General features: G+C 32.8%; 47 protein-coding genes and 1 CRISPR repeat array (1 of these 48 running past the window's edge). Of the genes, 24 read left to right on the top strand and 23 right to left on the bottom strand.

Going from position 1 to position 57,671, the window contains the following annotated elements; translation table 11 throughout:
- Positions 1-64, top strand: partial view of a TlpA family protein disulfide reductase gene (locus tag AC1EUY_RS08730; protein WP_480195137.1) — the 3' end only. The gene continues 518 nt to the left of window position 1, outside the view; the window shows 64 of its 582 coding nt (coding positions 519-582); its start codon lies off the left edge, out of view; the stop codon is at positions 62-64.
- Between the two features lie 65 nt (positions 65-129).
- Here AC1EUY_RS08730 and AC1EUY_RS08725 read toward each other — a convergent pair whose 3' ends face one another.
- From AC1EUY_RS08725 to AC1EUY_RS08715, 3 genes are all read right to left on the bottom strand, one after another.
- On the bottom strand, positions 130-462 hold the full coding sequence (locus tag AC1EUY_RS08725) for a hypothetical protein (RefSeq protein ID WP_480195136.1): 333 nt from the start codon (positions 460-462) through the stop codon (positions 130-132).
- Between the two features lie 96 nt (positions 463-558).
- On the bottom strand, positions 559-1,746 hold the full coding sequence (locus AC1EUY_RS08720) for an aspartate aminotransferase family protein (RefSeq protein ID WP_480195135.1): 1,188 nt from the start codon (positions 1,744-1,746) through the stop codon (positions 559-561).
- Positions 1,747-1,751: 5 nt separating this feature from the next.
- The gene (locus AC1EUY_RS08715; protein WP_480195134.1) at positions 1,752-3,335 is read right to left on the bottom strand and encodes an OstA-like protein; all 1,584 of its coding nucleotides are present in this window, start codon (positions 3,333-3,335) and stop codon (positions 1,752-1,754) included.
- A 187-nt stretch (positions 3,336-3,522) separates the two neighbouring features.
- Between AC1EUY_RS08715 and AC1EUY_RS08710 the strand changes: the two genes are divergently transcribed.
- Positions 3,523-3,693, top strand: a complete 171-nt coding sequence (locus AC1EUY_RS08710) for a lmo0937 family membrane protein (RefSeq protein WP_480195133.1) — start codon at positions 3,523-3,525, stop codon at positions 3,691-3,693.
- Positions 3,694-3,711: 18 nt separating this feature from the next.
- On the opposite strand, the gene AC1EUY_RS08705 is transcribed toward AC1EUY_RS08710, so the two are convergent.
- From AC1EUY_RS08705 to AC1EUY_RS08665, 9 genes are all read right to left on the bottom strand, one after another.
- Positions 3,712-4,983, bottom strand: a complete 1,272-nt coding sequence (locus tag AC1EUY_RS08705) for an adenylosuccinate synthase (RefSeq protein WP_480195132.1) — start codon at positions 4,981-4,983, stop codon at positions 3,712-3,714.
- Between the two features lie 9 nt (positions 4,984-4,992).
- Positions 4,993-5,445, bottom strand: coding sequence for a Fur family transcriptional regulator (locus AC1EUY_RS08700; protein ID WP_480195131.1), 453 nt, complete (start codon positions 5,443-5,445; stop codon positions 4,993-4,995).
- 87 nt (positions 5,446-5,532) lie between these two features.
- Positions 5,533-7,749, bottom strand: coding sequence for a RelA/SpoT family protein (locus AC1EUY_RS08695; RefSeq protein ID WP_480195130.1), 2,217 nt, complete (start codon positions 7,747-7,749; stop codon positions 5,533-5,535).
- 53 nt (positions 7,750-7,802) lie between these two features.
- Complete coding sequence (locus tag AC1EUY_RS08690) at positions 7,803-9,035, bottom strand: M48 family metallopeptidase (protein WP_480195129.1); 1,233 nt, start codon at positions 9,033-9,035, stop codon at positions 7,803-7,805.
- A 74-nt stretch (positions 9,036-9,109) separates the two neighbouring features.
- The gene (locus tag AC1EUY_RS08685; protein WP_480195128.1) at positions 9,110-9,577 is read right to left on the bottom strand and encodes a C40 family peptidase; all 468 of its coding nucleotides are present in this window, start codon (positions 9,575-9,577) and stop codon (positions 9,110-9,112) included.
- Positions 9,577-10,374, bottom strand: coding sequence for a TrmH family RNA methyltransferase (locus tag AC1EUY_RS08680; RefSeq protein WP_480195127.1), 798 nt, complete (start codon positions 10,372-10,374; stop codon positions 9,577-9,579). Before AC1EUY_RS08680 ends, AC1EUY_RS08685 begins: the two co-directional genes overlap by 1 nt.
- A 65-nt stretch (positions 10,375-10,439) precedes the next feature.
- Entirely contained in the window at positions 10,440-11,747 is a 1,308-nt protein-coding gene (locus AC1EUY_RS08675) for an amidohydrolase family protein (protein WP_480195126.1), read from the bottom strand.
- A 10-nt stretch (positions 11,748-11,757) separates the two neighbouring features.
- Entirely contained in the window at positions 11,758-14,787 is a 3,030-nt protein-coding gene (locus tag AC1EUY_RS08670) for an amidohydrolase family protein (RefSeq protein ID WP_480195125.1), read from the bottom strand.
- Between the two features lie 93 nt (positions 14,788-14,880).
- Positions 14,881-15,957 carry a DUF3810 domain-containing protein gene (locus AC1EUY_RS08665; protein WP_480195124.1) on the bottom strand — a complete coding sequence of 359 codons (1,077 nt, stop codon included), beginning with the start codon at positions 15,955-15,957 and terminating at the stop codon, positions 14,881-14,883.
- Positions 15,958-16,096: 139 nt separating this feature from the next.
- On the opposite strand from AC1EUY_RS08665, the gene dnaB reads away from it, so the two are divergent.
- From dnaB to folE, 5 genes are all read left to right on the top strand, one after another.
- Positions 16,097-17,605, top strand: coding sequence for a replicative DNA helicase (gene dnaB / locus AC1EUY_RS08660; protein ID WP_480195123.1), 1,509 nt, complete (start codon positions 16,097-16,099; stop codon positions 17,603-17,605).
- A 62-nt stretch (positions 17,606-17,667) separates the two neighbouring features.
- Complete coding sequence (locus AC1EUY_RS08655; protein ID WP_480195149.1) at positions 17,668-18,879, top strand: asparagine synthetase B; 1,212 nt, start codon at positions 17,668-17,670, stop codon at positions 18,877-18,879.
- A gap of 361 nt (positions 18,880-19,240) precedes the next feature.
- Positions 19,241-19,813, top strand: coding sequence for a DUF4126 domain-containing protein (locus AC1EUY_RS08650; RefSeq protein WP_480195122.1), 573 nt, complete (start codon positions 19,241-19,243; stop codon positions 19,811-19,813).
- Positions 19,814-19,997: 184 nt separating this feature from the next.
- Positions 19,998-21,368: a histidine--tRNA ligase gene (gene hisS / locus AC1EUY_RS08645; protein WP_480195121.1), complete on the top strand. Its 1,371-nt coding sequence runs from the start codon at positions 19,998-20,000 to the stop codon at positions 21,366-21,368.
- Positions 21,369-21,388: 20 nt separating this feature from the next.
- Positions 21,389-22,075, top strand: a complete 687-nt coding sequence (folE, locus tag AC1EUY_RS08640) for a GTP cyclohydrolase I FolE (RefSeq protein ID WP_480195120.1) — start codon at positions 21,389-21,391, stop codon at positions 22,073-22,075.
- Between the two features lie 9 nt (positions 22,076-22,084).
- Here folE and AC1EUY_RS08635 read toward each other — a convergent pair whose 3' ends face one another.
- Positions 22,085-23,140, bottom strand: coding sequence for an acyl-CoA reductase (locus AC1EUY_RS08635; protein WP_480195119.1), 1,056 nt, complete (start codon positions 23,138-23,140; stop codon positions 22,085-22,087).
- A 64-nt stretch (positions 23,141-23,204) separates the two neighbouring features.
- Between AC1EUY_RS08635 and AC1EUY_RS08630 the strand changes: the two genes are divergently transcribed.
- The 7 genes from AC1EUY_RS08630 (at position 23,205) to AC1EUY_RS08600 (ending at position 30,632) form a co-directional block, all read left to right on the top strand.
- Positions 23,205-23,558 (top strand): 4Fe-4S dicluster domain-containing protein, encoded by a 354-nt coding sequence (locus tag AC1EUY_RS08630; protein ID WP_480195118.1) that lies wholly within the window; start codon positions 23,205-23,207, stop codon positions 23,556-23,558.
- A gap of 143 nt (positions 23,559-23,701) precedes the next feature.
- Positions 23,702-24,793, top strand: coding sequence for a redox-regulated ATPase YchF (ychF, locus tag AC1EUY_RS08625; protein ID WP_480195117.1), 1,092 nt, complete (start codon positions 23,702-23,704; stop codon positions 24,791-24,793).
- Positions 24,794-24,949: 156 nt separating this feature from the next.
- On the top strand, positions 24,950-26,080 hold the full coding sequence (gene tgt / locus AC1EUY_RS08620) for a tRNA guanosine(34) transglycosylase Tgt (RefSeq protein WP_480195116.1): 1,131 nt from the start codon (positions 24,950-24,952) through the stop codon (positions 26,078-26,080).
- Between the two features lie 2 nt (positions 26,081-26,082).
- A complete protein-coding gene (locus tag AC1EUY_RS08615) occupies positions 26,083-27,168 on the top strand; it encodes an LptF/LptG family permease (RefSeq protein WP_480195115.1) in 1,086 nt (361 codons plus the stop codon).
- Entirely contained in the window at positions 27,155-28,051 is an 897-nt protein-coding gene (locus tag AC1EUY_RS08610; protein ID WP_480195114.1) for a DMT family transporter, read from the top strand. Before AC1EUY_RS08615 ends, AC1EUY_RS08610 begins: the two co-directional genes overlap by 14 nt.
- A 49-nt stretch (positions 28,052-28,100) precedes the next feature.
- On the top strand, positions 28,101-29,054 hold the full coding sequence (locus tag AC1EUY_RS08605; protein WP_480195113.1) for an acetyl-CoA carboxylase carboxyltransferase subunit alpha: 954 nt from the start codon (positions 28,101-28,103) through the stop codon (positions 29,052-29,054).
- Positions 29,055-29,057: 3 nt separating this feature from the next.
- Complete coding sequence (locus AC1EUY_RS08600) at positions 29,058-30,632, top strand: NAD(P)H-hydrate dehydratase (protein WP_480195112.1); 1,575 nt, start codon at positions 29,058-29,060, stop codon at positions 30,630-30,632.
- Positions 30,633-30,647: 15 nt separating this feature from the next.
- Here AC1EUY_RS08600 and AC1EUY_RS08595 read toward each other — a convergent pair whose 3' ends face one another.
- On the bottom strand, positions 30,648-31,178 hold the full coding sequence (locus tag AC1EUY_RS08595) for a TlpA family protein disulfide reductase (RefSeq protein ID WP_480195111.1): 531 nt from the start codon (positions 31,176-31,178) through the stop codon (positions 30,648-30,650).
- A 138-nt stretch (positions 31,179-31,316) separates the two neighbouring features.
- Between AC1EUY_RS08595 and hutH the strand changes: the two genes are divergently transcribed.
- A complete protein-coding gene (gene hutH / locus AC1EUY_RS08590) occupies positions 31,317-32,828 on the top strand; it encodes a histidine ammonia-lyase (protein ID WP_480195148.1) in 1,512 nt (503 codons plus the stop codon).
- On the opposite strand, the gene AC1EUY_RS08585 is transcribed toward hutH, so the two are convergent.
- The 3 genes from AC1EUY_RS08585 to AC1EUY_RS08575 are packed head-to-tail and all read right to left on the bottom strand — an operon-like array spanning position 32,817 to position 36,158.
- A complete protein-coding gene (locus AC1EUY_RS08585; RefSeq protein WP_480195110.1) occupies positions 32,817-33,065 on the bottom strand; it encodes a hypothetical protein in 249 nt (82 codons plus the stop codon). The genes hutH and AC1EUY_RS08585 overlap by 12 nt on opposite strands.
- A gap of 52 nt (positions 33,066-33,117) precedes the next feature.
- Positions 33,118-33,567, bottom strand: a complete 450-nt coding sequence (locus AC1EUY_RS08580) for a YybH family protein (RefSeq protein ID WP_480195109.1) — start codon at positions 33,565-33,567, stop codon at positions 33,118-33,120.
- Between the two features lie 38 nt (positions 33,568-33,605).
- On the bottom strand, positions 33,606-36,158 hold the full coding sequence (locus AC1EUY_RS08575; protein ID WP_480195108.1) for an ATP-dependent Clp protease ATP-binding subunit: 2,553 nt from the start codon (positions 36,156-36,158) through the stop codon (positions 33,606-33,608).
- A 223-nt stretch (positions 36,159-36,381) separates the two neighbouring features.
- On the opposite strand from AC1EUY_RS08575, the gene gyrA reads away from it, so the two are divergent.
- Both gyrA and AC1EUY_RS08565 read left to right on the top strand, forming a co-directional pair.
- Positions 36,382-38,904 carry a DNA gyrase subunit A gene (gene gyrA, locus AC1EUY_RS08570; RefSeq protein WP_480195107.1) on the top strand — a complete coding sequence of 841 codons (2,523 nt, stop codon included), beginning with the start codon at positions 36,382-36,384 and terminating at the stop codon, positions 38,902-38,904.
- Positions 38,905-38,919: 15 nt separating this feature from the next.
- Positions 38,920-40,191 carry a tetratricopeptide repeat protein gene (locus AC1EUY_RS08565; protein WP_480195106.1) on the top strand — a complete coding sequence of 424 codons (1,272 nt, stop codon included), beginning with the start codon at positions 38,920-38,922 and terminating at the stop codon, positions 40,189-40,191.
- A 60-nt stretch (positions 40,192-40,251) separates the two neighbouring features.
- Here the strand turns inward: AC1EUY_RS08565 and AC1EUY_RS08560 are convergent, their stop codons facing one another.
- Both AC1EUY_RS08560 and AC1EUY_RS08555 read right to left on the bottom strand, forming a co-directional pair.
- Positions 40,252-41,025 (bottom strand): C40 family peptidase, encoded by a 774-nt coding sequence (locus AC1EUY_RS08560; protein WP_480195105.1) that lies wholly within the window; start codon positions 41,023-41,025, stop codon positions 40,252-40,254.
- A gap of 6 nt (positions 41,026-41,031) precedes the next feature.
- Positions 41,032-42,207, bottom strand: coding sequence for an acetyl-CoA C-acyltransferase (locus tag AC1EUY_RS08555; RefSeq protein ID WP_480195104.1), 1,176 nt, complete (start codon positions 42,205-42,207; stop codon positions 41,032-41,034).
- Between the two features lie 107 nt (positions 42,208-42,314).
- Here AC1EUY_RS08555 and AC1EUY_RS08550 point away from each other — a divergent pair, with 107 nt between their 5' ends.
- Positions 42,315-44,372, top strand: coding sequence for an HD family phosphohydrolase (locus tag AC1EUY_RS08550; RefSeq protein ID WP_480195103.1), 2,058 nt, complete (start codon positions 42,315-42,317; stop codon positions 44,370-44,372).
- 5 nt (positions 44,373-44,377) lie between these two features.
- Here the strand turns inward: AC1EUY_RS08550 and AC1EUY_RS08545 are convergent, their stop codons facing one another.
- The 4 genes from AC1EUY_RS08545 to AC1EUY_RS08530 form a co-directional block, all read right to left on the bottom strand.
- Positions 44,378-46,330, bottom strand: a complete 1,953-nt coding sequence (locus tag AC1EUY_RS08545; RefSeq protein ID WP_480195102.1) for a TonB-dependent receptor plug domain-containing protein — start codon at positions 46,328-46,330, stop codon at positions 44,378-44,380.
- Positions 46,331-46,485: 155 nt separating this feature from the next.
- Complete coding sequence (locus tag AC1EUY_RS08540) at positions 46,486-46,869, bottom strand: hypothetical protein (RefSeq protein ID WP_480195101.1); 384 nt, start codon at positions 46,867-46,869, stop codon at positions 46,486-46,488.
- Positions 46,870-46,888: 19 nt separating this feature from the next.
- A complete protein-coding gene (locus AC1EUY_RS08535) occupies positions 46,889-47,797 on the bottom strand; it encodes a FecR family protein (RefSeq protein ID WP_480195100.1) in 909 nt (302 codons plus the stop codon).
- Between the two features lie 146 nt (positions 47,798-47,943).
- Positions 47,944-48,459 (bottom strand): RNA polymerase sigma factor, encoded by a 516-nt coding sequence (locus AC1EUY_RS08530; RefSeq protein ID WP_480195099.1) that lies wholly within the window; start codon positions 48,457-48,459, stop codon positions 47,944-47,946.
- A 117-nt stretch (positions 48,460-48,576) separates the two neighbouring features.
- On the opposite strand from AC1EUY_RS08530, the gene AC1EUY_RS08525 reads away from it, so the two are divergent.
- From AC1EUY_RS08525 to cas2, 6 genes are all read left to right on the top strand, one after another.
- A complete protein-coding gene (locus tag AC1EUY_RS08525; RefSeq protein WP_480195098.1) occupies positions 48,577-49,644 on the top strand; it encodes a hypothetical protein in 1,068 nt (355 codons plus the stop codon).
- A 537-nt stretch (positions 49,645-50,181) separates the two neighbouring features.
- A complete protein-coding gene (locus AC1EUY_RS08520) occupies positions 50,182-50,586 on the top strand; it encodes a hypothetical protein (protein WP_480195097.1) in 405 nt (134 codons plus the stop codon).
- A gap of 135 nt (positions 50,587-50,721) precedes the next feature.
- On the top strand, positions 50,722-51,300 hold the full coding sequence (locus tag AC1EUY_RS08515; RefSeq protein WP_480195147.1) for a DUF2911 domain-containing protein: 579 nt from the start codon (positions 50,722-50,724) through the stop codon (positions 51,298-51,300).
- Positions 51,301-52,131: 831 nt separating this feature from the next.
- Positions 52,132-55,701: a type II CRISPR RNA-guided endonuclease Cas9 gene (gene cas9, locus AC1EUY_RS08510; RefSeq protein ID WP_480195096.1), complete on the top strand. Its 3,570-nt coding sequence runs from the start codon at positions 52,132-52,134 to the stop codon at positions 55,699-55,701.
- An 8-nt stretch (positions 55,702-55,709) separates the two neighbouring features.
- Positions 55,710-56,630 carry a type II CRISPR-associated endonuclease Cas1 gene (gene cas1, locus AC1EUY_RS08505; protein WP_480195095.1) on the top strand — a complete coding sequence of 307 codons (921 nt, stop codon included), beginning with the start codon at positions 55,710-55,712 and terminating at the stop codon, positions 56,628-56,630.
- Positions 56,631-56,644: 14 nt separating this feature from the next.
- Positions 56,645-56,989, top strand: a complete 345-nt coding sequence (gene cas2, locus AC1EUY_RS08500) for a CRISPR-associated endonuclease Cas2 (RefSeq protein ID WP_480195094.1) — start codon at positions 56,645-56,647, stop codon at positions 56,987-56,989.
- Positions 56,990-57,139: 150 nt separating this feature from the next.
- Positions 57,140-57,642: direct repeats of the CRISPR family, unit length 47 nt; unit sequence TCCTGTGAATCCTCCATAAAATTAAGGAACTGAAAGCAATTCACAAC.
- Positions 57,643-57,671 lie beyond the last annotated feature (29 nt).

The raw sequence follows: 57,671 nt of genomic DNA, 5'->3' as shown, positions 1-57,671 counted from the left end.
TGGCCCTGCTGATTGGGATAGTAAAGCTGTTAGAGAGACTTTAGACAATCTTATTAATGAATAAAAAAACCGCTGATGTCAGCATCAACGGCTTTTAAATAACTCAAATATTTATATAATAATGCTTCTCTATTGGTTTACTATTTTTAAAGGCATTCTATAGATTTTTCCTTCATTTAATGCTTTTACAAATACTTTCTTATAGTTCAATTTATTTTTAACGTAGCTTTCTACCGAGTTGTTTTCAGATTTTACAGAAAGTATTACAATTTCACTATTGTCATTTAAGGTGAAGGATACTTCAGCTTCTATTGTTCCTTCAGAGAATTTTTCTGCAGGATCACTAAGTATAGTTACGATTTGTTGATGTAACTCTTTAGTAGTTGGTTCTTCTTCATTTGCGAATGATAATGTAGTAACCATTAAAGCGATTAAGGCTACAAATAATTTAATTTTTTTCATGATGGATTATTTTATATTAAACTTACACCTATAAGACGATGAAAATTTAAAGGTTGTTACATGTGAAAGTTGCATTTAACGATATTTTAATAAACGTTAACTTTTCTTAACACAATCGTTGATTGCCGATAAAATTAGTGAACATCCAGTTTCAATTTCTGAATGTGAAATAGTAAGAGGAGGTGTAATTCGTATTGCACGATCTTCATAAAGAAGCCAAAAGAGTAATAATCCTTTTTCCAGACATTTTAATATCACTTTAGAAGCTAATTCACTAGATTCCATTACTAATACAAGCATTAAGCCTTTACCACGAATTTCTTTAATCGCTGAATGCTGTAATAGTTGTCTAATTAATTTCTCCTTTTCTAAAGTTTGTGTTATTAGATTGGTCTTTTGCAACTCTTTTAATGTTGCAAGTGCCGCCGCCGTAATGATTGGATGCCCACCAAATGTAGTTATATGTCCTAATTTTGGATGGTTTGATAGGCTTTTCATTTTTTGATTATTAGCTATAAAAGCTCCTATAGGCATACCACCGCCTAGACCTTTTCCAGTAATTATAATATCTGGTATTACGTTGTAATTTTCGAAACCCCAAAAAACACCTGTACGCCCAATGCCTGTTTGAATTTCATCTAGTATTAGCAAAGCACCTACTTCATGGCAACGCTCTTGCACTAATTTTAGATAGTTATTTTTTGGTTCTATGAATCCTGCGCCACCTTGAATGGTCTCTAAAATAACTGCAGCAGTTTTTGCGGTAATTTTATCTAAATTAATAAGGTTGTTAAATTCAATAAACTTTACATTGGGTAAAAGAGGTCTAAAAGCGCTATTCTTTTCTTCAACACCACAAACACTCATGGCGCCTTGCGTATTGCCATGATAGGCATTCTTAGCAGCGATTATTTCTGAACGCTTTGTTACTTTTTTGGCAAGTTTTAAAGCACCTTCTGTAGCTTCTGTACCAGAATTTACTAAGTAAACAGAATTTAGTTGTTTAGGTAATGTAGCAACTAAAGTTTTACATAACTCAACCTGAGGCTGTTGAATGAACTCGCCATACACCATCACATGTGTATATTTGTCGAGCTGATCAATAATGGCTTTTTTTATCTTAGGATGATTATGACCTAGTGTATTAGCAGAAACACCTGCTATAAAATCTAAATATTGTTTTCCGTTGGTGTCATAAATATAACTTCCATCGGCATGAGAAATTTCTAAAGCTAAAGGATGTGGTGTTGTTTGTGCTTGATATGTAAAGAAGTCTTTCTTCAAAATCTTTAATTTTCTTCGATATCAAGCAATACTTCTGTACTTTGTTTTTTTACTTTTTTATTCGAAAGTGCACCTTCATCTGTAGTCTTCAAGTTATCTTTAATAAAAATAGCATCCTTGGTAAGTGGTCTTTCGCTTTCACGCCAAATAAAACCTTTGAGTTTACGCGATGCTTCTGGAAATTTTGAAGGAGGATATGTCTCTCCAACGGGTTTGGTTAAAAAGCGAGCCTCAGTGATTTGACTATCTTTAAATAAAAAACGCATAGAACTACATGTAGTTTTATCGATACCTATAAGGTCATTAGTTTGTTCATCACGTGCATAGTAAATCATTTCTCCATTACCTTTTATATCTGCTATTCTCAAATCATTATCTTCAAACTTACCGAATAAATCACGACCTTTTATTTGATTAAATCCAGAAGAATCTTTTTGTACAATAAACGTATTTCGTAAAACTTTTAAACTATCTAACTGTTCTGTTTTTTTATTTGATAAAAGCTGAATAGTGTCTCCAGTAATTTGGTTGTTTTCAGACCAAACTACAGGGTCTCTAAATAAAGTGGTGATACCCGTTACTTGATTTGTGTGGATAGAATCACATTTGCCACTGAGGTTACTTTTAAAAAATTTTACACGTTTGTAAGCGCTTACGATCCTGTTTTCTGGTTTACCAGTTACTAATAAGGTATCACCATGAATATATATAGAGTCTTTTTCTATTTCCATAACAGCTACAGCACGATCAACAACATAAGCAGAATCAAGATTTTTAAAGAATTCAGCATAACCACCCCTGACCACGGAATTGTTTGTAGTATCTTTAAGTTGAATATTTTTAGTTGCAGAAGCATAACCATTAGTTCGATCATAATATAAACTATCTGCCTTCAGTTCTCTGTTATTATACTCAATTCGTGAATTCTTAGTAAAATGAGAAATATTATTTTTTGTATCGTAAAAACCCCTTTCTGTATAGATAAAGTTTTCTTTCCCCGTAATAGTGGATGCGCCAAATAAATGTGTTTTACCACTATCGGTAAAATATTCTAGATGGTTCGATTTTAAAACATAATCAGGATTCGTAAGTACAACATCATGTTGCGCCTGAAACTTTGAATTTTTGAGGTAATAGTTGCCTACAGTACTCGTTAGTACATTGGTAGTGTCTTTTATCGTTGCACCATTTCTATAATACAATTGTTGCTTTAGTCTGTCGAATCGTAAGGTATCTGTTGTGAGGGTCATCAGAGGATCTTTTAAAACGACATCACCCCACGAGAGCGCCTTTTTAGTATTACCATTATATGCTACAAATTTACTTGTTTGAGTAATGGTATCTCCCTGATTTAAAACTACATCACCAAATGCCTCTAATGTATTGTCCTTTTTATAATGGATGGCTTTTTTACTTCGTAAAGAAATGCCTTCATGTTCTACATAGACATTGCCCAATAAAATAGTTGCACCTGGATATTTTTCTTCATCAACAGTTGAATTATCAGCATGCACTATCTGAATACGTTTTTGTTGCGTTAAAGCAGGGATGCTACAAAGAAAAACAATAATAAAAAATAGTTTTTTCAAACCTTATAATTTGCTGCAAAACTAAGAAAAAGACTGATTGTAAAGATTTGATACCTTTAATTTATTGTTAAATAAGCTCATCTTATATACACCCAACCTAATATTAAACCTTCTGTTAGATCCAAAAAAATATAAGAGTTAAAAAAAATAAGTATCTTAGTGTATATTAATTCTAAATTCTTAATTGATGAAATCAGTGCTTTGGTTTGTTGCAGTAGTTCTTATAATAATATGGTTATTAGGTCTTTTAGGCATAGTACAAGGTATTGCAACCAGTAATCTATTACATTATTTATTAGTTATCGCAGTTATTATTATTTTGTATAATATAATATCAGGTAGAAAGCCTTTAAATTGATATTCTTACATATATAGATTACCTTAAGATAGTTTGCTTTCTATCGGGGCCTACAGAAACAATTTTAATAGGCACTTCTAATGCTTTTTCAATGAATTGTATGTACTGATTCAGATTTTCTGGTAATTCATCTTCAGATGTCATTTTGGTTAAATCATCTTTCCAGCCTTTCATCTCAGTATAAGTTACAGAAACATTTTCTGGCTCTATATTATAAGGCAGGTGTGTAATTTCTTTTCCTTTGTAGTTATACGATGTACAAACTTTTATAGTATCAAAACCTGAAAGCACATCTCCTTTCATCATCATAAGTTGTGTTACGCCATTTACTTGTACTGCATACTTTAGTGCAACTAGATCTAGCCATCCGCAACGACGAGGACGACCTGTAGTAGCCCCGAATTCATGGCCTACGCGCCCCATGGTTTCACCATCCTTATCAAATAATTCTGTTGGAAATGGTCCTGAGCCCACCCGAGTAGTATAAGCTTTAAAAATACCAAATACATCACCGATACTATTCGGGGAAACACCTAAACCAGTGCAGGCACCTGCAGCGGTTGTATTTGAAGATGTTACAAAAGGATAGGTTCCAAAATCAATATCTAACAAAGAACCTTGGGCACCTTCAGCTAAGATAGATTTACCACTTCTCATAGCTTGATGTAAATATTCTTCACTATCAATAAAGGTGAGTTCTTTAAGCGAGGTTACCGCCTTACTAAATTCATTTTCTAATTCAATTAGGTCGTATTGAATATCAACATCAAAGAAATTAAGCATTTTAATATGCTTTTCGGTTAATGTTTTATATTTTTCTTTCCAATTGTCTAATTCAAGATCTCCTACGCGAATTCCATTTCTACCAGTTTTATCCATATAGGTCGGGCCAATTCCTTTAAGTGTAGAACCAATTTTTGCCTTTCCTTTTGATGTCTCAGAAGCAGCATCTAGCAATCTATGTGTTGGAAGTATTAAATGCGCTTTACGAGATATTAATAATTTCGATTTGAAATCAATATTATATTTAGTAAGATTATCTAATTCTCTTTTAAAGATTACAGGATCAATTACGACTCCATTCCCGACAATATTAATGGCATTATTATGAAAAATCCCGCTGGGTATTGTATGAAGTACATGTTTATTACCATCAAATATTAAAGTGTGACCAGCATTTGGACCACCTTGAAATCGGGCTATAATATCATAGTTTTTGGTTAGAACATCTACAATTTTACCTTTTCCTTCATCTCCCCATTGTAGTCCTAATAATAAATCTACTGCCATTTAGTTGTGCTATTTTTTTTGGTTTTTGGTTCCATAGAAATAAAGTGAATGTTTTTCAATTTTAACATCAAAAACTTCTTCTATGGTTTTTTTAATTATTTGAATTCTCGGATCACAAAATTCAATAACTTCATTTGTATCTTCTATGATTAAGTGATCGTGTTGCTTATCAAAATAAGACTTTTCATAATGTGCTTGGTTTTGCCCAAATTGATGGCGTCTCACCAAACCACATTCTAATAACAATTCAATAGTATTATACAACGTAGCTCGACTTACTCGATAGTTTTTATTCTTCATATAGATGTATAAAGATTCAATATCGAAATGATCGTTATGGTCATAGATTTCTTGTAGAATGGCGTACCGTTCTGGTGTCTTTCTATGACTATTACTTTCAAGAAATTTTGTAAATACGTTTTTTACGATCTCTTGATTTTTATTGTTTTCTACGTTTTTCAAAACTTTAGTAAGTTATCAGACAAATTTACATTTTAATTAGGTGATTTGTAAAGCTGTTAGTTAAAAAGATTAACATCTTTTAAACAATCAATCCATACGATATACTTTATCGATACCCTCTATGCTTTTAAGCCTGTTTATAAGCTTTTTTAATTGGTTTTTATTTTTAATACTTACTGCTAATTTACCATCAAAAACTCCTTCGTTACCAGCAATATTGATACTATGAATATTTACATGCATAGAATTCGAAATGAGCTTAGTTACCTCATTAACAAGTCCCATATTATCTAACCCAGTGATACGTAGTGTAACTTTATATTCTTGTTGCGAAGAATCTATCCATTTTGCAGGCATAATTCTATAGGCAAATTGAGATTGGAGACTAATGGCATTTGGGCAGTTCTGTTTATGTACTTTTATACCTTCATTAACTGTTACAAATCCAAACACTTTGTCACCAGCTATTGGGTGGCAGCAATTTGCTAATTTATAATCTAGTTTTTGTTCATCTTTACCAAAAACTAATAAATCGTATTTATTAGTAATCTCTTGTTCAGTCTGTTGCTCATTAGAGGATGGTGTGCGGCGAATATTTCTTTTAAAGAAACTGTAAAGTGCATTAGACCTCTGAGCAACATATTCTTTTATTTGTTGATTGTCTATCGAGCCAGTACCTACTCTGTAGAATAAATCGAGACTAGTTTTTAATTTAAAATGATTTACAAGTTCGTTTACCGTTTTCTCGTTTAATTGAATCTTTAAATGTCGAAGTTTCCTTGTTAATACTTCTTTACCTTCTTCTGCTATTTGCTTTTGTTCTTCTTTAAGTGCGGTTCTAATTTTAGATTTGGCACGCGCAGTTTGTGCAATCTCTAACCAGCTTAATTTAGGCTTTTGTTTATCTGAGGTAATAATATCAACTTGATCACCACTTTTTAATTCATAACTTAACGGAACCAATTTACCATTTACTCGGGCTCCTCGGCAACGCATACCTACTTCTGTATGAATAGCAAAAGCAAAATCGATGGTAGTAGCACCTTTTGGTAATGATTTAATATCTCCTTTAGGTGTGAATATGTAAATCTCTTTTGCATAGAGATTTAACTTAAATTGTTCTACAAAGTCAACTGCATTGATATCTTTATTTTCTAAAGTTTCTTTAAGTCTATTTAACCAACCATCGAGACCAGAATCTTTTTCGTTAGCGTGCTTATATTTAAAGTGAGCAGCATAACCTTTTTCAGCGATTTCATCCATTCGTTCAGAACGAATTTGAACTTCTACCCAACGCCCTTTAGTACCCATTACGGTTATGTGTAATGATTCATAACCTGTTGACTTAGGTTGTGATATCCAATCACGCAATCGATTTGGATTGGGTCTAAAATGATCTGTAACTATCGAATAAATCTTCCAAGCATCAAATTTCTCACGTTTCTCGGTTGACTTATAGATGATCCTAACAGCAAACTTATCATATACTTCATCAAAAGAAACTCCTTGATTAAGCATTTTTTTACGTATTGAATAGATTGATTTTGAACGCCCTTTAATCGTATATTTTAATTTTTCTTTGTCAAGTGAAGATTTAATGACATTAGAAAATTCTTGAATATAGGTATTTTGATCTTCTTTACTGTCTTGTATTTTAATTGAAATATCATTATACACTTCGGGTTCTGTGTATTTTAATCCTAAATCTTCTAATTCAGTTTTTATATTGTACAACCCTAACCGATGTGCTAACGGAGCATAGATATATAGCGTTTCTGATGAAATTTTAACTTGCTTATGTGCTGGCATCGCATCCATAGTTTGCATATTATGCAAGCGGTCAGCTATTTTAATAAGAATTACACGAACATCATCATTAAGTGTTAACAGCATTTTTCGAAAATTCTCAGCTTGAATCGAAATATCTTGCTCTTTACTAAGATTAGATATTTTTGTAAGGCCATTTACCACACGTGCTATGGTTTCTCCAAAGAGACGTTCTATATCATTAAACGTGTAATCGTCAGAATCTTCAACAACATCATGAAGTAGGGCAGCAGCAATAGATATAGCGCCTAAGCCAATTTCATTTGCAACAATTTTAGCAACGGCAATAGGATGATAAATATAAGGTTCACCTGTTTTTCGTCGTTGGTCTTTGTGCGCATCAACAGCAACGTCAAAAGCGCTTCTGATGAGTTTTTTATCATCCGCATTAAGCGTTTGATAGGTTTCACTCAACATATCTTTATAACGTTTCGTTATCTCTTTTCGTTCATCTTCTAATGTTGCTGTATAAGCCATATATTAAAAATAGTATAAAGATTCTTCTTAGACAAGTATAATGGCGTCGTTAGCTATTTATTCAAATTTTTTACTCTTTGCAATAACGTTGGATGTGAATAATGAGCAAATACATAACTCTTATGAGGCGTTAAATTACTTAAGTTGTTTTTAGATAATTTTTTTAGAGAAGAAATGAGAGTTGTAGCATTGTGATGTTTCTTAGCATAATCATCTGCTTGATATTCAAATTTGCGGGAAATATAATTCATAAACAATCCAATAAGTTCAGAAATAGGTGTATAGAGCACGCCAAAGGCAATTAAACTTATATGAAAACTGGGAATTTTTACTGATAAAGCATTTGCTAATAGCTTACTATCAATAAATAGTGACAAGATATATAGCATAATGCCCGTAGTAATAATAGATAAAGTAATATTAAAAATAACATGTTTCTTTTTATAGTGACCTACTTCATGTGCAAGTACAGATACAATCTCATCAGGCTCTAAATCATTAATTAAAGTATCGTACAATACAATACGTTTTTTAGAACCAAATCCTGTAAAATATGCATTTGCTCTGGTAGAACGTTTAGAACCATCAATAACAAATATTTTATCTAAGTTAAACCCTACCTTTCTAGCAAATTCATTTAGTTTTGTTTTCAATTCACCATCTTTTAAAGGAGTTTGTTTATTAAACAATGGAACTATTAAAGTAGAATAAAACAAGGTCATAAATAATGAAAATACAGCAATGAATACCCAAGTATAGATCCAGAAATTCTTACCTGTCAATTGATAGAACCAAATAATTAAAGCCAATATGCCACCACCAAGTATAATAGTGAGTAGCCATCCTTTGATTTTATCTATAAAAAATAGTTTTTTCGTTGATTTATTAAATCCGTACTTTTCTTCAATCACAAATGTCTTGTAGTAAGCTAATGGTGTAGTGAGTATGTCGCTACCTAATAGTATTATTCCGAAAAATATAAGTGCTATTACAATTTCATTTGAACTAAAAGTTCTGGCAAAATTGTCAACAAAAGCAAATCCGTCAAAATAGAAAAAAGCTAATGTAGCTATAAATGAAACTATTGAAATTATAGAAGAGAATTTAAAATTTTCTTTTTTATATGCTTGAGATTTGTAGTATGTTTCTTCTTCATAAACATCTTTTAATTCATTGGGTATTTTATCATTAAAATGTTTGGCATTTAAATAATCTAAGTATTTATCAATTAAAAAGTTAACTGCAATTATTGCAATAAGTATATTAAATAAGAGAGTGGCCGTCATGAATTGTATTTTAATATAAATTCTAACCTGCGAAGATAGTGTAAACCAACAAATCTTCAAACTTTAGGGTTTCATCATTTTTTAAGTATTCGACGCGCTTGTCGATACTTTTTTTTCCAATAGCCATTATCTAGTTTAGATTTGATAACACCTTTGCTGGTAGAGCTATGCATAAAATATCCATTACCAACATAAATACCAACATGATTGTATCTGCGGGTTGGTTTAAAAAAGACCAGATCGCCCACTTTAAGATTGTTTTTCCCAACTTTTCTGCCTTTTAAAACCATTTCTTTAGTAGTTCGAGGTAATTGTATATTGAAGGCATTAGTATATACCTTACCAACAAAACCAGAACAATCGAAACCATTTTTATCGGTACCACCATATTTATATTTAACTCCTTTGTAGCGATTGAATTCTGTTGAGAGTTTTTTATCTATGGTTACTACTTTCGCTTTTTTTACATTTTTTGAACTACCACAACCTTGTATAAGCAATGCTAGTAAAACAGAAGTGAGAATACATTTAAACTTTGTCATTAATCGAATTTTCGTTGCCTTTTAGCTTCATAAATCAAAATCCCTGCCGAAACAGAAACATTTAATGAGTCTATCGCGCCTTGCATAGGAATAATAATGTTTTGATCACTATTATTGAGCCACTTTTCACTTAATCCAGTTGCTTCTGTACCAACCACCAATGCTGAACTACTAGAATAATCTATTTTATGATATTCTTTAGAAGCTGTAAGTGCAGCGCAATAGATAGTAATGTTTTTCTCTTTTAAAAAACTAATAACTTCAGCTGTTGTACCACTAGCAATTTGATTCGTAAATACACAGCCAACGCTAGAGCGGATGATATTAGGGTTATATAAATCTGTTTTAGGATTTGCTATGATGACCGCATCTAAATTAGCAGCATCAGCTGTTCTAAGCAAAGCACCGATGTTTCCTGGTTTTTCTGGAGCTTCGGTTATTAAAATAAGTAGATTAGGTCTCTTGAATTTTAATTCTGAAAGACTTAGTGATTTTGAACGAAACATAGCAATAAGACCTTCAGTACTTTCTCTAAATGCTAACTTTTGGTAAACATCTCTACTAATTTTGATGATTCTAGAAGTTTCAATTGTAAAGTCTTCGATTTTAGAAGTATTAAAAATTACATCACAAAATAATAGAAATTCTATTTGATAACCACCTTGTATTGCAAGTCGTATTTCTCGTTCACCCTCAACTACAAATTGCCTGTGCTTCTTACGAGATCTTGACTTTTCTTGAAGCTGTAAAATATGTTTGATTAGTTGATTTTGTATGCTTGCTATTTCTTTATACACGGTTAAAATTTGTCAAAAATATAAAAAGCTCCCAATTAGGGAGCTTTTAACGACCTTGAAAAATGTTAATTTCTGGTAGATAGTTTGTCTGAGTATCTTTTAAACAATTTAGTTTGATGTGTTTCTAAACTAATGTCACGACCTTGAATAAATGCCTTTTCTATAATATTAGTACGCATATCAAGCGCATCGCCTTTAGAAATAAAGAGTGTAGCATCTTTACCAGTTTCTAAACTCCCCGCAATTGTATCTATACCTAATATTTTTGCTGCATTTAATGTAATAAGTTGCACGGCTTTTTCTTTATCTAAACCATGCGCTGCATAGGAGCCTGCATAAAAAGGTAGGTTGCGTGTATTCATACGTTCCATTTGTCCTTCCATTTCAATAGCAACAGTCAAGCCTTTATCTGTTAATTGTTTAGCTAATTTAAAAGGCCCTAAAACGTCATGGTCTTCAGCCCAAGGCAAACGATGAGGTCTAGGCACTAATACTGGAATATCATGTTTCTTAAGTAGATCAGCAGTTTTTTCGGCTTCATCTCCATGCACAAGAACCACGTATTTAATTCCCGCTTTTTTTGCCCAGTTAACAGCATCAACAATCGCTTTTTCTTTTGAGGCACGTACATATAATTTTTTACTTCCGTCATAAAGACCCTGAACGGCTTCATAGGGTAAATGTCTTTTTCTCTTGCCGCTTTTTTCGTAGGCCTTTGCATTGCTAAAGAAATTTGCTATATCATCAATTTGTTTTTTGTAATTTTTACTTGGTTTAAAAGCAGGGTCTTCTCCTAACCACCAACGACCTCTTTGAAATACTGATGGCCAATTAAGATGAATACCGTCATCTACTTTTATTGCAGCATCTTCCCAGTTCCAAGCATCTAATTGTACTACAGAAGACGTTCCAGAAATAGTTCCGCCTCTAGGCGCAATTTGAGCTATTAGAACGCCGTTAGGACGCATGCTTTCTACTACCTTAGATTCTGCATTATAAGCGATCAAACTTCGTATATGGGGTATCATAGTGCCTATTTCATCAAAGTCTCTAGTCGCTCTTACGGCATCTATTTCTGCGAGACCTAAAGAGGTATTTGCAGCAATAAATCCTGGATACACATGTTTGCCCGAGGCATTAATAACTTTAGAGAAACTCCCAGTATTAGCTTCTGATGCATTACCTATAAAAGTAATCTTCCCATTTTCAAAACCAATAGCACTATTTTGAATTACCTGTCCGTTACCAATATGTGCAACTGCCCCCGTTATTAATATAGATTCACTTTGTTTAGGTGCTGGTGTCTGCTGTGCATACGCTAAAGAACCTACCAACAGCATCGAAACAAGTACTAATTTTATTAAATTTTTCATGTCTTTTATTTTATTGTTGATAGATTAATGTGTCACAGTGAAAAGCTTCTTTTTTCTTAGTTTTGGGAGTCTGTGTCTTCATGCCCTTATTTTTCGCCTCAAGCATCATATTTATTAATTGATTTCTTTCTTTATCAATAGCTTTTTGCATTTCAGGTAACTTTTCTAAATCATAATAAATTCCACCTTCAATCATGGTTTTCTCTGCTTTCGCATAGATTGACATCGGATGCTCTGTCCAAAGTACTAAATCTGCATCTTTACCAATTTTAACACTACCAACTCTGTCATCGATATGTAACATTTTTGCAGGATTAAGCGTTACAAATTTCCATGCATCTTCTTCAGAAACACCTCCATATTTTACCGATTTCGCTGCTTCTTGATTTAGCCTCCTCGACATTTCGCGGTCATCACTATTAATAGCGGTTAAAACACCTGCATTGTGCATAATAGCTGCATTAAAAGGGATTGCATCATTTACTTCATATTTATAGGCCCACCAATCAGAAAAAGTAGATCCGGCGACACCATGTTCTTTCATTTTATCTGCTACCTTATAGCCTTCTAAGATATGTGTGAATGTGTTTACGTTAAAATCAAACTTTTCAGCAACTTTCATTAACATATTAATCTCACTTTGCACATAAGAATGACAAGAAATAAAACGTTCTTTATTAAGTATTTGAGCTAAAACTTCTAATTCAATATCTTTTCTCGGAGCCTTAGTTCTAGCTTTCACCTTTTTTGATAATGCGTTATAAGCTTTCCACTGTTGATCATATTCTTTTGCTCGTTGAAAATAATCAGTATAAACTTGTTCAACACCCATACGTGTTTGCGGAAAACGAGAATTCGCATTATCTCCCCAATTACTTTGTTTCACGTTTTCTCCTAAAGCAAACTTGATGAATGGATCTGCATTAGGGTTAATTAGTTTGTCAGCTTTTTCACCCCATTTTAATTTAATAACAGCCGATCGTCCACCAATTGGATTTGCCGAACCATGTAAGATCTGAATAGAAGTTACGCCGCCAGAAAGATTTCTAAATAAATTAATATCATCATCGCTCACAACGTCTTCTATGGTAACTTCTGCAGATGAATTATGCCCTGCTTCATTAATAGCCGCTGCAGCTATATGAGAATGCTCATCAACAATACCAGCTGTAAGATGCTTACCCGTAGCGTCAATTTCTCGTGCCCCATTGGCTGATAAATTTTTTCCAATATTAGAAATCTTACCGTTCTGAACTAAAACATCTGTATTCTCTAAAATACCATCCGTTTCATTCGTCCAAACAGTTGCATTTTTAAATAAAACAGTTTCTTGTTTAACCTTTTCTGATAGACCATATGCAGTGTTAGGGTAGGTAACTGGCATAATAACTAAATCATCCTGTTTCTCACTATCTTTTTTCTTTTCATCCTTTTTATCATTCGACTCTTTCTTAGTTGCTGACCAATTTGTTGAGCTGCCACTGGCTAAAGTCCCAGTTCCTGAAAGAGTATCAGAATCTCCAATAACAGCAGATAATCTTACAAATCTTTTTTCTTTCTCATCTGACGGAATATAAATTAGATTGAACCAACCATCTTTATAAACTACTTTTGAATCCATCTTAACACTATCCTTTTTTAATTCAGACTTTAGTTTAGACAGTTCACCTGAAAGTTTCAAATCATACGTATTACCAACGATATTGAGATCATAATCACCACGAATATCCTTTAGATTCATTTCATTGATTACATTTTTATGACCTTGTATCCAATTCTCATAGAGTGTTGTTTTCTTATCAAAAATATTTCCAGAAGTAATTAAGAAATTAGCAATAGCTCCTTTATTAAGATTACCAATCATGGCACTTTTACCTAATAATTGTGCTGGGATAGTAGTCAACGCTTCTAGTGCCTTGGTTTTATCTAAGCCATGTTTTATTGCGGTCATTAAATTATTTTTAAAACTACTCACCTTTTTCAAATCTGCAGTAGTAAGCGCAAAAAGCACTCCATTTTCTGCTAAAACTTTAGGATTTGTCGGCGCTTGGTTCCAATGACGCATATCTTTTAATTCAACCACAGCAGCATTTATAGGATCACTAACATCATAAGCAGCAGGAAAATCAATTGGGATAATATAACTAGCATTAGTACTTTTTATATCGTTAATTCTTGCATATTCATCTCCACCACCTTTAATGATATAGTTTACACCGAATTCATTACCTATTTTGTCGGCTCTTAAATCGTTTGCAAGACTCCCCGCATCGAATATTTGTGGCAATTTTTTATTTTTATTAAAAGCTTCTAATGACCAGTCTTTTGTTTCTGAACCTCCGTTTTGATACCATTTTGCATCATGATACACTTGGCGAATTAAAGCCATTGCTCCCATTAAAGAGGTAGGGTATGATTGTCTAGAACTATTTCCTTTTCTAAAGGAAAAATGTTGTGCAGTACGATCACTTAAAATTCGTTTGTCATTACCGACTTGATCATTTAAGGCAACCAATACACTCGTACCTCTAATGATACCATCTTGAAAATGTGTATTCACAACTCCAAAACCAGACTTTACAAGTTCCTTTGCTTTTTTAGTATCGAATTTTAGCTTTTCTAATGCCTCAATTTCAGGAGTTATATGTTCATTCCAATAATATCCTTTACGTTTTGAATCATATTGAGGGGCTTGTCCAAAGCCATTTTGTCGTTTAGGTTTCTCAATTCCGAAATCAGAGTATATTTCTATAAAAGAAGGATAAATATGTTTTCCTTTAAGATCAACGACTAAAGAATTTTCAGGAACTTTTATGTTAGCTCCAGATGCAACTACCTTACCTTTTTTAATAAGCAGTGTTCCATTTTCTATAACATTTGTAGGTGTAATATAGATCTTGGCATTGGTAAAAGCAGTATAATTTTCGTTTGTGGTTTTTACACCATCATTTTTAGGAATGTATTCTTGTGCTATTGGTCTTAATGAAAACCAAAAAACAAAAACAACTCCCAATAACATAATGAAGTTATTTTTTTTCATATAAAAATTTGATGAGTTAATTAATGATATAAAGGTAAAACGATAAATTGAGTTAAGGAAAGTTTTGTAGATTTTAACACTATTTTAAGAAAATTAAAACTCATACTTTTTTCTATAGGCAACAAGTAAGCCTACCATATTGCTATATCCTTTAATACCATCTTTTTGTTGATTGACTTTTAGATAGTTGTCGTAGAATATTTTAAAGAAAGGTTCAGCTTTATTTTGATACGTTCTCCAAAAATTTTGTGATTCTAGGATGTTCTTTTTTATTCCTTTTGGGATAGAATCAATCAGACGTTTACCAGCAACAGAATCTTTGCCATAAGTAGCGGCAACCGTATAACGTAGCGCTTTTAAATAACCTGTGTATTGATAGTATTTTTCTTGATGGTGAATAGCTGCTAGAAAACCTATAAAATTTGCCTCACTCTCAGAAGCATACCCTAATTGGTGTGCAATCTCATGTGTAGCTATAGTAGGCAAACTAGTTTTTGGCACTAAATAATCTACTTGAGCTTCCCCAGAAAAGGGATTAAAATAACCAGAGAATCCCATATAAGTAAGTGGTAAACTATACAATGACTTTTTTATAGATGGAGATGCATATTTAAATTTTGGTATCTTTTTCTCAAGAGCATCATAACCCAATACGGCTTTTTTGATTATGGTTTCTTTGTCTTGATTAATAACAACCTTAAGTGTATCATTAGTAGTAATTTGTTGGTGTATTTTTTTAGTGTTTTCTAGTAGCTCTTGAGACAACGCTATTAATTCATTTTTTGTGTATTCTTTTTTATGTAATTCGAGTGATTCGAATAAAGAAGAACGATAATAGTTGATACCCCATAAAAAGTAGAAAAGAAAATAGAAGACAGATAAAAACGCGCCAAAATGCCATAATTTTCTTTGGATGTTTTTAAGAAAGCCTCCTTTAAAAAGTTTGTAAATGGCGTAAATAAAAAATATCCCTAAAAGCGTATAATAGATATCGCCTACTGAAATAGGTAACCAACCAAAAACTTTTCTAAATACTCTAGAAATTATTAGATAAATACCTTTTGAATAATACTGCTCAATAATATGAGGATATGCAGATAAAATGGATATAAAAAGTATCTGTAGTGGTAATAATACAGTAAGAATTCTAGCTATTTTTAGTGATTTCATTACTCAAAAATAGGTAAATATTTATTGGCTTAATAATTGTGAGACTTATTAACAAAACTTTAATTTATCAACAGATTCTGTGCACAAATTAAATAGTAAATTCGTGAAGAGTTAAGGTTTAAAAAATTACATTTGCCTGATGGAAAATCTAAGGCCTGTTCGAGCAAAAAATATTAAAAAAGCATCGGTAATTAATCTTGAAAAAGGAAAGTTACCACCTCAAGCGGTTGATTTAGAGGAAGCTGTATTGGGAGCTATGATGATTGATAAAAAAGGTGTAGATACTGTTATTGATATTTTGCATGCAGACGCTTTTTACAAACAGGCACATCAAGATATTTACGATACCATTTTTAAGTTGTTTAATGATTCTGAGCCGATAGATTTACTTACAGTTTCTAATAGTTTGCGTAAAGAGGGTAAACTTGAGCGAATAGGAGGTGATTTTTATCTGGTTAATTTAACTCAAAAAGTAGCCTCATCTGCGCACATTGAATTTCATGCAAGAATTATTTTGCAAAAATATATTCAACGTAGATTGATCTCTATTTCTTCAGAAATTATCGATGAGGCTTATGATGAAACTTCAGATGTTTTTGATCTCTTAGATTCGGCAGAGACTAAATTATTTGAAGTTACACAAGGTAATTTAAAAAAGAGTTCAGAGTCTGCTGAGGGTTTGGTAAGCCAAGCACTTAAAAAGATTGAAGAGATATCAAGCCAAGATGGCATGAGTGGTGTAGCTACTGGATTTACGAAATTAGACGCACTTACTTCGGGTTGGCAACCTTCAGATCTTGTTATATTAGCTGCGAGGCCTGGTATGGGTAAAACAGCATTTGTAATGTCGATGTCTAAGAATATGGCAATCGATTTTGGTATACCTGTTGCTGTATTTTCTTTAGAGATGTCTTCGGTACAGTTAATTACCAGAATGATCTCTAGTGAAACAGGAATTTCTTCTGGTAAATTACGAAAAGGAGATTTAGCACCTCATGAATGGGAGCAATTAAACGTAAAAGTTAAAAACCTTTCGAAAGCACCTATTTTTATAGATGACACGCCATCACTATCTATTTTTGACCTTAGAGCGAAGGCGCGTCGTTTAGCATCACAGCATGATATCAAAATTATTGTAATTGATTATTTGCAATTAATGACCGCTGGTAATGCAGGTGGCGGAAATCGTGAGCAAGAAATTTCAATGATCTCACGAAATTTAAAAGCGTTAGCAAAAGAATTAAATATACCAGTCATTGCATTATCTCAATTATCGCGTGCGGTAGAAACACGTGGAGGAAGCAAACGCCCATTATTATCAGATTTACGTGAATCTGGAGCGATAGAGCAGGATGCTGATATTGTTTCGTTTATTTATAGACCAGAATACTATGGTCACACAGAATGGGATGATGAAGAAAGAAGTCCATGTGAAGGTCAAGCTGAATTTATTGTTGCCAAACATAGAAATGGTGGTTTAGATAATATTCGATTGAAGTTTACAGGGCATTTGGCACAATTTTCTGATCTTGAAGAAGCATTCTCAACAGAATTTCAGTCAAAGATGAATGATTTTATTACACCAAATCAACTACCTAATGCCGAAGATGTATTTGGAACTTCCGATGACGGAGATGTTCCGTTTTAAAAATGTAATATAGAGTGCGTAGTTTATTAATTTTTGTCATATTAGCTTTAGTATCAGTTTCGATGCATGCATCTTTTATCCTAATACCGATGGATGATGTAGGACAGAAAAATCATTTAAAAGCCTACGGTATTACTTATTTTTCTTTACAACAAAACTATGATGTAAAGTGGTTGTTAAATTATCGAGGCGGCTCTTTTTTATTAGAAGACCAAGAAATCTTTCGTAAAGAGTGTACTATAAGAGGGGTTTCTTATGAGGTTATTTCAGATACAGAAGCACTAGCTATTCTTGAAGAGATTAAAAGCCCTTCACAGAATATGGAAGCAGTTGTTCTAGAAAAAGCACCTAAAATTGCGGTGTATTCCCCTAAAGATAAAATGCCTTGGGATGATGCGGTAACGATGGTCTTAAATTATGCCGAAATTCCATATGATGTAGTATATGATGAAGAAGTGTTAAAAGATGAATTGCTATTATATGAGTGGTTACATTTACATCATGAAGATTTTACAGGTCAATTTGGTAAGTTCTATGGTTCTTTTAGAACAGCACCTTGGTATATTCAAGGTAAACGAGATGCTGAAAATCTTGCTAAAAAATTGGGGTATAGTAAAGTCTCTGAAGCCAAAAGAGATGTATCTTTAAAAATAAGGGATTATGTGATCGGAGGTGGATTCATGTTCGCCATGTGTTCGGCTACTGATAGTTTTGATATTGCTTTAGCTGCAGAAGGTATTGATATTTGTGAAACAATGTTTGACGGAGATCCATCAGAAAATGGGTATCAGAAGAAAATAGACTTTTCAAAAACTTTTGCTTTTAAAGATTTTGAATTAGTTAGAAGTCCAGTAGTCTATGAATTTTCATCGATAGATATGACCATGAAAAGAAAAATACCACGTACTGCCGATTATTTTTCTTTACAAGAATATTCAGCAAAATGGGATCCGGTACCTACCATGCTTACACAAAACCATACACAGTTGGTAAAAGGTTTTATGGGGCAAACCACTAGCTATGATAGAAAAAATGTAAAGTCTAATGTGCTGGTGATGGGTGAAAACAAATCTAATGGTGAAGCAAGATATATTCACGGTGTTAAAGGTAAAGGACTTTGGACCTTCTATGGTGGTCATGATCCCGAGGATTATACACATAGAGTAGGTGACCCAAAAACAGAACTCGATTTGCACCCAAATTCTCCTGGATATCGCTTGATATTAAATAATGTATTATTTCCTGCAGCAAAAAAGAAAGAACAAAAAACATAAAACCTCTCAAAATAGGTATCTCAAGAGGTTTTAGTCTTCTTATAGCACTTTATTCTTTTACGTAGCTTAAAGGTAGTCAAGATATTTTAAGAATACTACAATAATGATGATAGCCAATCCAGATATAAATAAACCCTTAACTAACCTATCCCAGAATTGACTATTGTTAAAAGAACTTTTTCTTTTCTTATTATTGTAATTGATCAATGATTTTTTAATTTAGTTAAGGTTTGACAAACCTCTTAAAACTTTAGAAATCATAAAACAGGAAAAAACCCCTTTTTGCACAGGAAAAATCCCCTTTTTTGAACATGATATCATTTTAACTAGGCTTTTTCTATAAATTATTAAATTAGCCTCCATGGAAATTTCAACGGTATTTAGTATCCTTTTAGGAATAGGTCTTGCTGCGTCTGTAGGCTTTAGAGTATTTGTCCCGCTTTTTGCATTAAGTTTAGCATCGTATTATAATATTATTCCATTAAACGAAAGTTGGGAATGGGTAGGAGGTATGCCAGCTATGATAACATTGGGTATAGCTACTGTACTTGAAATTATTGGATATCTCATCCCTTGGTTTGATAACATATTAGATGCTATCGCCATTCCTTTAGCAGCGGTCGCTGGTACAGCAGTAATGCTTTCAACTGCTGCGGGTTTAGACCCTTTAGTAACTTGGTCATTAGCCATTATTGCAGGTGGCGGTACTGCAACTGCTATAAAAGCTTCGACATCAACAACGCGGCTGGCATCAACCACCACCACCGGAGGGATCGCAAACCCTGTGGTTTCATCAGTAGAAACAGGCACATCGATAGTGATGTCTATATTATCTTTTATTTGGGCGCCTTTAGCGATCATTTTTTTGTTGTTTATACTTTGGTTGCTATTCAAAGTCTTTAAATGGTTTAAACCTAAGCAAAAAAATCAATGATTGTACCTTCACTCTGAACTTGTTTTAGGCTCTTATTTAATAAATATTCATCCTTAGAAGTTTTACGTGATGCTGAAGAGAATATAGTGTGACGCTTTTGTATTTAATATAATTTGTATATAGTTTTATTGTATTTAATACAAATCAGTATAAATTTCTGATATTTGCAGCCATAATTTAATGGATGGCACAAAAACCAAGCATACCTAAAGGAACACGTGATTTTTCACCTACTGAAGTAGCGAAACGAAGCTATATATTTTCTACGATTAGAAAACATTTCGAGTTATATGGATTTCAGCCTATAGAAACACCTTCATTTGAAAATTCTTCTACATTGATGGGCAAATATGGTGAAGAAGGAGATCGTTTAATTTTTAAGATATTAAACTCAGGTGATTTTCTAGCTAAAGCTGATGAAAATTTACTTAAACATAAAGAGAGTGTAAAAGTTACTTCTCAAATCTCTGAGAAAGCTCTGCGTTACGACTTAACAGTCCCTTTTGCGCGGTATGTAGTACAACATCAAAATGATATTGTGTTTCCATTTAAGCGATATCAAATGCAGCCTGTCTGGCGTGCCGATAGACCTCAAAAAGGACGTTTTCGTGAGTTTTATCAGTGTGATGCCGATGTAGTTGGGAGCAAATCTTTATTTCAAGAAGTAGAATTTATCCAACTATACGATGCTATCTTTTCTGATCTAGGTATTGCTACAACTATTAAACTAAACAATAGAAAAATATTATTTGGTATTGCCGAAATTATTGGAGCACAAGATAAATTGATAGATTTTACAATAGCTTTAGATAAACTTGATAAAATAGGTGAGGAGGGTGTAGTAAAAGAAATGCTTGCTAAAGGCATTACACAAGATGCTATTAAAAAAGTTGAACCCCTGTTTAGTCTCACAGGAACTAATAAAGAAAAGTTAACTAAGTTGAAAGGTATTTTGGATGCTTCCGACGAAGGTTCTCAAGGGGTTTCGGAATTAGAATCTGTAATTAATGCCGTAGATGACTTAGGATTAAAATTTTCAACACTAGTTATAGATGTCACACTAGCAAGAGGGTTAAATTACTATACAGGAGCGATTTTTGAAGTAACAGCAAATGATGTGCAGTTAGGTTCCATCGGCGGCGGTGGTCGTTATGATGACCTTACAGGGATCTTCGGATTAAAAGATATGAGTGGTATTGGTATTTCATTTGGCTTAGATAGAATTCAATTAGTTTTAGAAGAACTGAAGCTATTTAAATCTGTTGAATTGCCAAAACCGAAGGTCTTATTTCTGAATTTTGGAGATAAAGAAGCTCTCTATTGCTTACAAGCAATCAAAACATTAAGAAGGGAAGGTATAAAAGTTGAATTGTATCCAGACAATACCAAAATTAAAAAACAAATGAATTATGCCAATCGTAGAACTATTGAATTTACGGTAATGGCTGGTGAGTCTGAACTAGAAAATAATAAATACACATTAAAAAACATGAATTCTGGCGAACAGATGGCTTGTGATTTACAAACGCTGGTTGAGACTGTTAAGAATTCATAATTTTATATAATATTGAGACTATGTTTGAAGGAAAGAACGGAAAAACAAAGATAGAAGAGATGGGTGATGATCATATATTTTCATCAGCGAAAACACCTTTACGTGATGATGCATTTGAAGCTTCTGATGATGAGAAAATTGCCTCAATCGAGGCAGACATGACAAATATTTTACATACATTAGGGATGGATCTTACAGATGATAGTTTGCAAGGCACGCCTAAACGTGTAGCAAAAATGTTTGTGAAAGAGATTTTCGGAGGTTTGAATCCTAAAAATAAGCCTAAACCATCAACATTTGATAATAATTACAAGTATGGTGAAATGCTGGTAGAGAAGAATATCACGGTATATTCTACCTGTGAACACCATTTATTACCCATAGTTGGTAGAGCCCATGTAGCCTATATTTCAAAGGGTAATGTTATCGGACTTTCTAAAATGAATCGTATTGTAGATTATTATGCAAAGCGTCCACAAGTACAAGAGCGACTTACCATACAAATCGTTCAAGAATTACAACAAGCTTTGGGTACGCAAGATGTAGCTTGTGTAATTGATGCGAAACATTTATGCGTAAACTCTCGTGGTATTCGCGATGTAGCGAGTAGTACGGTTACCTCAGAGTTTGGGGGTAAGTTTAAAGATGACACGACTAAGCGAGAGTTTTTAGATTATCTTAAATTAGATACAGAGTTTGGAGATTGAGTTTTTTCTTTATAATTCACTCAAAAAAGCCATAGTATCGACACCATCTGCATAATCTGTTAGACTGGGCTGTTGTGTTTGACCAAAAGGAATAGCATTTTCTATACTGTTACTCACAATACATTGAATGTTATCGGCATCATTTTTTAGCTTAACGCGTAAGGTGTCTAAATCATCATAGTACTCATAAAATAAGGAGGCGATAGGGGAAGCATAACTTTCATCTTCTTTGATTATAAGAAAACCATTTTCTAATAGATCAAATTCACTCATCAAATATACAGCCTTGTTATAATCGTAGTTATTTTCGTATTTCTTGTAGTTTATAATGTCTTTATAGTCATAGATAGCTCCAAAAAATGTATCAAAATTATAGTTTTTAGGTACAAAGAGCTTTGAAACACTACGACATCCTAACCCAAAATAACGAAAAATGTCTTCACCAAGTGCCGTTAATTCTTCTTTGGTTTCTTTTCCAGTGATAATGGCTGTGCTAGTTCTATTCTTTCGTATAATATTTGGGTATTTACCGAAATAATATTCAAAATAACGGGCGGTATTATTACTACCAGTAGCTATAATTGCATCAAAATTTTCTAAGTTACCTTCTGTAAAGTTAATTTTTTCCTCAAATTCTTGGGCCACATATTCTAAATATTTAGCTATAAGTGGTAAGAAATGCTTATCGTTAGAAGATTGCTTTACGATCACTGAATGCCCTGAAATTAGTACTGATAAAAAATCATGAAACCCGACTAAAGGTATATTGCCAGCCATAATTATGGCAATAGTTTTATTAGAATTAGAGTCTAAACTATAATTTGAAGTCCAATTTTGTAATTTACTTAATGTTAATTGATTACTCCAATATTCAAAAGCGAATAAAACATTTTCTTTTGTAAACCATCCATTAAATTCTTGAGCTCTATGTATTTGCAATTTAAAAGCATCAAAGAATAAGTTATTGTATTCAACTTCGCTATTTATTTTAATTTCTTTTTGTGAAAATTGACTTAAAAAACTGCCTAATTTAACAAATGCGTTAATTCTGTTTTGTAATAACATTTAACCTTTTTTTACGTTTAGGTTTTTGTAACTTTGCAACTGCAAATTTAAAGTAATTTAAAATATGGCAATTATTATAACTGATGAATGTATAAATTGTGGGGCCTGTGAGCCAGAATGCCCTAATACAGCAATTTATGAAGGCGCAGATGATTGGCGTTATAAAGATGGTACTTCGTTAACGGGCAAAGTAATTTTACCAAACGGTAATGAAGTAGATGCAGAGGAAGTACAAGAACCTGTTTCTGACGAAATTTATTATATAGTTCCTGATAAATGTACCGAGTGCAAAGGATTTCATGAAGAGCCACAGTGTGCAGCAGTATGCCCTGTAGATTGTTGTGTGCCCGATGAAGATCATGTAGAAACTGAAGAAGAGTTATTAGGCAAGCAGCGTTTTATGCATCCAGAAGATTAGAGAAATTTATTTTTATATGTACTAGAGTCCTAAACCGCTAAAGTTTAGGATTTTTTTATGCTCTTACTTCATAGTATTAATGCTATATTTGCACCGCAAAATGAGATTCCTTGAATAAAGGAATAACAACTAAAAAGTTATCAATGAAAGCTGGAATTGTAGGACTACCAAATGTTGGAAAATCAACATTATTTAACTGTTTATCAAATGCTAAGGCACAAAGTGCAAATTTTCCATTCTGTACGATTGAACCAAATATTGGTGTTGTAAATGTTCCTGATCTGAGATTAGCGAAACTTGAAGAGCTTGTGGAGCCAGAAAAAGTACTACCAGCGACTGTAGAGATTGTAGATATTGCAGGTTTAGTTCGTGGCGCAAGTAAAGGAGAAGGATTAGGTAATCAATTTTTGGCGAATATTAGAGAAACAGACGCAATTTTACATGTGTTGCGTTGCTTTGATAATGACAATATAGTGCATGTTGATGTATCGGTAGATCCGATAAGAGATAAAGAAACTATTGATATAGAATTACAACTAAAGGATCTAGAAACTGTAGATAAACGTCTTGAAAGAGTAAAAAGAACGGCAAAAACGGGTAATAAAGAAGCGCAGGTTGAACAAGATGTCTTAGAAAGAGTGAAAGCACATTTAGAAGAAGGGCATTCTATTCGATCTTTTGAGAGAACAGAAAAGGAAGCTGAATTTATACAAACCATGCAGTTTATTACTGACAAACCTGTTTTATATGTCTGTAATGTCGATGAAGCCTCTGCTAAAGATGGTAATGAATATGTTGCTAAAGTGAAAGAAGCTATAGCAAGTGAAAACGCAGGTGTTTTAGTATTGGCTGTTGCCACTGAAGCTGATATAGCAGAGTTAGAAACCTATGAAGAAAAAGAAATGTTTTTAGAAGATCTTGGTTTAGATGAACCAGGTGCCTCTAAATTAATTCGTGCGGCCTATGAATTGTTAAATCTACAGACGTATTTTACCGCAGGTAAAAAAGAAGTACGAGCTTGGACAATTCATGTGGGTGATACGGCACCTCAAGCAGCGGGTGTAATACATACTGATTTTGAAAAAGGATTTATTCGTGCTGAAGTAATGAAATACAATGATTTTGTTTCTATGGGCAGTGAAGCTAAAGTGAAGGAAGCTGGTAAACTAGCAGTACAAGGTAAAGAATATGTTGTTGCAGATGGTGATATCATGCATTTTAGATTTAATGTCTAATTTTAATCACAGACTAAAAGAGAAAAGACAAAAGATTTTCAGTGCTAGTATTTTTTGATTGAATTGATACCCTAAGCGAACCTGTATTGAGCAGATTCGAAGTGCAGTTGAATGACGAAATCAAAAAAATATTGAAAACGATTCTAAAGAAATTCAATGCAATTCGAACTAAAAGGACACGATAAAGAAAGTAAGGCTAGAGCAGGAGAGATAACCACCGACCACGGTAAGATTAAAACGCCTATTTTTATGCCTGTTGGTACGGTTGCTTCTGTTAAAAGCGTACATCAACGTGAATTAAAAGATGATATCAATGCAGACATCATTCTAGGGAATACGTATCATCTGTATTTGCGCCCACAAACACCTATTTTAGAAAAAGTTGGGGGTCTGCATAAATTTATGAATTGGGAGCGTCCCATTTTAACCGATTCTGGTGGTTATCAGGTATATTCGTTATCAGGTAATAGAAAAATTCAAGAAGAAGGCGTGAGGTTTAAATCACATATTGATGGTTCCTCACATTTTTTTTCTCCTGAATTTTCAATGGATATTCAAAGAAGTATTGGTGCCGATATTATAATGGCTTTTGATGAGTGTACCCCGTATCCATGTGAATATGGGTATGCCAAACAATCAATGTATATGACACATCGTTGGTTACATCGTTGTATAGATCATTTAGCGAAAACACCAGAACTATACGGTTATAAACAAACATTTTTTCCGATAGTACAAGGGAGTACCTATAAAGATTTACGTAAACAATCTGCCGAGTATATTGCTTCTGTTGAAGCCGAGGGTAATGCTATTGGAGGTCTTTCTGTTGGAGAACCTGCTGAAGAAATGTATGAGATGACAGAAATTGTTTGCGATATTCTTCCCAAAGAGAAACCGCGTTACTTAATGGGGGTGGGTACGCCAATTAATATTCTCGAAAATATTGCATTAGGAGTCGATATGTTTGATTGTGTGATGCCAACGCGTAACGCGAGAAACGGAATGCTTTTTACAGCACATGGTACGATTAATATAAAGAATAAAAAATGGGCTGATGATTTTTCGCCAATAGATGAGATGGGGATTACCTATGTTGACACCTATTATTCTAAAGCATACTTACGTCATTTATTTGCTTCAAAAGAATATCTCGGAAAACAGATTGCTTCTATTCATAATCTTGGTTTTTATCTTTGGTTGGTTCGTGAAGCTAGAAAGCATATCTTAGCGGGAGACTTTACCTCTTGGAAAAACCAAATGGTAAAACAAATGGATAAAAGATTATAACCTTGCGGAAGCTAGATTTATATATACTCAAAAAATATATTACCTCTTTTATATTTACGCTACTTATTTTAATTCCGGTAGCGATTGCTATTGATACATCAGATAAAATAGGAAAATTCTTAGCGCGCCCAGAATTAGAATTTTCACAAATAATTCAAGAATATTACATCCCTTTTATTATCTATTATGCGAATACTTTTATGCCGTTGGCATTATTTATTTCCACGATACTTTTTACTTCTCAATTAGCCAATAAAACAGAAATTGTAGCTATTCACAGTGCTGGCATTTCTTTTAAGCGTTTTTTAAAACCTTATTTTATTGGTGCATTGGGTATTGCCATATTAGCATTAGTTGCCAATCATTTTATCGTGCCTAGAACAAATGGGACTTTTGAAGAATTTCAAGATAACTACTTAAGAAAAAAGAAAAGGTCAAAAACGTATGTAACTAATGTAAATCTTCAGTTGAGCGATAATGACTACATCTATTTTAGAAATTTTGATATTAAGAATAATATGGGTTATGATTTTGCTTATGAGCAATTTGACGGATATAAACTAAAGTATAAGTTAATGGCTAAGAATATTAAATACAATGCGAAAGATTCTACATTTACGCTTACTAATTTTAAGAAAAGATACATACGCTCTAAAAACGATAGCATATTTTCAGATAGAAAACTAGATACTATATTTAGCTTTAAACCGCAAGATTTAGTATATACCAGTACCATAGCGAAGGCAATGAATTCAGTTCAACTGAGTAAATTAATCGCGGTTTCCGAGAATAGAGGTGTTAAAAGCTTAAATCAGTATAAAGTGGAAATTTATAAACGATCTAGCTTACCTATTTCTTCATTTATTCTAACACTTATCGCGGTTGTTTTAGCCTCTAAAAAGAGAAGAGGAGGGATTGGTATTAATTTAGCTTTAGGTGTTACCATCATGTTTTCGTATGTATTCTTTTTAAAGATATTTGAAGTTTTAGGTGCAAATGCTTCCTATAATTCGTTACTAATGGTTTGGTTACCTAATATTCTGTTTGGTATTTTAGCTGCCTATTTATATTTCAATGCCAAACGATAATCTTAAGCACCATTTACACTTACATTTTTTAGTATTTATTGCTGGTTTTACAGCAATACTAGGAGAACTGATAGCTATTGAAGCCTTTTCCTTAGTTTGGTATAGAATGTCTATTGCAGGAATTTTAATGTTTTTATATATTAAAATAAGACGAATTAAGCTAGCTATTTCCCGAAGAAAATTAGTACAATTTCTTGGTGCTGGAGTTATTATAGCGTTGCACTGGATTACTTTTTTTGCATCTATTAAAGAAGCAAATATTTCTATTGCGCTGTCGATGTTCTCAACAGGAGCTTTTTTTGCAGCATTATTAGAACCGTTGTTTTATAAACGTAAGATACGATTGTATGAAGTGTTTTTTGGATTGCTTATTATTATAGGAGTATATCTTATTATAGACAGTGAAATTAAATACCTAACCGGAATTTTTCTTGGTATTTCATCTGCATTTTTTTCATCACTTTTTGCCGTTATAAATGGCAAATTTGTTGCTAACAGTAGCGCAACTATTATATCGTTTTATGAATTTATTGGAGGTGTTCTTTTTATAACACTATATATAGCGCTTTTTGGTAATGGTTTTAATGCAGAGTTTTTTATTTTAAAAAGTACAGATTGGTTGTATATATTCATTTTAGCTTCTGTATGTACGGCTTATGCTTTTATTGCTGCTGTTGATATTATGAAGTATATAAGTCCGTTTACAGTAGTACTTGCCTATAATTTAGAGCCTGTATATGGTATTATTTTGGCAATTATTTTGTTTGGACAAAAGGAAATAATGAGTACCAATTTTTATTATGGAGCTATTCTTATCTTAATAACTGTAGTCTTAGATGCCATTATTAAAAATAGAGAAAAGTTTACCAAATTAAAAAACTAATATCTTCTAGTAAAGTTTATATATTTGTACACTAACTTAATTAACTCTAATGGAATATTTAGATTTCGAAAAACCTATTCAAGAACTCGAAGAACAGCTAGAAAAATGTAAACTGATTGGTGAAGAAAGTGAAGTAGATGTTACTGAAACTTGCGAGCAAATCGAGAAAAAATTAGAAAAAACAAAAAAAGATATATATAAAAATTTAACGGCATGGCAACGTGTGCAATTATCACGTCATCCAAATAGACCCTATACGTTAGATTATATAGAAGCCTTAACAAAAGGCACATTTATGGAGCTTCACGGCGACAGAACTGTGAAAGATGATAAAGCGATGGTTGGTGGTCTTGGTAAAATAGGGGATCAGTCATTTATGTTTATAGGTCAACAAAAAGGATATAACACCAAAACACGTCAGTATCGTAATTTTGGTATGGCAAATCCAGAAGGCTATAGAAAAGCTTTGCGTTTAATGAAAATGGCTGAAAAGTTTGGAATACCTGTAGTGACCTTAATTGATACTCCAGGTGCGTATCCTGGCTTAGAAGCTGAAGAACGTGGGCAAGGAGAGGCTATAGCCAGAAATATCTTTGAAATGACAAAATTAAAGACACCTATTATTTCTATAATAATTGGTGAAGGAGCTTCAGGTGGTGCTGTAGGTATTGGTGTTGGTGATCGTGTTTTTATGATGGAAAACACTTGGTACACGGTTATTTCTCCAGAATCATGTTCTTCTATTCTTTGGCGCAGTTGGGATTATAAAGAACAAGCAGCTGAAGCTTTAAAGCTTACAGCAGAAGATATGAAGAAGCTTAAACTGATTGATAGTATTATTAAAGAACCTTTCGGTGGAGCCCATAGTAATCGTGAAGAAGCTTTTAAAATTGTCGAAGCGCAAATATTAAAATCTTATAAAGAGTTAAAAGATATTTCTCAAAAAGAGTTGGTAGAAAGCCGTATGGATAAATATACCAATATGGGGGTTTACAAATCGTAACCAATGAAAATCCTTACTGCTGAGCAACTAAAAAAAGCCGATCAATATACCATTGAAAAAGGTAATATGACGTCTGCCGATCTTATGGAACGTGCGGCGTCTTTATGTTTTCAATGGATACATAACAGACTTCAAGGTAATACGATTCCTATTAAGGTTTTTTGTGGTACAGGCAATAATGGCGGTGATGGTCTTGTTATTGCCAGACACTTAAAGCAGCATGGTTATAATGTTTTTACCTACGTTATAAACTGTAGTAACAAAAGAAGTCAAGATTTTCTAACGAACTATGATCGTTTAAAAGAAATTGGTGTTTGGCCAGAAATGATTACTTGTAAGACTGAACTTCCAGAGATTTCTGAGAATGATATGGTTATTGATGCAATTTTCGGATTAGGACTGTCAAGACCACCAGAAGATGTGTTGAAAGAGGTGATTCAGCATATAAATGCTTCAAATGCTTATGTGCTTTCTATAGATGTTCCTTCTGGGATGTACTCAGATAAAACGATCGAAGATAAAGAAGCTGTTGTTAAAGCTTATCACGTTTTGACTTTTCAAACACCTAAGCTTGCGTTTTTAGTACCTGAAAATAAAGAATATATAGTTGGGTATGATGTAATTGATATTGGGTTAGATGCTGAGTTTATTTTTAATACAAAAGCAGCAGCTTTTACCTTAGAAAAACCCGATGTGGTTACATTATATAAACCCAGAGCTAAGTTTTCTCATAAAGGAGATTATGGACATTCACTTATTATTGGAGGTAGTTATGGTAAAATAGGAGCTGTCTCATTAGCTGCGCGTGCTGCACTTACCATTGGTAGCGGTTTAGTTTCAGCTTATATTCCTAAATGCGGTTATAGCATATTGCAAACGGCATTACCAGAAGTAATGGTAGAAACGGATGCAGAAAATGAAATTGCAAAGATAAATTCTAAAGTAGCTGCAAATGCCATAGGAATAGGGGTAGGGCTGGGTACAGCGACTAAAACTTTAAACGCATTTAAAGCTTTTTTACAAGAAAATAAAATATCTTTAGTTATTGATGCAGATGCAATTAACTTACTAGCAAAAGATAAGTCACTTTTAAAATTAGTGCCAGAGGGCTCTGTTTTAACACCACATCCAAAAGAATTTGAACGCTTAGTTGGTAAAAGTAAAAACGATTTTGAAAGATTAGACAAATTACAATCCTTAGCTAAAAAAATAAAGTCTGTTGTAGTTTTAAAAGGAGCAAATACTGTTATTGCCAGTGATGATATACTGTACTTTAACACCACAGGAAACCCTGCTTTAGCTTCTGGAGGTAGTGGAGATGTTTTAACAGGTATCATTACAGGATTGCTCGCTCAAGGCTATTCAGCTTTGTATGCAACTATTTTTGGTGTTTATATACATGGATTAACAGCAAACGTTGCTATGAAAGACTTGGTCTATGAAACGTTTACAGCTTCAGATATTATTGCGTATTTATCATCAGCGTTTAAAGAACTTTTTAGAAGAGAACAAATTCTACCACCACAATCTGAGGAAACACCCACAGAGGAAACTAAAGCGCATAAAAAAAGTCGCTAAAAGCGACTTGATGTATTAGTTGATGTTTTTGAGAATTCTTTTTAATTCAGGATTTGAAGGTTTGGGTGCAAATGCATCTACAATTTTCCCTTCATCATCTATTAGGATAGCTCTTGGTATTTTAACAATATCATAAGCCTTCACAAAATCTGAGTTCCAACCTCTATCAGCAATTAGCTGTATTGCTTTAATATTATTATTAACAACCTCAGTTTTCCATGTTCTTTTATCTCTTTGATAGTCTAGAGAAATATTTACAAATTGAATTTGATCACCAAACTCAACAATTAAATTATCCAAATATGGTAATTCAGTTTTACTAAGCTCACTTCTGGTAGTCCATATGTTAATATAGGTATATTTCCCTTTTAGATCATTAAGTTTTACAAGTTGATCGTTTTGATCGCTGAATGAAAAATCTGGAGCTAACTTACCGGTAGTAATGTTAGACTTATCAATCGTTTTTGATACTTTGGTACTTATTGTAAAAGATAGCGTAAGTAGCACTACAATAAATAGTAATAAATTCCTCAGGCTATTATTCATAATTAGTTGATAATTTTAGACTTATAGGTAGTATCATAACGTATTATTTTAAGAATATTATACTTCTAATATATTTATGCACAACTTTTTTTGGTAATACCATCTCATTTTTAGACTTTTGATGACCTAAACAAATTAATACTAGTGACGCATTCTATAAGTTCAAAAAAATTATATATTTCTGATATACAATTAATTATAAGCAATAATTCAAAACTTGAATTATCTGTAGAAGCTGTTAATAGTATAAAAGAATGTAGAGAATATTTAGACAAAAAAATAATTGAGAACAAAACACCTATTTATGGCATTAATACAGGTTTTGGTTCGCTCTATAATGTTAAAATACAACAAGATAACTTAGTTAAGTTACAGGAAAATTTAGTGAAATCTCATGCTTGTGGAACTGGAGATAGAGTACCTAATGCGATTGTGAAATTAATGTTGTTATTAAAAATTCAATCGTTGAGTTATGGCTATTCGGGAGTTCAGCTGGAAACGGTAAATAGACTTGTTGATTTTTATAACAACGATATTTTTCCAGTAGTATATACGCAAGGTTCTTTAGGTGCTTCTGGGGATTTAGCCCCATTAGCACATCTTGCATTGCCTTTGATAGGGTTGGGAGAGGCGTTATACCAAGGAAAGGTTTTTTCTGGACAAGAAATTTTAGAAAAATTTGGTTGGGAAAAGATTAAATTAAAGTCTAAAGAAGGGTTGGCTTTACTTAATGGGACGCAATTTATGGCTGCCTATGGAGTTTACATTGTATTAAAATCGTACAAGTTATCGTATTTAGCTGATCTTATTGGTTCGCTATCGCTAGATGCTTTTGATGGGCGCTTAGAGCCTTTTAATGAACTTATACACCTTATAAGACCTCATAACGGGCAATTGAAGACAGCTAAGCGTATTAGAGAATTTTTAGACGGAAGTGAAATTATTGCGCAAAATAAGATTCATGTACAAGACCCGTATTCATTCAGATGCATGCCACAAGTTCATGGCGCTACTCTAGATACCTTGCAATTTGTTACTAAAACTTTTGAGACCGAAATAAATGCTGTTACAGACAATCCAAATGTATTTATTAAAGAAGACGCAATAATTTCTGGGGGTAATTTTCATGGACAACCTTTAGCGCTAGCTTTAGACTATATGGCAATTGCTTTATCTGAGTTGGGGAACATTTCTGAAAGAAGAACGTATCAGTTAGTATCAGGTTTACGGGGATTGCCTGCTTTTTTAATTTCAAATCCTGGATTGAATTCAGGATTTATGATTCCTCAATATACGGCTGCAAGTATCGTAAGTTTGAACAAACAGTTAGCAACACCTGCATCTGTTGATTCTATCGTGTCTAGTAATGGGCAAGAAGACCATGTGAGTATGGGTGCAAATGCAGCGACAAAAACAAAACAGATCGTTGATAATATTGAAACTATTTTAGCAATAGAATTATTGAATGCATCACAAGCTTTGGTCTTTAGAAAGCCACTTAAAACATCAGAATTTTTAGAATCTTTTTTAAAAGTCTATAGAAATGAAGTTTCGTTTGTTGAAGAGGATAGAATATTACATAACGATATCGCTACTACCAAAAATTTTATTGAAAATTTAAGAATAGAGAACGAAGAATTATTTAGCTAAGTTGTTTTTATTAAAAGCAATACGTTCACCATTATCTAATTTAGCTAACATCATTTTTAGTGCTTTTAACTTATGTTCAACTACTTGAATTCTACGCTGGGCAGTTGCAACATCTAAAGATGTATTTTTCAAAGAATGCTTTGATGTATGATCTTTATAAGTTTCAATAGATTCGTATGTGCTATTGATTTCATTTACAATTCTATCTTGTAAAGAAGTAATCTGATCTTGATTCATTACTCACATTGTTTGGGTTAGCTAATATATAAAAAAATAATAGTACTAATTATTAGGGCAGTAAAGTATAATGCCCATGTATGCATAACCACTTACCATTTTCTTTAACAAATATTCTAGTAGATTTTCCTCTAGTCGCAAATTGCTTTCCGTTAGTTGTTCCCGAATCAGACCAATAATACGTTATAAAAGCTGTATTTCCATTAACAGTAACTTTTGGTTCATGCATTTCTGTATGGATAGGTGTAGAGCTTTCTACCCACTCTGTAATTCCTTTTACTTCGGTTGCCTTACCAGAACGTAAAACAGAATCGTATTCACCAAATTGAGTAAAATCTTCATGTATATAAGATGCATAACGCTCTATGTCACCTTTTTCAATTGCATCCCACAGGTCTATAAGTGTTGATTTGATAAGCTCTTTTTCTTTTTCATTACTTGCTATTTTGTTATTACAATTTGTTAAAAATAATATAATAAATGTTAAAAGAATTAATCTCATAGGGATAAAAAATCCCTCCTAAAAAGGAGGGAAGTTATTTATTCATTTTCTTCAATAGATTTCTTAGCTTTTTTAATTTTAATGACAAGCTCATCTGTTTTTTCATTGAGATCCATGCTAATGGAGTCACCTTCTTTGAGCTTCGCATTCACAATTTCTTCCGCTAAAGCATCTTCTATATACTTCTGAATAGCTCTTTTTAAAGGGCGCGCGCCATATTGCCTATCAAAACCTTTATCAGCAATATAATCTTTAGCTTTATCTGTAAGCGTAAGCCTATACCCTAAACCATCGATGCGCTCTAATAATTTATCTAACTCTATATCTATTATTTTATGAATATCTTCTCTTTCTAATGAATTAAATACGATAACATCATCAATTCTGTTCAAAAACTCAGGAGCAAAACTTTTTTTCAAGGCGCTTTCAATCACACCTTTAGCTAAAGCATCCGCTTGCTCTTTTTTAGAAGCTGTACCAAAACCAACTCCAGTACCAAAATCTTTTAATTGACGTGCTCCTATGTTAGAAGTCATTATAATAATCGTATGTCTAAAATCAATCTTGCGACCTAAACTATCGGTAATATGGCCATCATCTAATATTTGAAGTAGCATATTGAATACATCTGGATGTGCTTTTTCAATTTCGTCAAGCAATACAACAGAGTATGGTTTTCGACGTATTTTCTCTGTTAATTGACCACCTTCTTCATAGCCTACATATCCTGGAGGTGCTCCAATCAAGCGGGAAATAGCAAATTTTTCCATGTACTCACTCATATCGATACGAACTAGCGCATCATTCGAATCAAATAATTCTCTTGCAATAACTTTTGCTAACTGCGTTTTTCCTACGCCTGTTGAGCCTAAGAAAATAAAGGAGCCAATAGGTTTGTTAGGGTCTTTTAATCCAACACGATTACGCTGTATAGCTTTTACAACTTTAGCTACAGCTTCATCTTGACCAATAACTTTTCCTTTTATAAGGTTGTGAAGATCGGCCAAACGCTGACTTTCTGCCTCAGCAATACGATTTACTGGAATACCAGTCATCATAGAGACTACTTCTGCAACATTATCTTCGGTTACAGTTTCTTTATGTTGTTTAGATTGTTCTTCCCACTCCTTTTGTGCGGTAGCAAGATCTTTTTCAATACGTTTTTCATCATCTCGTAAACGTGCTGCTTCTTCGTATTTTTGACTCTTTACCACACTGTTTTTAAGCTCTCTAACTTCTTCTAATTGTTTTTCTAATTGCAGTATTTGTTGCGGTACAACAATGTTCGTAATATGAATTCTTGAACCGGCTTCATCTAAAGCATCGATTGCTTTATCAGGTAAGAAACGATCCGTCATATAACGATTCGTTAATTTTACGCAAGCCTCAATGGCTTCATCAGTAAATGTTACGTTATGATGATTTTCATACTTATCTTTAATATTATTTAAAATCTGAATAGTTTCTTCTACAGAAGTAGGCTCTACCATTATCTTTTGAAAACGACGCTCTAAAGCACCATCTTTTTCAATATTCTGACGGAATTCATCTAAAGTAGTTGCGCCTATACATTGTATTTCACCTCTCGCCAATGCAGGTTTAAACATATTTGATGCATCTAACGAACCGGTAGCGCCACCAGCGCCTACAATTGTATGTATTTCATCGATAAAAAGAATAATATCATCATTCTTCTCTAATTCATTCATCAAAGCCTTCATTCGTTCTTCGAATTGCCCACGGTATTTTGTACCAGCAACCAAACTTGCAAGATCTAAAGAAACAATTCGTTTATTAAAAAGTATTCTAGACACTTTTCGTTGAATAATTCGTAAAGCTAAACCTTCTGCTATAGCAGATTTACCAACGCCAGGTTCACCAATTAATATAGGATTGTTTTTTTTACGACGACTTAAAATTTGAGAGATGCGTTCTATTTCTTTTTTACGACCTACTACAGGATCTAATTTACCTTCTTCAGCAAGTGCGGTTAAATCACGTCCAAAATTATCTAAAACAGGTGTTTTAGATTTTTTGTTCGTGCTACTTTTTTGTGAGCCGCTGCCTTCAAAAGGATTATCTTTTGGATCTTCAAATTCATCATCACTTCTTGATTCTGCCTTTGGTGAAGAAGTAGTAATATCTTGATCTAGAAATAACTGACCAAAAATATTTTTCACTTCATCATAATCTATATCGAATTTATTTAAAAGCTTCGTAGTAGGGTCATTTTCATTACGTAATACACATAGTAATAAATGTGCAGTACTTACAGCTTTGCTTTTATATAACTTAGCCTCTAAAAAAGTTGTTTTTAATGCTTTTTCAGCTTGTTTTGTTAGATGTAAACTCTTTTTATCATTACCACTCATCGCTTCGGAATTTGCGGGACTCAATCCCTCAATTTTTTTCCTCAATGTATCTAAATCTATATCTAAAGCATTTAGTATATCAATAGCTTCCCCATTGGCTTTTCGTAATAATCCTAACATAAGATGCTCTGTTCCAATAAAGTCATGCCCTAATCGTAGGGCCTCTTCTTTACTGTAAGCAATCACATCTTTTACTTTAGGTGAAAAATTATCGTCCATATATTAGTATTGTTATCGTAAAATTAGTAGAATTTTTTAATTATACATTACAAAAGTTATGCCCATATATTAACAGTGACTATATGTCATAAAAATTCTAGATTTTTAGTTACGAATTGTTAATAAATTGTGTTAATAAAACTACCCTTTGGTATAACGAAAAATTTGCAATTATTGTATATTGCTCCAGTTATAAAAACGATAAAAACTTAAAGAAAATTACATGGCAGAAGGTGAAAAGTTAATTCCTATTGCAATAGAAGATGAAATGAAGTCATCATACATTGATTATTCAATGTCGGTGATTGTATCAAGAGCATTACCAGATGTAAGAGATGGTTTAAAGCCAGTACACAGAAGAGTTCTCTTTGGTATGCACGAATTAGGAATAAAAGCTACAGGAGCTCATAAAAAATCTGCAAGAGTTGTAGGGGAAGTATTAGGTAAATATCATCCGCATGGTGATACATCAGTATATGATGCCATGGTGCGTATGGCACAAGACTGGAGTATGCGTTATGAAATGGTCGATGGTCAAGGTAACTTCGGTTCACCAGACGGCGATAGCCCAGCGGCAATGCGTTATACAGAGGTTAGAATGCGTAAAATATCAGAAGATATGCTTGCTGATATTGAAAAAGATACGGTAGATCATCGCTTAAACTTTGATGATACTTTGCAAGAACCCACTGTATTACCTACTCGTATTCCGAGTTTATTGGTAAATGGAGCCTCTGGTATTGCGGTAGGTATGGCTACGAATATGGCGCCACATAATTTAACAGAAGTTATTAATGGTACTACAGCATATATAGATAATAATGCAATAGAGATTGATGAGTTAATGCAGCACATCAAAGCACCAGATTTTCCTACGGGAGGTATTATTTATGGGTATGATGGTGTAAAAGAGGCGTTTCATACAGGTCGTGGCCGGATTGTAATGCGTGCAAAAACAGTTTTTGAGGAGATAAATGGTAGAGAATGCATAGTGGTGACTGAATTGCCGTATCAAGTGAATGGTGCAGATTTAATGAAAAAAACTGCAGAACTTGTTAATGATAAAAAAATTGACGGTATTGCATCTTTACGAGATGAAACGAGTAGAAAAGGACGTCGTTTGGTGTATGTATTGAAAAGAGATGCGATTCCTAACATTGTTTTAAATAAATTATATAAATATACGGCACTGCAAACATCATTTAGTGTAAATAATATTGCGCTGGTAAATGGTAGGCCCGAAATGCTAAATTTGAAAGACTTAATAAAGCATTTTGTAAATCATAGACACGATGTCGTTGTTCGCAGAACGAAATATGAGTTGGCGAAGGCAGAAGCGAGAGCACATATTTTAGAAGGTCTAATTATTGCATCAGATAACATTGATGAAGTTATCAAGTTAATACGGGCATCAAAAAATGCTGATGAAGCTCGAGAAGCATTGATAAAACGTTTTGAGTTATCTGAAATTCAAGCTAAAGCAATTGTTGAAATGAGATTGCGTCAGCTTACTGGATTAGAGCAAGATAAACTAAGAAGTGAGTATGAAGATATCATGAAGCTAATAGAAGATTTAAAAGATATATTGGCTGACGAATCTCGTAGAATGACAATTATTAAAGAAGAACTTTTAGAGATAAAAGAAAAATATGGTGATGAACGTCGCTCAGTAATTGAGTACGCAGGTGGAGATATGAGCATTGAAGACATGATACCTAATTCTAAAGTAGTCATTACGATATCGCATGCTGGGTATGTAAAACGTACTAATTTAGATGAATATAAAGTTCAAAATAGAGGCGGTCGCGGTCAAAAAGGTTCAGCTACTAGAAATGAAGATTTCTTAGAACACTTATTTGTAGCTACGAACCATCAGTATATGTTATTTTTCACGCAAAAAGGTAAAGTATTCTGGATGCGTGTCTATGAAATACCTGAAGGTAATAAGACATCAAAAGGGAGAGCAATTCAAAACTTAGTGAATATTGAGCCCGATGATAAAGTAAAAGCATTTATTTGCACACAAGATCTGAAAGATGAAGAGTATGTGAACAGTAATTATGTGTTGATGGTGACCAAGAAGGGGCAAACAAAGAAAACATCTTTAGAACAATATTCTAGACCAAGAACAAATGGTATTAACGCCATTACCATTAAGGATGATGACGAATTATTAGAGGCTAAATTAACCGATGGAAATAGTCAGATTATGATTGGCTTAAAATCTGGTAAAGCAATTCGATTTGAGGAAGCAAAAACACGCCCAATGGGTAGAAATGCTTCTGGTGTTAGAGGTGTTCGATTGGCGAGTGAAAAAGATGAAGTAATAGGAATGGTTTCTGTAAATGATATGGAGAGCAATATTTTAGTTGTTTCAGAAAACGGCTATGGTAAACGCTCTAGTTTAGAAGATTATAGGATAACAAATAGGGGCGGAAAAGGTGTAAAAACTATTAATGTTACCGAAAAAACTGGTAATTTAGTAGCGATTAAGAATGTTACCGATGATGATGATCTCATGATTATTAATAAATCTGGGATCATTATTCGCATGGCTGTAGCTGATTTACGTGTTATGGGACGTGCTACTCAGGGCGTAAAGCTTATAAACATCAAAGGTAATGACTCTATCGCGGCTGTTGCTAAAGTAATGCATGAAGATGAAGAAGAAACTGAAGATGTAGAAAATAATGGCACGGAAGTTGACAGTAACGATTCAGAAAGTACAACAGACAATCAAGAATAAATAATTAAAACTAAAATGAAAAAACTAGGACTCGCGTTGTTAGCAGCTACAATTTCTTTGGCTACTTTTGCGCAAAAAGATGAATTAAAAGCTGCTGAAAAAGCATTAAAAAATAGTGATGCTTCTGCTGCAAAAGCTGCCATTGATCAAGCAGAAGGAAAATTAGAAGACAAATACAAAGCTAAATTTTACTTTTTAAAAGGTAAAACTTATTACGATTTAGCGAAAAAAGGAAATGGCGAAGCGTATGATACTGCTGCTAAAGCTTTTCAAGATTTACTAGCATATGAGAAGCAATCTGGTAAGTCTAAATATACTACAGATGCTGAGCCTATACTAAATGCATTAATTTCTGATGTTTCTCAAAAGGGTATAAAAGGATACCAAGATAAAGATTTTGCAAATGCGAAAAATGATTTGTATAAGACTTATACGCTTAGTAAGAAGGATACAGTATTCTTGGAGTATGCTGCTAATGCTGCTTATTTAGATAAAGATTATGACGCGGCTCTTAAGTATTATCAAGAACTAAATAAATTAGGTTATACAGGTATTGCAACGAGTTATACAGCTGTAAATGTAGAGACTGGAGAACGTGAGAACATGGGCTCTAAAGCCCAAATGGATTTAATGATAAAGGCAAAACAGTATAAAGAGCCCAAAACAGAAGTGGGTGAATCTAAAAGACCAACAATCATCAAAAATATAGCTTATGTATTGATGGAAAAGGGCGATAATGAAGCTGCCGTTGCTGCTATTAAAAATGCTAGAAAAGAAGATCCTAGTGATGTAAATTTATTGATGAATGAAGCTAATCTATATTTACGATTAGGTGAAAAAGATAAGTTTAAATCGCTAATGGGTGAAGCTGTAGAGAAAGACCCTACGAATCCTACTTTACATTTCAATATTGGTGTTATTAATGCTGAACAAGGTAATGCTGAAGAAGCTACTGCTAATTACAATAAAGCATTAGAATTAGATCCTAAGTATGTTGATGCCTATGTTAACCTTGCGGCTCTTAAACTTGAAAAAGATAAAGAGTTGGTTGAAGAAATGAATAATAACTTAAGTAATTTCAAAAAGTATGATGCTATTAAAGCGAAGCAAGTGGAGTTGTACAAAGAGGTATTGCCACTTTACGAAAAAGCTTTTAGTATAAAGAAAGAAAAAGATGGTAAAGATGATGCAGATATTGCTCGTACACTAATGAGTATTTATGAAAACTTAGAAATGACAGATAAGGCGAAAGAAATGAAGGCTATTTGGGATGCCTCTAGAGGTTAGATTTTCTGTATTATAATTAACATAAAATAAAAAACTCGTTATAATTTTATAGCGAGTTTTTTATTTAAAAATCTTTTTAATTACTCTTAATTTATGGGTGTGTGTTCGTTGCTCTTCATTAAAAATACCACTCTGATCTAGCCTATCAATTCTTACCTTTCCGCTTGCATGAATAATATAGTTATCAGCCATAATAATACCTACATGAATAATATCGCCCTCTTTATTATCAAAAAAAGCCAAGTCACCAGGTTCACTTTCTTCGATAAAACTTAGTACTTCACCCTGTAAAGCTTGCTGAGAGGCATCTCTCAAAATTTTTACACCATTTAATTTATAAACCATTTGGGTAAACCCAGAACAATCGATTCCGAAAGGTGTTTTACCGCCCCAAAGATAAGGTGCGTTGAGATACATAAAAGCGGTTTTAATAAGATTACTTTTCTGTTGCTTTTTAGAAGAAAATCTTCCTTCAAATCTATATTGAATAGCTTCAAAATCGATTTTTCCTTTATTTAGCAATGGAAGTGAAGTTCCTAACGGTATCGTTAATAATTGATTTTCAGAATTCGTAATAAAATCTACTAATTCGGTAGCAAAAGGATGAACACTTTTATCTATTTTACTGTAGTGTTCTTTAGAGATTTCTAAAAACTGTTTTTCATCTATCCATCCTTCATAGGTGTCATATGCCAGACGAATTTTTCTCCATTGTTTAGATTTTTCTATCACCTTAAAATGATCACCAAATAATACTTGAGAGATCATTTCACTTTTATCATTTGGCTCAATCCGTAAAGGAACAATACTTAAATTGCAAACACCGTAACCCATAGAATTTTATAGCCTTTCTATAACCATTGCACTAGCGCCACCACCGCCATTACAAATAGCGGCAGCTCCTAGCTTAGCATTATTTTGTTCTAAAACATTAAGCAGGGTTATAAGAATTCTTACGCCAGAGCAGCCTAAGGGATGTCCTAAAGAGACTGCACCTCCATTAACATTAACATTAGCATCAGATAGCCCTAATAGTTTTATATTTGCCAGTCCTACCACAGAAAACGCTTCGTTTAATTCAAAAAAATCAATATCATTTATTGAAACATTTGCCTTGCCCAAAGCTTTAGGTAATGCTTTCGCTGGTGCAGTAGTAAACCATTTAGGTTCATGAGCAGCATCAGCATAACTTCTTATTTTAGCAAGAGGTTGTAGTCCTAATTCTTTTGCTTTATCAGCTGACATTAGTACCATGGCACCAGCACCATCATTTATAGTTGAAGCATTCGCAGCCGTAACGGTTCCTTCTTTTGTAAATGCAGGTCTAAGCGCGGGTATTTTTTCCATCTTTACATTTTTATATTCTTCATCTTCAGAGAATATAATTGGTTCACCACGTCGTTGCGGTATTTCAACAGGAACTACTTCATTGCTAAATTTTCCTTGAGCCCATGCTTTAGCAGAGCGCTTATAGGATTGAATTGCATAAGCATCTTGATCTTCTCTTGAAAAATCATATTCTGATGCACAAGCATCAGCACAAACTCCCATTGCATTTTGATCATATACGTCCACCAATCCGTCTTTTTGCATTCCATCTATCATAGTTACAGCGCCAAATTTTGTAGCACTACGGGCGTGGTAATAATGTGGAATCAAACTCATGTTTTCCATACCACCTGCAACAACAATATTCACATCTCCTAGTGCAATAGCTTGAGCCGCTTGTATTACAGTTTTCATTCCTGAAGCACATACCTTATTAATTGTTGTGCAGGGTACAGTATCTGGAATACCAGCAAAAATTGCTGCTTGCCTTGCAGGTGCTTGACCTGTTCCAGCTTGTACTACATTACCCATCAACACTTCATCTACAAGTGTTGGATCTAAATTTATCTTATCTAATGCACCTTTTATAGCCGTAGCACCTAGTTTAGGTGCCGGTATCGTCGATAGTGAACCTAAAAAACTCCCTATTGGAGTTCTTGCCGCAGATACAATAACTACTTCTTTCATAAAATTTTACTTATTATGCCGCGAATTTAACCATTTTTAAACGAAACAACTAACATCACTTATTTATTCAATACTAATTTTTTACATTTGGTAATTACTATTTTTAAATGAAAGACTCTATAAATAAACTTTATCAAAATCATTCTTTGATTTATAAGGTATCCTTATTTATAATTACAACCATCAGTATTGTTTATTTATTTCCCAAAGGTGGTCATTTTGGGCTAGACATACAAAAAGGAAAACCTTGGCAATCAGATAATTTATATGCTCCTTTTGATTTTGCAATACAAAAACCTACAGAAGAAATTGAAAAAGAGGTTAAAGAGTTAGAATCAAATAGACAACTTTATTTTTCACTTAACAAAGATGTACCAGATAGAGTTATTCAAAATTTTCGACAGAAAACAAGGTTAACATTACCCGATTCGATTTTTAAAAATATCGCAAAGCAAAATGTTGTTTCTTTTGCAAAAAAACTAATTGACGATATATATAAAAGCGGTTATTTAGATAGAGATGATAGAAGTGATGCGTCTCCAAAACAATTAGTAATACTTAAGAAAGGAAATGAGGCACAAGAAGTTATATATGATAGGTTTGTAAAACAAAATGAGCTTACATCATTAATTAATAATCATTTTGATCAAACCCGATATGAAAAATTTAAAGGTGAACTAGGAGCCATATTACTTGAAGTTTTAGAACCTAATATTTATTATGATGATGCATTTACACAAAAAGTCTTAGATGAGAAATTAAAGAGTATTTCTAAGACTAAAGGGTTGGTGTCTGAAAATGAAAGAATTATATCTAAAGGAGATGTGGTTGAAGGAAGAAAATATGAGATATTAACATCTTTGAAAAACGAATATAAATCGCAATTATGGAATGCTTCAAATTATAATTGGATAGTTTTCGGTTATACCATATTAGTGGCATTAGTTCTTTTGATGCTTTTGCTATTCTTGAAGAAGTACAGAACAGATATTTTTGAACATAATACAAAAGTAACGTTTATCTTTTTTAATATTTTATTAATGGTGTTTTTAATAACTATGGTTATTAAATACAGAGTAGATTATTTATACGTTGTTCCGCTTATTATTTTACCAATTATTTTGAAGGCATTTTTTGATGCTAGATTAGGGCTTTTTACACATGTATTAACAGTATTACTTTTAGGGTTTATTGTACCCAATAGTTTTGAATTTATTTTTTTACAAATTATAGCTGGTATTGTTACAATACTTACAGTTTCAGAATTGTATAGAAGGGCTAACTTATTTATATCAATTAGTCAGATAACACTCGTTTATATGATTGCATATTTTGCATTTTCAATTATTCAAGAAGGTAATGCAAATAAGATCAATTATACTTATTTTGGAATGTTTGCACTTAACGGAGTGTTATCATTTTTATCATTATTATTTATTTTAATTTATGAAAAGACTTTTAACTTAGTATCAGACGTATCTTTATTAGAACTTTCGAATACAAACTCCAAACTCTTGAGAGAATTAGGTGAAAAAGCGCCAGGTACATTTCAGCATTCTATGCAGGTAGCGAATTTAGCTGAAGCAAGTGCAAACGAAATAGGAGCAAATGCCATGTTAGTACGAACGGGAGCGTTATATCACGATGTTGGTAAAATGTTGAATCCGATGTATTTTACTGAAAATCAAACAACAAATGTGAACCCTCATAACGAGTTAGCACCTATCGATAGTGCAAAAATTATTATTGATCATGTTATACATGGCATTGAAATTGCAAAAAAGTATGGATTACCTGATCGCGTTATAGACTTTATTCGCACGCATCATGGTACTAGCAAGGTATATTATTTCTATAAAAAGCAAGAAGAAATGATGCCAAATACAGTTAATGAAGAAGATTTTATGTATCCAGGGCCTATCCCTTTCTCTAAAGAAACTGCAATTCTTATGATGTGCGACGCAGCTGAAGCTGCATCAAAAAGTTTAAAAGAGCCTACAGCACAATTAATTAATGACTTAATTGATAAAATTATTGATTCCCAAATGAGTACTAATCAATTTATGAATGCTGATATTACTTTTAGAGAAATAGAATTGATAAAAAAAGTTATTAAGAAGAAATTGCATAATATCTATCACCTGCGTATAGAATATCCTGAATAGATTTTTTAAAATATAACTCTAAATACAAAGTTTGGGGTTAAAGCTAAAGCACTATTACTAATTTCTTGTACAGTATTGTCGTTGATGCGGTAGTATTTTTTGATGATATTTTGGTTGTTGGTATAGTTCCATAGGGATATACCAGTACTCGCTTTTGTATTATTGCCAAGGTTGAAATCATAATTAGCAGAAATATCAAACCTTAGATAGTCTTTTATTCTGCTGCTATTAGCTTCTCCGTAATTAATTGAGTTATTTGTAATCGGATTTTCAATATCTGGAAGGGTAGCAGGTAAGCCTGAATGCCAATTAAGACCTGCAGAAATCTTCAGTTTTTTATTAGTATAAGAACTTCCGAGGGCAATAGAATGTCTTATGTCAATATTATTAGGAAACGTACTAGGAGTTAGATCGTTAAAAGTATAGTGATTGTCTGCTAATGAATAAGTGAGCCAAGTGTTTATTTTGCTAAATCGTTTATTAATTAAGACATCTATTCCTTTAACTTTGTAAAGACCTATACTTTGCGAGTTTGCATATTGATTGACAAAACCTTGACTTAATGCTACTATGCCATTAATCTCTTTAAAATAAGCTTCGACACTTACCAACCATCCTTTAGTATTATAAGTCAATCCGGTTGAAATTTGTTTACTAGTAAGTACGGGTACATTTTCTTCCTCGTTATTTACTAGTATCCATCTCCTTCTTTCTATACCTAAGAAATCATTCTGCCCTCTTATGATTTGAGCTGAATTTTGATGCTTGAATTCACCCAATAATTCGATAGTGAAATTATTTTCAAACTTATGTTGTATACTAAGACGTGGTTCAATTCTATGTTGGCGATTACCGTCTAAAAAGTCGATGTAGTTATAGCGCGCGCCTACATTCATAAAGGTTTTTTTTACACTAGAAGAAAATCGTAATTCAGAATAAATTCCGTGTTCTCTAATTACTTCTTTTACAGAAAGTAAAAATGGAGGTCGATCAAGCTCACTAAAATTTGTAATACCTGTTTCTGTAAAATTATAACCACTTTCGAATGAAAAATTTTTATTGTAAGTATAAATTGTGTTTAGTTTTAAAGAAGTTTCTAAGACCGTATTTTTTTGACTTAGAACCTGTTCTTCACTTATATTAGCGTTAATGGCATCTATTGTGTATTTACTTGCAGTAGCATTTATTGAGGTTGCAAATGAATTATTCCACTCTCTTCTATAGAGTAAACCTCTGGCAAAAGTTTCTTGTAGCAACTGACTTTCTTTAGAAATTTCTTCTTGCGAAATGGTAGCGCTTTCATTAAAAACAAGCTCGTTGTTGACTAATATTCCGCTAATTTTTACAAAATCTTTCTCCGTTGGTTTGTAGAGCCAACGTAAACTAGTATCATAAAAGTCAAATTTGGTTTTGTTATTAGTAAAAGTTTCTAACTCAGTATCTTGTTGAATTCGATCAAAATATTTAGAATATGTTGGAGTATCTACGAAGTCATTGATCGCTTTTCTCGATGCTATTTGTAGTGACGATTTTTTACCTAGAGGTATGTCTAAAAGTCCATCTAAATTCGTAAAATTTATACCAATATTGGCAGAAAATTTATTATTGATCTTATCATCTGTTTTCATAAGAATGGAACCAGAAACCCCGTCGGAATACTTTGCGTTCGTACCATTTATAATAAGTTGAGATTCAGTGGTCATTTGTGGATTAAAAATGGATATTAAACCAAAAAAATGACCTGATTGATACATTTTAATTCCGTCCCAAATAATTAAATTTTGATCGTTTGTTCCACCTCGAATATTAATATCTGAAACTGTTTCAGTAGCACTGTTAATACCAGGAAGCGCTTGAATTGTTTGTAAAACATCGGTTTCTATCAAACCAGGTAAAATACCAAATTTGTTAAAGTTAATATTAAAAGTACCGTCTACGATCTTATCAATACCTTTCACTAAAAAATTATTAAGAACGATTTGTGATAAAGATTCTATTTGTGGGTTTAAAAAAACATTAGTGCATGTATTCGTGTTAAGCTCATTCGAAAGCAGTGCTTTGGGTTGGTATCCTAGATGCCTAAAACTTACACTTTCTGATAATGCATTAACCTCTAATTCGAAAAACCAAATTCATCGGTAATTACATAGTTACTTTTTCCAACAATAGTTGCTCCCGAAAGGGGTATTCCTAATTCATTATCTATTACATAACCACATATAGTGACCTTGTTTTCTCGTGTCTTCGGAGTAACTGCAATAAAGTTATTTGATAAAGTAGTAAAATTGAGATCTGTGATTCGTTTTAAATAAGAGATGGCTCTGGCTAGCGAAGCATTTTCTTTAGGAGGTAGAATACTTATATCTTTTATAAGATCGTCAGCATAGGTAAATGTGCAGTCATGTAGTTTTTCAAGCGAATTGAAAACTTCTTTTAAAGGTATTTTATTTTGAGAAGTTTGTGTGAAAGCATAAAACGAAATAAAAAAGAAAAGCACAAAAGCAAAGCTCTTGTACTTATTCTTTAGTAGAATATAAAATGATGCTATTTTCGTTTTCTGTTCTATAGTTGATCTCTAATGGGGTTGTTATAGATCGTAATGCCTGTTCTAAATTATCATGAATGAATCCTCCAGTAAATATGCGTTCGACGTCTATATTATCAGCTGAGATTACGACTCCATACTGTCTTTCAAATTCATTCAAAACCTCGAATAAAGGAACGCTTTTAAAGCTGCTTTTATTGCTGATCCATTCGGGTTCTACATCCTCTATAACACTTAAAGATAATTTATTCCTAACTACTCGTAAGGTTTTTCCTATGGTAAGTTTTTCGGTTATACCATTCGTATTAACACTTACTATACCTTCAAAACACTTAACTTCATAATAATCTTTACGATTGTTTACACTAAATTGTGTTCCGAGAACGCTTACTGTTCCTGCTTCGGTAATAACATCGAATTTAGAACCTTTGGCCACTTTAAAAAATGCTTCACCATCTAAGTTTACTTCTCGATTATCATTCCATTTATTTTTATTATAAGAGATGGTAGATTCAGCATTTAATATTACTGAAGAGGCATCTGGCAGTTCAACTGTATTTTGCTCGCTAGCCAAAGTTTGTACCGTTGTCATATTATTATTAAAGAAAGTAAAATACAATCCTAAACTTATTACAACAGCAGCTGCAACCCTTATAAAAGTATTTAGGCGTATAACTCTCGTTGGTTTTTCAGCTTTTTGCATTTTTGCCTTAAACTCATTATAGGTAGGTGGCTTGGAGAAATGAGAAGCTTTAAATTGTTGAGCGCCAGCTAAAATTTCTTCATTAAGATGAAAATCTTCTAACTGTTCAAACACATTGCGTTCTTCAGTATTTAATTCATCTTTAAGCCATTTTTCTAATAATTTTTCCTTATCCATTATTAATCATTTTCTCTGCTGTTCTTATTAAAAACAACTGTATTTAAATAAATCCTGAAAAAAATCTATCATTTTTATATTCGCTAATTGTTCTTAGCTATTAATTCAGCTTAAAACAATCAGTAAGCTAAAAAATCTGAAAATTTTTACATCTTCTTTAGCTCTTTAATTTCTTCTTTAATAATTTTAAAAGCAGCATAGATTCTGTATTCTACAACCTTTTTGGTAACCTCAAGCATATCGGCAATCTCCTGATGTTTTTTGCCTTCAACTTTATTCAATAAAAAAGCAACACGTTGTTCTTCGCTTAATTTTGATAAAGCGTTTTGATATTTTTCATAGAATTGTTCCTTTTCCAATAAGAATTCAGGATTCTCATTTGTATAATCTTTTGGTTTTATTTTCTGATGGTTTAAAACAACTTTTTGATGCTTTATTTCATTTAGCATCATGTTTTTAGCAATCATAAAAACATAGCCTTTGGCTTTTTCTAAGGTTACATCCTTACAATTCGTCCATAATTTTGCAAAAGCTTCTTGAACTTTGTCATTTGGGTTATACTTGTCTCCATATTTATAATAGAGATAATTATGAAGATCGCTCACATACTCATTATAAATGGATGTGAAATCTTTTTCATCACAAACATTATTTAGCGACATTACTATAGGTTATTTAAGGGTTGCCCGAAACTAGTAAAAAAAAATGAAAAAGTCTCGGGAGTTTTCAATAGTTAATTGTTTTAAAATAAATAGTAATAAGAATTGATGTAGGAAATCATGAAAAAGTTCCCAAAAAAAAATGCATTGATATTAATATTAGCAATTATATTAATTTCTTGTCAAGAAGAGTCTATTATCACAAATTCTGGATCAGACACTGATAATGTGGTAGCTTTTAATTCTAAGGCTGCAAAACTTATATCGAAAACAACATTAAAAGATGGTTCGGAAGACAATATAATTGACAACGCCAATTGCTTAACTGTTGTCTTGCCCGTTACAGTTATAGCTAATGGAATTGAAATCAATGTAAATTCAGAAGATGATTATGATCTTATAGAAGATATTTTTGATGAGTCTGACGATGACAATGATCAACTTGAAATAAACTTCCCAATAACAGTTGTTCAAAATGATTATGTGGAAATACCAGTGATGAATGTAAATCAATTAAATAGACTTACTAATACTTGTAATGGTGAAAACGAAGATGATGAAGATATTGAATGTATTGATTTTGTGTATCCAATAAATGCAACAGTATTCAATAGTTTAACTGAAGTCGCTAGTGATATAACTATCAATGATGATAGAGAATTTTACATCTTAATTGATAATTTAGATGATAATGATTTAATAAACATTGTTTTTCCAGTTAGTTTAGTATTATCAGACAGATCTGAAGTACAAACTAATAGTTTAGAGTCATTAGAAAATTTAATTGAAGATGCAGAAGACGATTGTGATGAAGACGATGATTTTGATTATGAAGATGATGACTGTGATAATTGTACAACAAATAATCTAGAAAATGTATTAACTAATTGTTCTAATTGGGGAATAGATAAGTTCGAACTTAATAATCAAGACTTAGAAGATAACTTTAACGGTTTTACCTTTAATTTTTTGACAGATGGAAATATTATGATTAATGATGGTAGTAGTAATTTCTCTGGATCATGGAGTGTGCAAGAGAATGCGAATAATATAGTGGTCACACTTAATGTACCAAATTATAATGAGTTTAACAGAGGATGGATGTTGCATGAGATTGAAGAAGAACCGGGCGATAAAAAAGTTGATTTAAGGTTGCCAAACGGTGATCGGTTACGTTTTAAAAAGTGATTGCAACTAATGAGAAATCGATAATATAGTATTTGAAAAAATTAAACGCTAAATACTAACGAAATAAGCCAGAAATAAAGGAAAATTGCATTAAATAAATAGGCTTATATAAACTGCTTTGTTTACTTAAACAAAGCAGTTTTCATTTTTTTTTATCATTTATTAGTAGAAGTACATCTTAAATACAGCTGAATTATATTATCGATACTAGACTTTATGCTAGTATTAATATTACATGCATTTTTTATATAAATGGATTGAATTCAAAATATATTTTTACAAGGTTACTTGTTCTAAACTTTTAATATGTTTTTGCTCTTTTTAATTATTAATTATCAGGGAGTTATGAGGTGTTTGATTCTTTTTTTATTATCTCAATTTTCTTAGATTATTAGCTCAATTTATGGTGTATTTCGTCGATAGTAAATTACCATTCATCGATAGTTGAATTCGATTAACCGAAAACTAGGTATGAAATTCAGGACATAAAAATGCCCGATTGTTTTTATAGTGTAACAAACAATTAAAAAAACAATTATGAAAAAGATAATCTTAACTACAACATTTATTTTTACAATCGCAACTACGTTTGCTCAATTATCTAATCAGCCAAAAAGAATGAAATATGTTACTAATGCACCAGATGGTTCAGTAGCAATGACCATTATTGATGATGAAAGAGAAGATAATATGAAGTTAGAATCTGCAGACAATTTTTACAAATATCAAATTTTAGATACTAAAACAAGTGAGGTTATTTATACAGCAAGTAACAAGGGAAAAGAATGTAGTATAAATAAAGAGAAAATAGGTGAGGGTACTTATAACTTACGCCTTTATACATCAAATTTTGTAATTACCTCGAAAATAACGGTATCAGCTACTAGAAAGTTTACTAATGTTATAAAACAAGATGCATTAGCAATGAATATTGATGATTAAGACTTGATTTTTATTTAACTAAGTAAATTAAGATAATATATAATAGGAATTTTCAAAACACAGTTGTTAAATTAATGTCTAACTACACAAACCCAACAAATAAGCTATGAAAAATTTAATTAAAAAAATTATTTTATCAGTAGTAGTATTATCAAGTACCTTCATTTTTCCCAAAATTTTGAAAGCTTAGACAAAGTACCACACGATATAGCATACTACAGAGAGAACAGAGTAACGAAACCTTTAGTAAAAGTGCTTTACGGAAGGCCTTCTGTTGAAGATTCTGAAGAAATTTTCGGTAGTGTTGTTCCTTTTAATGAAGTTTGGAGAACAGGAGCAAATGAGGCTACAGAAGTAAAGTTTTATAGTGATGTTATTTTTGGTGGTAAAGCAATAAAAGCAGGAACCTATGTATTATATACCATTCCTAGTAAAGATTTATGGACAGTTATTTTAAGCAGCAACGTAGATGTCTATGGAGCTTTTCAATATGATCCATTATTTGATGTAGCAAAGATTGAAGTACCAGTTAACAAAGCCGAACCATTAAAAACATTTTCAATTGCTTTTAAGAAAAAGCAAGAGAATATAATTAGTATGACTTTAGCTTGGGGAACAGCAAGAGTTAAAATACCTTTAAAAATAAATAATCAAAAAGAGTTGTTGTTTTCAAGCAATAGTAAATTAGCAAAACAATTAGAGAGTAAAATATAAAGATTATCGCTAAATATTGTAATAAAAAAATGCTTCCCTAATTGTGAAGCATTTTTTTATTACAATATTAAAGCAAAAAAGCTGCGCATTTGTAGCCTTCCTCAAAAAGTATTGAGAATAAAAATAAGTATTTCGAAAATAGTGATTAAGAAGCTTGAATGTTATTTATACTAAAAGAGTATTGTGTAAAACGACAAACACTAACCGAATGCTTACAAGAACTAGAAAAAACACGTGTTTTTAAAATCTCAAAAAGTAGGTATTGTTTTTGAATATAAAGTTATTTTCTATGCTTAAAAACCTAACAGCTATTTTCAATAGTTATATTAAAAAAGGGGATTTTTCCTGTAAAAAAACAGGAAAAATCCCCTTTTATCTTTTAAGTGAGAATTATTAACTTGAACTCCTGTGTAAAATAGCAAGTCAAATTCATAACTTTTTACAGCAATAAAAAACCTCCCAGTTAAAGTCGAGAGGCAAACTTAAATGTTTTCACAACGGAATAATCCTTATTGTGAATTGCTTTCAGTAATGTAAAGATAGTAAAAGAAAATTGTAAAACAAATGTGGATTTCCGTAATAGAAAAAGATAAATAAAAATTAGCTTTAAAAAGAGAAAGAGTTCCAATAAAGAAACTCTTTCAATGAAAAGCAATTCACAAAATACTGTAAACCTCAGATTCAAAGTATGAAAGTGAAAAAGTAAAAGACAAGTATTATACCAAGATAAAGCTTTGGACACTTTTTCTAGACATAGGTGCACCTATGTCTTATCTTTTACACTAGCAAATATAAATAGAATTAATATATTTACAGTATAAATATATAAATATGAAAAAAATATTAGGATTGGACATAGGTGTGTCTTCTGTTGGCGTAGCAATCATAAAAGAAGAAAATAACAAAAAGAAAATTGAAAAACTAGCTGTTAGGATAGTACCTGAAGACCCTGATTTTCATGGAAAATTTTATTCGGGCAATACGGCAAGTAAGAACTTAGATAGAACTGTTAAAAGAGGAATAAGGCGAAACAACCAAAGATATAAGGCAAGAAGGGATAGACTCCATAAAATTTTAAAGGAAAATGCAATGTTCCCAACTTCAGATTTGTTTGAGCTTTATTCAATTGAGCTTTATGGCTTAAGAGCAAAGGCAGCAATCCAAAAAATCACGTTAAAAGAATTGGGGCGTGTTTTAATACTTCTTAATCAACGAAGAGGATTTTTAAGCAATAGAAAGTCCATTTCAGAAGAAGAAAATTCAACAGAATATAAAGAGCGCATAGCACTTTTAGAAAAAGAATTGACTGGACAAACTATTGGGCAAAAATTATACTCAGAACTTAAGAAAGGGAATAACGCTTTTGATGTCTTGATTCGCGAACGAACATATCAAAGAAGTTCTTATATAGAAGAGTTTGACCGCATTTGGGACGAGCAGAGTAAGCATCATAGCAGTTTAACAGGTAATTCGCAAAATGATGACAATAAAGGCACATTGTACGACACTATTCGCAACAAAACCATTTACTACCAAAGGTCACTTAAAAGTCAAAAAGGATTAATTTCAGAATGTCCTTTTGAAAAACACCATAAAGCTGTTAACAAAAGTTCACCTTATTTTGAACTTTTCAGGATTTGGCAAAAGATAAATGATTTGTCATGGAAAACGCCAAATGGAGAAGAATTCAAACCTTCATTTAAACAAAAACAGGAACTAAAAAATGCACTTTGGTTAGGTAAAGACTTGAACGGAAAATTCAAACTATCGGTTTCAAAAATAAAAAACCTTTTAGGATATGGTAGAAATGACAGGATATACTTAAACTTTACTGAATTAGATGGCAGTAGAACTTATGGTATTCTTTACATTGCTCTTGAAGAAGCGGGAGTTGAAAATCCGGAACAGTATTTATACTTCAATTTAGACGCAAATGATGAAAAAGGAGGACTGTTTGAACTTTGGCACATCACCTATTCGTTACCTTCCGAAACAGAAGTGGTGTCAACGTTAATGAAACGTTTTGGGTTTACAGAGCGACAAAGCACTATTATTTCAAACAGGGTTGGCTATCCTTCAGATTATGGAAACCTGTCAACAAGAGCCATTAGAAAACTTTTGCCCTATTTAGAGAAAGGAATTGGATATAGTGAGGCTTGCGATAACGTGGGTTACGACCATAGTGGTTATAAAACAGCCATTGACCTACAACCAAAACTAAAACAGCTGAATAAAAATGAATTAAGAAATCCTGTTGTGGAACAAATTCTCAATCAAGTTGTCAATGTGGTTAACCTAGCCATAGACGCATATGGCAAAATTGATGAGATACGCGTTGAACTTGCAAGAGAGTTAAGAAACAGCGCAAAAACTAGAAAACGCATTTCACAATCCAGTTCTCGAAACAAAAAGAATAATGACCGAATTAGGAAAGAACTGAAGGAAAAACATGGTTTTAAGTTGGTAAATGGTAGAGATGTTAAGCGGTTTATTCTTTGGGAAGAAACCACGCAAGAATGTCTCTACTGCAACAATCCTATTACGGGAACCGATATGCTTACTGGTAATGCAGATATAGAGCACATCTTACCAAAATCAAGAACTTTTAATAATGCGATGAGCAATTATATTATTTCGCATAGGAGTTGTAATTCAGATAAAGGACAAATGACCGCTTACGATTTTATGGCTTCAAAAGGAGAGAAGACGCTTTACCAATACACATCAAAAGTAAACGATTTGTACAAAGATGGTAAAGGCAGTATTACCCGAACAAAATTTGAAAATCTATTGCGTAAGGGCGAAGATATTCCTTCCGATTTTGTAGAACGTATGAAAAAAGATTCACAATATATCGCAAAAGAAGCTGTGAAAATGTTGAAAACAGTTTGCCCAAAAGTTTATACTACTACTGGACAAGTGACCGATTTCTTACGAGATGAATGGGAGTTAAAGCATCTCCTACAAGAATTGACGTTCGATACCTATAAAGCCATTGGGCAAGTTGAAGAAAAGACGATTAAAACCCATGGACAGACCAAAACATTTGAGATTATAAAAGATTGGAGCAAACGAGACGACCACAGGCACCACGCAGTAGATGCCTTGATATGTGCCCTTACTGACCAGAAAATAATATTTAAGCTCAATAATCTCAATAAAATCTATCAGTATAAAAAAGGAATATTGTCCTCAGAGGAACTCAAGAACTATGAAGACTTTTTAGAAGGCAGATTTTCGTTAAAAGAATTTGCCGAGCACCAAGGCAATGTTATTGAATGTGCTATACCTAATGTTAGGGTAGCGGCCAAAAAACATCTTGAAGACATTTTTGTTTCCTTCAAAAAGGAAAACAGTAAGGTATTGACCAAGACCATTAACCGCCCAAAAAACGGAAAAGAACAAATTACATGGGTACCAAGAGCTAGATTGCACGAAGACACCGTTATGGGACGCATTAAGCGAATAGCACATAAAAAAGTAAAGTTGAACAAACTAACAGAAGAACAGCTAAACTTAATCGTTAATCCTAAAATTAAAATATTACTTGAGGAGCATCTTTCTAAATTTGATAATGATGCCAAATTGGCTTTCACCACAAAAACACTCAAAAAAGTGCCAATAGTTTATAAAAATGAACCAATAGGTGAAGTAGCGGTATATGAATGGATAAACACCAAGAGAGTAACTGTTAATGAAAACATTACTACTGCACAATTGAAAAAAACCATAGATGGAGAATCCAAAAGGGTTTTAGAGGAACGGCTTCAGCAACATGATGGGAAAATTAAGGAAGCCTTCAAAAATCTAACCGATGATCCTATCTGTCTAAAAAACGGAATGCTACTAAAAACCGTAACCGTTTCCGATGAAAGCAAAGTTGAGAAAATAAGGCATGGTTATGTTATTCTCGGAAAAAACCATCACGCCCTGATTTATAAGGATGACGATGGTAAATATCACGATAAAGTTATCTCGTTTTGGGATGCCGTAAAAATAGGCTTGCTCAATATAGAACTTACTGGAAAGCCAACGCCCATTATAGAAAGAAGAGATGATATAGAGCTAGGCAAGTTTCAGTTTTCAATGCAAATTAACGATTTGTTTGTGTTTGATTTAAAACATTCACCTAATCCACAAGAAGAAAATGAAATAGACTTTTTTGATAAAAAGAAGAGAAAATTAATTAGTGAAAAACTGTTTAGGGTTCAAAAATTATCAAAAAATAACGCAGGTGTTTTTCAAGTAGATTTCAGGCATCATATTGAAACGACTGTTACAAGAAATGAAAAAGAATTAAGAGGAATTTCATGGGAACGGTTTCAATCGAATTCACATTTAGAGAGAGTAACAAAAATTAGATTAAATCATCTAGGAGAAATTGTGAAAATAGGAGAATAAATTAGATTATGATAAAACGCACCCTCTTTTTTGGTAACCCAGCCTATCTCAGCACCAAAAACGAACAGTTGGTGGTTAACTTCCCTGAAGAGGATAAAAAGGAAGCTACCATCCCCATTGAAGATTTGGGCTATGTGGTCTTAGAAGACCCACAGATTACCATTACCAATGGCTTGTTAATGAAATTAGTGCAAAATAAAACGGCTGTAATTACTTGTGACAAACAACATTTGCCCTGTTCTTTTTTGCAGCCTTTGGTAGGCCATAGTGAACAGACCGAACGCATGCGTCATCAGCTCAATGCCAGTGTGCCTTTAAAAAAACAATTATGGCAACAAACTGTAACCGCTAAAATTGAAAATCAAGCCAACCATTTTTTGGCAAGGGGTAAAAATGCCTTGCGACTAAAACGTTACGCCAAAGATGTGAAAAGTGGTGATTTTGGTAATCAGGAGGCCTTGGCAGCAGCCTTTTATTTTCAGAATCTGTTTGATATTGATGGTTTTAGCCGTAACCAAAAAGGTGTTTCCCCAAATAATCTACTCAATTATGGTTATGCCATTTTACGTGCTGTAGCAGCAAGAGCTTTGGTTAGTAGTGGTTTATTACCTTCTGTTGGTATTTTTCATCACAACAAGTACAATGCCTTTTGTTTGGCAGACGATGTGATGGAACCCTATCGATCCTTTGTGGATGCTCTAGTTTATGACATCGTGGAAACAGGTTGCAACATCAATGAATTAAATACCAATATCAAATCCGATTTACTGATGATTCCTGCTATAGATGTGATTATAGATGGTAAACGAAGTCCGCTCATGAATGCCATGAGCCGAACGACAGCCAGTTTATATGAATGTTTTGAGGGAAGTAGGCGAAAACTATTATATCCAGAATTAAAAGCCTCTATGGAAACATTTATGAGTTAGTATGCAAATAAGTTATGGACTCTTACTTAACCCGTTTAAACCAATATAGATGTATGTGGGTATTGGTATTTTTTGATCTACCTACAGATACCAGATTAGAACGAAAAGCAGCCACTAAGTTTCGTAAAAATCTGTTAGATGATGGTTTTGGCATGTTTCAATTTAGTATTTATACACGTTTTTGCCCAAGTCGTGAAAATGCTACCGTACATATTAAACGTACCAAAAATGCACTTCCTAAAAAGGGAAAGGTCTGTATAATGCAGATCACCGATAAACAGTTCGGCATGATGGAGTTGTTTCATGGCCAAAAGGAAGCAGATTTAGAACCACCCTCACAACAATTAGAACTTTTTTGACAAATTTGTCATGTTGAACTCGTTTCAGCATCTTATGAATAGAAACGGCAATTATTGGAGTAAGCACAATAGAAGTTCATTGGTTGGTAGAATTTACTAAATTCTATAGAATCCTATAAAAAACAGGATACCAGCTTGTTACAGCTAGTATCCTGTGAATCCTCCATAAAATTAAGGAACTGAAAGCAATTCACAACAAGAGCGCAGAATATGAAGAAGGAATATTTCCTGTGAATCCTCCATAAAATTAAGGAACTGAAAGCAATTCACAACTTGAAAACGGTAGTAGTAAAACAGAGTTGACCTGTGAATCCTCCATAAAATTAAGGAACTGAAAGCAATTCACAACATTCCAAGCCTTCTCTAAGTCATCTGGATACCTGTGAATCCTCCATAAAATTAAGGAACTGAAAGCAATTCACAACGCAAACCTTTTCTAAAAAATTTCATTAATTCCTGTGAATCCTCCATAAAATTAAGGAACTGAAAGCAATTCACAACCGAAGCAAAAACCAAGAAAAATCCAAAAATCCTGTGAATCCTCCATAAAATTAAGGAACTGAAAGCAATTCACAACGTTGCAACAGCAATTATTCTTTTACTGATTCCTGTGAATCCTCCATAAAATTAAGGAACTGAAAGCAATTCACAACCCATCCCATTGAAATAATATTGATTCAAT

This window comes from Maritimimonas sp. 2210JD6-3 (genome assembly GCF_056591795.1).
Note: the sequence above shows the minus strand (reverse complement) of the source record. Positions and strands in the feature narration are given on the sequence as shown.

Excerpts from the sequence above, each read along its gene's own strand:
- AC1EUY_RS08610 (WP_480195114.1), top strand. The coding sequence starts at position 27,155 with ATGCCAAACGATAATCTTAAGCACCATTTACACTTACATTTTTTAGTA.
- ychF (WP_480195117.1), top strand. The coding sequence starts at position 23,702 with ATGAAAGCTGGAATTGTAGGACTACCAAATGTTGGAAAATCAACATTA.
- AC1EUY_RS08585 (WP_480195110.1), bottom strand. The coding sequence starts at position 33,065 with ATGAATCAAGATCAGATTACTTCTTTACAAGATAGAATTGTAAATGAA.
- AC1EUY_RS08560 (WP_480195105.1), bottom strand. The coding sequence starts at position 41,025 with ATGGGTTACGGTGTTTGCAATTTAAGTATTGTTCCTTTACGGATTGAG.
- dnaB (WP_480195123.1), top strand. The coding sequence starts at position 16,097 with ATGGAAAATCTAAGGCCTGTTCGAGCAAAAAATATTAAAAAAGCATCG.
- AC1EUY_RS08705 (WP_480195132.1), bottom strand. The coding sequence starts at position 4,983 with ATGGCAGTAGATTTATTATTAGGACTACAATGGGGAGATGAAGGAAAA.
- AC1EUY_RS08605 (WP_480195113.1), top strand. The coding sequence starts at position 28,101 with ATGGAATATTTAGATTTCGAAAAACCTATTCAAGAACTCGAAGAACAG.
- hisS (WP_480195121.1), top strand. The coding sequence starts at position 19,998 with ATGGCACAAAAACCAAGCATACCTAAAGGAACACGTGATTTTTCACCT.
- AC1EUY_RS08665 (WP_480195124.1), bottom strand. The coding sequence starts at position 15,957 with ATGAAATCACTAAAAATAGCTAGAATTCTTACTGTATTATTACCACTA.
- AC1EUY_RS08630 (WP_480195118.1), top strand. The coding sequence starts at position 23,205 with ATGGCAATTATTATAACTGATGAATGTATAAATTGTGGGGCCTGTGAG.
- AC1EUY_RS08575 (WP_480195108.1), bottom strand. The coding sequence starts at position 36,158 with ATGGACGATAATTTTTCACCTAAAGTAAAAGATGTGATTGCTTACAGT.
- AC1EUY_RS08535 (WP_480195100.1), bottom strand. The coding sequence starts at position 47,797 with ATGGATAAGGAAAAATTATTAGAAAAATGGCTTAAAGATGAATTAAAT.
- AC1EUY_RS08690 (WP_480195129.1), bottom strand. The coding sequence starts at position 9,035 with ATGACGGCCACTCTCTTATTTAATATACTTATTGCAATAATTGCAGTT.
- AC1EUY_RS08685 (WP_480195128.1), bottom strand. The coding sequence starts at position 9,577 with ATGACAAAGTTTAAATGTATTCTCACTTCTGTTTTACTAGCATTGCTT.
- AC1EUY_RS08725 (WP_480195136.1), bottom strand. The coding sequence starts at position 462 with ATGAAAAAAATTAAATTATTTGTAGCCTTAATCGCTTTAATGGTTACT.
- AC1EUY_RS08520 (WP_480195097.1), top strand. The coding sequence starts at position 50,182 with ATGAAAAAGATAATCTTAACTACAACATTTATTTTTACAATCGCAACT.
- AC1EUY_RS08655 (WP_480195149.1), top strand. The coding sequence starts at position 17,668 with ATGCATGCATCTTTTATCCTAATACCGATGGATGATGTAGGACAGAAA.
- cas9 (WP_480195096.1), top strand. The coding sequence starts at position 52,132 with ATGAAAAAAATATTAGGATTGGACATAGGTGTGTCTTCTGTTGGCGTA.
- tgt (WP_480195116.1), top strand. The coding sequence starts at position 24,950 with ATGCAATTCGAACTAAAAGGACACGATAAAGAAAGTAAGGCTAGAGCA.
- gyrA (WP_480195107.1), top strand. The coding sequence starts at position 36,382 with ATGGCAGAAGGTGAAAAGTTAATTCCTATTGCAATAGAAGATGAAATG.
- AC1EUY_RS08555 (WP_480195104.1), bottom strand. The coding sequence starts at position 42,207 with ATGAAAGAAGTAGTTATTGTATCTGCGGCAAGAACTCCAATAGGGAGT.
- folE (WP_480195120.1), top strand. The coding sequence starts at position 21,389 with ATGTTTGAAGGAAAGAACGGAAAAACAAAGATAGAAGAGATGGGTGAT.
- AC1EUY_RS08635 (WP_480195119.1), bottom strand. The coding sequence starts at position 23,140 with ATGTTATTACAAAACAGAATTAACGCATTTGTTAAATTAGGCAGTTTT.
- cas2 (WP_480195094.1), top strand. The coding sequence starts at position 56,645 with ATGGACTCTTACTTAACCCGTTTAAACCAATATAGATGTATGTGGGTA.
- AC1EUY_RS08600 (WP_480195112.1), top strand. The coding sequence starts at position 29,058 with ATGAAAATCCTTACTGCTGAGCAACTAAAAAAAGCCGATCAATATACC.
- AC1EUY_RS08595 (WP_480195111.1), bottom strand. The coding sequence starts at position 31,178 with ATGAATAATAGCCTGAGGAATTTATTACTATTTATTGTAGTGCTACTT.
- AC1EUY_RS08670 (WP_480195125.1), bottom strand. The coding sequence starts at position 14,787 with ATGAAAAAAAATAACTTCATTATGTTATTGGGAGTTGTTTTTGTTTTT.
- AC1EUY_RS08550 (WP_480195103.1), top strand. The coding sequence starts at position 42,315 with ATGAAAGACTCTATAAATAAACTTTATCAAAATCATTCTTTGATTTAT.
- cas1 (WP_480195095.1), top strand. The coding sequence starts at position 55,710 with ATGATAAAACGCACCCTCTTTTTTGGTAACCCAGCCTATCTCAGCACC.
- AC1EUY_RS08675 (WP_480195126.1), bottom strand. The coding sequence starts at position 11,747 with ATGAAAAATTTAATAAAATTAGTACTTGTTTCGATGCTGTTGGTAGGT.
- AC1EUY_RS08650 (WP_480195122.1), top strand. The coding sequence starts at position 19,241 with ATGGAAATTTCAACGGTATTTAGTATCCTTTTAGGAATAGGTCTTGCT.
- AC1EUY_RS08580 (WP_480195109.1), bottom strand. The coding sequence starts at position 33,567 with ATGAGATTAATTCTTTTAACATTTATTATATTATTTTTAACAAATTGT.
- AC1EUY_RS08525 (WP_480195098.1), top strand. The coding sequence starts at position 48,577 with ATGAAAAAGTTCCCAAAAAAAAATGCATTGATATTAATATTAGCAATT.
- AC1EUY_RS08565 (WP_480195106.1), top strand. The coding sequence starts at position 38,920 with ATGAAAAAACTAGGACTCGCGTTGTTAGCAGCTACAATTTCTTTGGCT.
- AC1EUY_RS08710 (WP_480195133.1), top strand. The coding sequence starts at position 3,523 with ATGAAATCAGTGCTTTGGTTTGTTGCAGTAGTTCTTATAATAATATGG.
- AC1EUY_RS08695 (WP_480195130.1), bottom strand. The coding sequence starts at position 7,749 with ATGGCTTATACAGCAACATTAGAAGATGAACGAAAAGAGATAACGAAA.
- AC1EUY_RS08530 (WP_480195099.1), bottom strand. The coding sequence starts at position 48,459 with ATGTCGCTAAATAATGTTTGTGATGAAAAAGATTTCACATCCATTTAT.